34 protein-coding genes and 1 pseudogene (1 of these 35 only partly in view) are annotated in these 42,419 nt (G+C 72.6%); 24 read left to right on the top strand and 11 right to left on the bottom strand.

Annotation, left to right across the window (positions count from 1 at the left end; translation table 11 throughout):
* Positions 1-455: 455 nt before the first annotated feature.
* Positions 456-1,469 (bottom strand): hypothetical protein, encoded by a 1,014-nt coding sequence (locus tag AB0O01_RS23340; protein ID WP_365316113.1) that lies wholly within the window; start codon positions 1,467-1,469, stop codon positions 456-458.
* 207 nt (positions 1,470-1,676) lie between these two features.
* Between AB0O01_RS23340 and AB0O01_RS23335 the strand changes: the two genes are divergently transcribed.
* Both AB0O01_RS23335 and AB0O01_RS23330 read left to right on the top strand, forming a co-directional pair.
* Positions 1,677-3,935 carry a heavy metal translocating P-type ATPase gene (locus AB0O01_RS23335; RefSeq protein WP_365316111.1) on the top strand — a complete coding sequence of 753 codons (2,259 nt, stop codon included), beginning with the start codon at positions 1,677-1,679 and terminating at the stop codon, positions 3,933-3,935.
* Positions 3,936-4,062: 127 nt separating this feature from the next.
* Positions 4,063-4,596, top strand: a complete 534-nt coding sequence (locus AB0O01_RS23330) for a hypothetical protein (protein WP_365316109.1) — start codon at positions 4,063-4,065, stop codon at positions 4,594-4,596.
* Positions 4,597-4,634: 38 nt separating this feature from the next.
* Here AB0O01_RS23330 and AB0O01_RS23325 read toward each other — a convergent pair whose 3' ends face one another.
* The 3 genes from AB0O01_RS23325 to AB0O01_RS23315 form a co-directional block, all read right to left on the bottom strand.
* Entirely contained in the window at positions 4,635-5,804 is a 1,170-nt protein-coding gene (locus AB0O01_RS23325; protein WP_365316108.1) for a serine hydrolase domain-containing protein, read from the bottom strand.
* A gap of 137 nt (positions 5,805-5,941) precedes the next feature.
* Complete coding sequence (locus AB0O01_RS23320) at positions 5,942-6,634, bottom strand: glycerophosphodiester phosphodiesterase (RefSeq protein WP_365316107.1); 693 nt, start codon at positions 6,632-6,634, stop codon at positions 5,942-5,944.
* A 22-nt stretch (positions 6,635-6,656) separates the two neighbouring features.
* Entirely contained in the window at positions 6,657-7,703 is a 1,047-nt protein-coding gene (locus tag AB0O01_RS23315) for an adenosine deaminase (protein ID WP_365316105.1), read from the bottom strand.
* A 721-nt stretch (positions 7,704-8,424) separates the two neighbouring features.
* On the opposite strand from AB0O01_RS23315, the gene AB0O01_RS23310 reads away from it, so the two are divergent.
* Together AB0O01_RS23310 and AB0O01_RS23305 are read left to right on the top strand one after the other, a co-directional pair.
* The gene (locus tag AB0O01_RS23310; RefSeq protein WP_365316104.1) at positions 8,425-9,135 is read left to right on the top strand and encodes a DUF4190 domain-containing protein; all 711 of its coding nucleotides are present in this window, start codon (positions 8,425-8,427) and stop codon (positions 9,133-9,135) included.
* 101 nt (positions 9,136-9,236) lie between these two features.
* The gene (locus AB0O01_RS23305; protein WP_365316102.1) at positions 9,237-9,692 is read left to right on the top strand and encodes a DUF4190 domain-containing protein; all 456 of its coding nucleotides are present in this window, start codon (positions 9,237-9,239) and stop codon (positions 9,690-9,692) included.
* Positions 9,693-9,723: 31 nt separating this feature from the next.
* Here AB0O01_RS23305 and AB0O01_RS23300 read toward each other — a convergent pair whose 3' ends face one another.
* A complete protein-coding gene (locus AB0O01_RS23300; protein WP_365316100.1) occupies positions 9,724-10,332 on the bottom strand; it encodes an NADAR family protein in 609 nt (202 codons plus the stop codon).
* 211 nt (positions 10,333-10,543) lie between these two features.
* On the opposite strand from AB0O01_RS23300, the gene AB0O01_RS23295 reads away from it, so the two are divergent.
* The 10 genes and pseudogenes from AB0O01_RS23295 to AB0O01_RS23250 all read left to right on the top strand — a co-directional run bounded on the left by AB0O01_RS23295 (position 10,544) and on the right by AB0O01_RS23250 (position 21,403).
* Complete coding sequence (locus tag AB0O01_RS23295; protein WP_365316099.1) at positions 10,544-12,079, top strand: gamma-aminobutyraldehyde dehydrogenase; 1,536 nt, start codon at positions 10,544-10,546, stop codon at positions 12,077-12,079.
* Between the two features lie 52 nt (positions 12,080-12,131).
* The gene (locus AB0O01_RS23290) at positions 12,132-13,376 is read left to right on the top strand and encodes a spermidine/putrescine ABC transporter substrate-binding protein (protein ID WP_365316097.1); all 1,245 of its coding nucleotides are present in this window, start codon (positions 12,132-12,134) and stop codon (positions 13,374-13,376) included.
* Between the two features lie 7 nt (positions 13,377-13,383).
* A complete protein-coding gene (locus AB0O01_RS23285) occupies positions 13,384-14,535 on the top strand; it encodes an ABC transporter ATP-binding protein (protein ID WP_365316095.1) in 1,152 nt (383 codons plus the stop codon).
* Positions 14,535-15,467 carry an ABC transporter permease gene (locus tag AB0O01_RS23280; protein WP_365316093.1) on the top strand — a complete coding sequence of 311 codons (933 nt, stop codon included), beginning with the start codon at positions 14,535-14,537 and terminating at the stop codon, positions 15,465-15,467. The genes AB0O01_RS23285 and AB0O01_RS23280 overlap by 1 nt, the downstream gene beginning before the upstream one ends.
* The gene (locus tag AB0O01_RS23275; protein WP_365316091.1) at positions 15,468-16,268 is read left to right on the top strand and encodes an ABC transporter permease; all 801 of its coding nucleotides are present in this window, start codon (positions 15,468-15,470) and stop codon (positions 16,266-16,268) included.
* A gap of 92 nt (positions 16,269-16,360) precedes the next feature.
* Positions 16,361-17,791 carry an FAD-dependent oxidoreductase gene (locus tag AB0O01_RS23270; RefSeq protein WP_365316089.1) on the top strand — a complete coding sequence of 477 codons (1,431 nt, stop codon included), beginning with the start codon at positions 16,361-16,363 and terminating at the stop codon, positions 17,789-17,791.
* A 130-nt stretch (positions 17,792-17,921) separates the two neighbouring features.
* Positions 17,922-18,368, top strand: a pseudogene (locus tag AB0O01_RS23265) (hypothetical protein); the annotation flags it as partial.
* Positions 18,269-19,180: a DUF5753 domain-containing protein gene (locus AB0O01_RS23260; RefSeq protein WP_365316433.1), complete on the top strand. Its 912-nt coding sequence runs from the start codon at positions 18,269-18,271 to the stop codon at positions 19,178-19,180. The pseudogene AB0O01_RS23265 and the gene AB0O01_RS23260, both read left to right, overlap by 100 nt.
* Positions 19,181-19,186: 6 nt before the next feature.
* Positions 19,187-19,384 (top strand): DUF397 domain-containing protein, encoded by a 198-nt coding sequence (locus tag AB0O01_RS23255; protein ID WP_365316431.1) that lies wholly within the window; start codon positions 19,187-19,189, stop codon positions 19,382-19,384.
* Positions 19,385-19,600: 216 nt separating this feature from the next.
* Entirely contained in the window at positions 19,601-21,403 is a 1,803-nt protein-coding gene (locus AB0O01_RS23250; RefSeq protein WP_365316087.1) for a glycosyl hydrolase family 18 protein, read from the top strand.
* Here the strand turns inward: AB0O01_RS23250 and AB0O01_RS23245 are convergent.
* On the bottom strand, positions 21,342-21,992 hold the full coding sequence (locus tag AB0O01_RS23245) for a phosphatase PAP2 family protein (protein ID WP_365316430.1): 651 nt from the start codon (positions 21,990-21,992) through the stop codon (positions 21,342-21,344). The genes AB0O01_RS23250 and AB0O01_RS23245 overlap by 62 nt on opposite strands.
* Positions 21,993-22,298: 306 nt before the next feature.
* On the opposite strand from AB0O01_RS23245, the gene AB0O01_RS23240 reads away from it, so the two are divergent.
* A complete protein-coding gene (locus tag AB0O01_RS23240; RefSeq protein ID WP_365316085.1) occupies positions 22,299-22,508 on the top strand; it encodes a DUF2180 family protein in 210 nt (69 codons plus the stop codon).
* A 71-nt stretch (positions 22,509-22,579) separates the two neighbouring features.
* On the opposite strand, the gene AB0O01_RS23235 is transcribed toward AB0O01_RS23240, so the two are convergent.
* From AB0O01_RS23235 to gabT, 4 genes are all read right to left on the bottom strand, one after another.
* Positions 22,580-23,032: a transcriptional repressor gene (locus AB0O01_RS23235; protein WP_365316082.1), complete on the bottom strand. Its 453-nt coding sequence runs from the start codon at positions 23,030-23,032 to the stop codon at positions 22,580-22,582.
* An 82-nt stretch (positions 23,033-23,114) separates the two neighbouring features.
* Positions 23,115-23,978: an alpha/beta hydrolase gene (locus AB0O01_RS23230; protein ID WP_365316080.1), complete on the bottom strand. Its 864-nt coding sequence runs from the start codon at positions 23,976-23,978 to the stop codon at positions 23,115-23,117.
* 138 nt (positions 23,979-24,116) lie between these two features.
* The gene (locus tag AB0O01_RS23225; protein ID WP_365316079.1) at positions 24,117-24,995 is read right to left on the bottom strand and encodes a hypothetical protein; all 879 of its coding nucleotides are present in this window, start codon (positions 24,993-24,995) and stop codon (positions 24,117-24,119) included.
* A gap of 792 nt (positions 24,996-25,787) precedes the next feature.
* The gene (gabT, locus tag AB0O01_RS23220; protein WP_365316078.1) at positions 25,788-27,122 is read right to left on the bottom strand and encodes a 4-aminobutyrate--2-oxoglutarate transaminase; all 1,335 of its coding nucleotides are present in this window, start codon (positions 27,120-27,122) and stop codon (positions 25,788-25,790) included.
* Between the two features lie 552 nt (positions 27,123-27,674).
* Between gabT and AB0O01_RS23215 the strand changes: the two genes are divergently transcribed.
* The 4 genes from AB0O01_RS23215 to AB0O01_RS23200 all read left to right on the top strand — a co-directional run bounded on the left by AB0O01_RS23215 (position 27,675) and on the right by AB0O01_RS23200 (position 36,585).
* Complete coding sequence (locus tag AB0O01_RS23215) at positions 27,675-30,398, top strand: ATP/GTP-binding protein (RefSeq protein ID WP_365316076.1); 2,724 nt, start codon at positions 27,675-27,677, stop codon at positions 30,396-30,398.
* A 712-nt stretch (positions 30,399-31,110) separates the two neighbouring features.
* Positions 31,111-32,652 carry a PucR family transcriptional regulator ligand-binding domain-containing protein gene (locus AB0O01_RS23210; protein ID WP_365316074.1) on the top strand — a complete coding sequence of 514 codons (1,542 nt, stop codon included), beginning with the start codon at positions 31,111-31,113 and terminating at the stop codon, positions 32,650-32,652.
* A gap of 310 nt (positions 32,653-32,962) precedes the next feature.
* Positions 32,963-34,426, top strand: coding sequence for an aldehyde dehydrogenase family protein (locus tag AB0O01_RS23205; RefSeq protein WP_365316072.1), 1,464 nt, complete (start codon positions 32,963-32,965; stop codon positions 34,424-34,426).
* A gap of 227 nt (positions 34,427-34,653) precedes the next feature.
* A complete protein-coding gene (locus AB0O01_RS23200; protein ID WP_365316071.1) occupies positions 34,654-36,585 on the top strand; it encodes an acyl-CoA dehydrogenase family protein in 1,932 nt (643 codons plus the stop codon).
* 14 nt (positions 36,586-36,599) lie between these two features.
* Here AB0O01_RS23200 and AB0O01_RS23195 read toward each other — a convergent pair whose 3' ends face one another.
* Positions 36,600-37,061, bottom strand: a complete 462-nt coding sequence (locus AB0O01_RS23195; protein WP_365316070.1) for a lamin tail domain-containing protein — start codon at positions 37,059-37,061, stop codon at positions 36,600-36,602.
* A 196-nt stretch (positions 37,062-37,257) separates the two neighbouring features.
* On the opposite strand from AB0O01_RS23195, the gene dxr reads away from it, so the two are divergent.
* The 5 genes from dxr to AB0O01_RS23170 all read left to right on the top strand — a co-directional run.
* A complete protein-coding gene (gene dxr / locus AB0O01_RS23190; protein ID WP_365316068.1) occupies positions 37,258-38,532 on the top strand; it encodes a 1-deoxy-D-xylulose-5-phosphate reductoisomerase in 1,275 nt (424 codons plus the stop codon).
* 8 nt (positions 38,533-38,540) lie between these two features.
* Positions 38,541-39,833, top strand: a complete 1,293-nt coding sequence (locus AB0O01_RS23185) for a site-2 protease family protein (RefSeq protein ID WP_365316427.1) — start codon at positions 38,541-38,543, stop codon at positions 39,831-39,833.
* A gap of 171 nt (positions 39,834-40,004) precedes the next feature.
* Positions 40,005-41,162, top strand: a complete 1,158-nt coding sequence (ispG, locus tag AB0O01_RS23180) for a flavodoxin-dependent (E)-4-hydroxy-3-methylbut-2-enyl-diphosphate synthase (RefSeq protein WP_365316067.1) — start codon at positions 40,005-40,007, stop codon at positions 41,160-41,162.
* A 248-nt stretch (positions 41,163-41,410) separates the two neighbouring features.
* The gene (locus tag AB0O01_RS23175) at positions 41,411-42,259 is read left to right on the top strand and encodes a GNAT family N-acetyltransferase (RefSeq protein ID WP_365316065.1); all 849 of its coding nucleotides are present in this window, start codon (positions 41,411-41,413) and stop codon (positions 42,257-42,259) included.
* A gap of 110 nt (positions 42,260-42,369) precedes the next feature.
* Positions 42,370-42,419, top strand: the start of a protein-coding gene (locus tag AB0O01_RS23170) for a GNAT family N-acetyltransferase (protein ID WP_365316063.1). 478 nt of this gene lie beyond the right edge of the window; 50 of the gene's 528 nt are visible here — the first part of the coding sequence; it begins with the start codon at positions 42,370-42,372; the stop codon falls past the right edge of the window.

Raw genomic sequence — 42,419 nt, 5'->3', positions numbered from 1 at the left:
CTGTGCCGGTTTCCCGGTTCCGTGCCGGATTCCCGGGCCTGCCCCTGTTCCGGCTGCCTGGCCCCGTGCCGGTTCCCCGGCCCTGCGCCGGATTCCCGGCCCTGCGCCGGATTCCCGGCCCTGCGCCGGATTCCCGGCCCTGCGCCGGATCCCGGCCCCGCCCCTGCCCCGGCTGCCCCGCCCCGCGCCGACTTCCCGGGCCCCACCCCGGTTCCCCGACCCCGGTCGCGCCCCTGCCCCACGCCGACGGCCGACCGGCGGAGCGGATCCCCGCACCGCCCGTCCGGTGTCGCCGGGTTCTCGCCTCGTGCGCTCCCGCACCCGGACCGAACCGACCCGGCCCCCAAGGTGTCGACCGGCGCCGAACCGGCCCGGCCCCCCGAGGTGTCGACCGGCGCGCCGAAGGGCCCGGCCCCCGTCGATCCGGGAGCCGGGCCCATGTCACCCGGGGTCGTTCAGTGCCCGTGCGGTGCCTCCTCCGAGGCCGGGGTGCCGTCCGCCGCCGGGCTCGCGGGCCCGCTCCCCGCCGGGCTCGCGGGCGCGCTCGCCGTCCCGCCCGGTGCCGCCTCGTCCGCGCTCACCGTGAACGCCGCCGTCCGGACCTCGCCGTCGGCCTTGAAGTCGAGGAAGAGACGGTAGTCCCCGGTGCTCGGCACCTCCGCCGTGAACGCCACCTCCGGCGTGCCCGACGGGGTGTCGCCGCTCGCCTCGGCGTGCGGGTGGACGTGGAGGTAGGCCAGGTCGCCGGAGCGCAGAGCGACCAGGTGGCCGTAGGCGCCGAGGTAGGGCTCCAGATCGGTGACGGGCTCGCCGTCGCGGGTGACCGTGAAGGTCAGCTCGCTCTGCGCGCCCGCCTTCAGGGTGCCGTCCAGCGTCACCTCGTACCCGTCGACCGTCGCCGTGGCCTTCGCCGGGGGCAGGGCGGTCGGCTCGTAGGCGCCGGAGACGGCGAGGTCGGAGCCCAGGGTGAGGCCCTCCTCCTCGGCGGCCGGGCGGAAGTCGGCGAAGACGCGGTAGCCGCCGGGCTCGGGGAGCGTGGTCCGGGTGCTCCAGGTGCCGTCGGCCGCGCGGACCGGGTGGAGGTGGCGGAAGGTGGTCAGATCGCGCGAGGCGACGATCAGGTGCAGCTCCTTCTCGTGCTCCTTCGCGAAGCCGGTGACCGCCCGGCCGTCGCCGTCGCGGATGGTGAGCCGCAGATCGGCCGGTTCCCCGGCGGCGACCCGGGGGGTGGCCAGGTCGAGGGTGTAGCCGTCCTGGGAGATCTGGAGGCCGCCGGGGGTGGTGTCGGCGGCCGGGGCGGGCCCGCCGCTCTCCTCGGGCTCCGGGTCGGCGCCGTGGCCCGCGTCGGCGTGCGCGGCCGGCTCGGGATCGGCGTTGACCGGGGAGACCGCGGTGCCGACTCCGTAGGCGGCGGCGAAGCAGACGGCGAGGGCCGCGCCGAAGGTGCCGATCTTCTGGAGAGGACTCATCGTGGACTCCTGGGGTCGTAGCCTTGCCAAACCTTGCTTTTCATACCCACGGGGGGTATACATGGGAGCAGCTTATACCCCCCAGGGGTATAAAGTGAAGTAGCAGAGGAGCCGGCGGAGAAGCCGGCAGCGAAGCGCAAGGCCCAGCGGTCAGAGGACGCGGTAAGTGGAAGCCGTCCTGGAGGAGCGATGAGGAGTGAAGTCGCCGTGAGTACCAGCACAGCACCCGGTGCCACCGAGGTCGAACTCGCGATAGGCGGGATGACCTGCGCCTCCTGCGCGGCCCGAATCGAGAAGAAGCTCAACCGCATGGACGGCGTCACCGCGACGGTCAACTATGCCACCGAGAAGGCCAAGGTCAGCTACCCGGACGGGACGGACGTCTCCGACCTGATCGCGACCGTCGAGGCCACCGGCTACACCGCCCGCGAACCCGAGCCCCCGCGTCCGGCGGGCGGCCCGGACGGCGGCGGTACGGCACCCGAGGCGGACGAGCTCCAGCCGCTGCGCCAGCGGCTGATCACCGCCGTCGTCCTGTCCGTCCCGGTGATCGCCATGGCGATGGTCCCGGCGCTCCAGTTCGAGTACTGGCAGTGGCTGTCCCTCACCCTCGCCGCCCCGGTCGTCGTCTACGCGGCCTGGCCCTTCCACAAGGCCGCCTGGACCAACGCCCGGCACGGCGCGGCCACCATGGACACCCTGATCTCGGTCGGTACCTCGGCCGCGATGATCTGGTCCCTGTGGGCGCTGTTCTTCGGCACCGCGGGCACCCCCGGGATGACCCACCCCTTCGAGCTGACCATCGCCCGCAGCGACGGCGCCGGGAACATCTATCTGGAGGCGGCGGCCGGGGTCACCGCGTTCATCCTGGCCGGGCGCTACTTCGAGGCCCGCTCCAAGCGCAAGGCCGGAGCCGCCCTGCGCGCCCTGATGGAACTGGGCGCCAAGGACGTCACTGTGCTGCGCGATGGCCGCGAGATCCTCGTCCCGGTCTCCGAACTCGCCGTCGGCGACCGCTTCCTGGTCCGCCCCGGCGAGAAGATCGCCACCGACGGCACGGTCGTCGAGGGCACCTCCGCCGTCGACGCCTCCATGCTCACCGGCGAGTCCGTCCCGGTCGAGGTCGGCCCCGGCGACGGGGTGACCGGCGCGACCGTCAACGCGGGCGGCCGGCTGGTGGTCGAGGCCACCCGGGTCGGCGCCGACACCCAGCTCGCCCGGATGGCCAGGCTGGTGGAGGACGCGCAGAACGGCAAGGCCGCCGCCCAGCGCCTCGCCGACCGGATCTCGGCGGTGTTCGTGCCGATCGTGATCGCCCTGTCGCTGGCCACCCTCGGCTTCTGGATCGGCAACGGCGCCGGTGCCGCCGCCGCGTTCACCGCCTCCGTCGCCGTACTGATCATCGCCTGCCCCTGCGCGCTGGGCCTGGCCACCCCGACCGCGCTGATGGTCGGCACCGGCCGGGGCGCCCAGCTCGGCATCCTGATCAAGGGCCCGGAGGTGCTGGAGACCACCCGCAAGGTCGACACCGTCGTCCTGGACAAGACCGGCACCGTCACCACCGGCAAGATGACCCTGCTCGCCGTCCGTACCGCCGAGGGCACCGACGAGAAGGACGTCCTGCGGCTCGCGGGCGCCCTGGAGCACGCCTCCGAGCACCCCATCGCCCAGGCCATCGCGACCGGCGCCGCCGAGCGCACCGGCACCCTCCCGGTGCCGGAGGACTTCGCCAACGTCCCCGGACTCGGCGTCCAGGGCATCGTGGACGGCCACGCGGTCCTGGTCGGCCGGGAGAAGCTGCTCGCCGAGTGGGCGATGGAGCTGCCCGCCGAGCTGCGGCTCGCCAAGCAGCGGGCCGAGTCGGCCGGGCGCACCGCCGTCGCGGTCGCCTGGGACGGCGAGGCACGGGCGGTCCTGGAGGTCGCCGACGCGGTGAAGGACACCAGCGCCGAGGCCATCACCCGGCTCCGCGCGCTGGGCCTGCGCCCGGTGCTGCTGACCGGCGACAACAAGGCGGTCGCCGAGTCCGTCGCCGCCGAGGTCGGTATCGACGAGGTCATCGCCGAGGTGATGCCGGAGGACAAGGTCGACGTGGTCAAGCGGCTCCAGGCCGAGGGCCGTTCGGTCGCCATGGTGGGCGACGGGGTCAACGACGCCGCCGCGCTCGCCCAGGCCGACCTGGGCCTGGCGATGGGCACGGGCACGGACGCCGCCATCGAGGCCGGTGACCTGACCCTGGTCCGCGGTGATCTGCGGGCCGCCGCCGACGCCATCCGTCTGGCCCGCAAGACCCTGGGCACCATCCGGACGAACCTGTTCTGGGCCTTCGCCTACAACGTGGCGGCCCTGCCGCTCGCCGCGGCGGGCCTCCTCAACCCGATGATCGCGGGCGCCGCGATGGCGTTCTCCTCGGTCTTCGTGGTCGGCAACTCCCTCCGCCTGAGGGGCTTCCGGCCCACGAGCTGACCCCCGGCGGGCACCCGCCCGCACCTCACCCCGGCGCTCCGGACCCCCACGGGTCCGGAGCGCCGCCGCGTCCACCCCCCACGCCCCTCTTTTTGAACGCGTTCAATTCCAGGCGTACGCTGCCGCCATGAGCGACAGAGCCGCCCTGCTGAAGGGCATTCGCGCCTGGCTGATCCTCTTCGTCGTCTGCCTGGTCCTCAGCGGCGCCACGGCCTTCCCCCTCGTCCACGAACTCCGCTGGACCGAGTCCCTGCTGACCTCCCTGAACACCGGCGACCACCTCCCCGCCCTCATGGACTGGATCCAGCGCATCCGCCAGGGCCTGGACACCGCCGACGCCGAGTACCCCTTCCTCCTCTACGGCACCGACTGGCTCGCCTTCGCCCATCTCGTCATCGCCGTCGCCTTCTACGGCCCCTACCGCGACCCGGTCCGCAACATCTGGGTGATCGAGTTCGCGATGATCGCCTGCGTCGCCGTCGTCCCGCTCGCCCTGATCTGCGGCCCGATCCGGGGCATCCCGATCTGGTGGCAGCTCATCGACATCTCCTTCGGCGTGTTCGGGATCCTCCCGCTGTACGCCGTCCGCCGCCGGATCAAGCGCCTGGAGGCCCTGACCCCGTACGCGCCGCCCTCCGCCCCCGCCGCGCTCCCCGCCTGACCGCCCCTCAGGGCCCGCCCCCCTCAGGTCCCACCCCCTCAGGGCCGCAGCGCCGGAAGGCCGAACCGCTGGGGCACCGCCCCCGAATCGTCCTTCGCGTCGGTCGCGTTGACCGAGTACACGAACGTCCGGGACAGATCCCGGGTCGCGACGACGGCCGTCGCGTACCCGGGCCGGGACCCGGACTTCACCCAGTACTCCACCTTCCCGACCGGCAACCGCTCGAACGCCATCCCGTAGCGCGCCGTGCCCTGTTCGACCTCCGGCACGGTCAGCATCTGGTCGAGCAGCGGCTCCGGCAGCAGCCGCCCGCCGAACAGCCCCTCGATCAGCCGCTCCAGATCGGCGGCGGTCGAGATCAGATCACCGGCCGCCCACCGGTCCGCCATGTTCCACTCGGTGACATCGGTCAGCTTCCCGTCGATGACGTCGTAGCCCCGGTTGTGCGGCCCCGGCACCCGCGGATCGGTCCCGGCCGGGAACGAGCTGTGCCGCATCCCCAGCGGCCGGAACACCAGCCGCTCCGCCAGTCGCGCGTACGACTGCCCGGTCACCTCCTCCACGACCATCCCCAGCACGGTGTACGAGATGTTTCCGTACCGCTGCACCCACCCCGCCGGGGCCTCCGGGCCCGCCGCGACCGACGCGGCCACCACCTCCTCGGGGGTGACCGTCTCGAACCGGTGCGGATAGCTCTCGTCCACCGACCCGCCCGGCTGCGCCGCCCCCGCCCTCAGCCCACTGGTGTAGTTCAGCAACTGCCGTACGGTGATGGGCCCGAAATCCTCGGTGAGCAGCCCGGGAAGGTACTCCTGGACCGTGCCGTCCAGATCGATCCGGCCCTCGGCGACCAGCCGCAGCACCACCGCCGCCGTCACCACCTTGGTCACCGACCCGGCCCGGAACCGCCCGTTCTCCAGCGCCGGTGCCCCGGTCCGGACGTTCCGCAGCCCGTCCGCCTCGCTCCAGGCGCAGTCCCCGTCCAGCCGCAGGGTCGCGGCGGTCGCGACGGCGTCGGGCAGCGCGGCCAGCTCCCGGGTGAGCCCGGCGATGTCCGGCCCCCGGTCGGCGCTGGCGGCGCACTGCGGCACGGCGGGCCGGGCGGCGGCCGGTGTGGCTGTCGCCCCCGCGCCGAGGGTGAGGGCGAGCGCGGAGGCGGCGACGGCGACCACGGCCGAACGGCGGCGCGGGGCGGGGGACTTCGGCATGGGGCGGCTCCGGGGTGATCGCGAACGGGGAACGCGTCCCATCCTGCGGGCGCCCGCGGGCGCCAGGATCGTCACCGCGAAGGACCCCGGCCCCGATACCTCTCTGAGGGCCCTCCTTAGGGGTCCGAACCGCCTCTCTAGGGGTTCAGTGCCTGCCGCACCGCGTACAGCGCGTCCACCCGGTTGGTGGTGATGGAGTCCACGCCCATCCCGATCAGGCGGCGCATCGAGCGGCGGGTGTCCGGGGTCCAGGTGGACACGAGGAGGCCGGAGCGGTGGAGGTGGGTCACCAGATCGTGACTGAGCAGGGTGAAGCGGTAGTTGAGCCAGCGCGGCCGGATCGCCGCCAGCAGTCCCGCCCTCGGCGGGGCCAGGGTCGCCCGGGTCAGGGCGATCTCCGCCGCCGGGTCGGCCGCGCGGACCGCCAGCATCGCCTGGGCGTCCGCCGTGTAGTACACCCGGTCGGCCGCCCCGTGCGCGCGGACCACCTCGACGATCCGGTGCGCCGCCCGCTCGCCCGCCAGCCCGGGCAGGTCCAGCATCAGCCGGGCGTCCCCGGTCGCGGTGAGCGCCTCGGCGAGGGTGGGGACCCCGCCCGCCGTCAGCTCCCGCACCTCGGCGGCGGTCAGGGCGGACAGCGGGCGGTCGTGCTCCCAGAGCCGGTTCAGCGTCTCGTCGTGCAGCAGCACGGGCACGCCGTCCCGGGTCAGCCGGACATCGATCTCCACGGCGTCCGCGCCCCGCCGGAGCGCGGACCGTACGGAGTCGAGGGTGTTCTCGCGGAATCGGTAGGGGTCACCGCGATGGGCCACGGCGGTCACATTCTGCATGGCCCCATGGTGGCGCGGCGGGTCAGGCCCCGGCCACCCACCCCTCGGTGTACGCGTCGATCTCCGCCCCGATCCGGTCCTTGCCCGCCCGGTCCAGGAAGGACGCCTCGACCGCGTTCCTCGCCAGGCCGGCGATGCCCGGCGCGTCCAGGTCGAGCAGCCGGGCGGCGACCGCGTACTCGTGGTTGAGATCGGTCCCGAACATGGGCGGGTCGTCGGAGTTGACGGTGACCAGGACCCCGGCCCGGGTGAACTCCTTGATCGGGTGCTCGTCCAGGGTGGCGACCGCGCGGGTGGCGATGTTGGAGGTGGGGCACACCTCCAGGGCGATCCGGTGCTCGGCGAGATGCGCGAGCAGCTTCTCGTCCCGCGCGGCGCTCGTGCCGTGGCCGATGCGCTCCGCGCGCAGATGGGTCAGCGCGTCCCACACCGTCTCCGGCCCGGTCGTCTCGCCCGCGTGCGGCACCGACCGCAGCCCGGCCGCGATGGCCCGGTCGAAGTACGGCTTGAACTGCGGCCGGGGCACGCCGATCTCGGGGCCGCCGAGGCCGAAGGAGACCAGGCCCTCCGGGCGCAGCTTGTCATCGGTGGCGAGCCGGACGGTCTCCTCGGCGGCCTCCAGCCCTGCCTCGCCGGGAATGTCGAAGCACCAGCGCAGCACCGTCCCGAACTCCGCCTCCGCGGCCTTGCGGGCGTCCTCGATGGCGTCCATGAACGCCCGCTCGTCGATCCCGCGCCGGGTGGAGGAGAACGGGGTGACGGTCAGCTCCGCGTACCGCACCTGCTGGCGGGACAGCTCCCGGGCCACCTCGAAGGTCAGCAGCCGGACGTCCTCCGGGGTACGGATCAGGTCGACGACGGAGAGATAGACGTCGATGAAGTGGGCGAAGTCCGTGAAGGTGAAGTAGCGGGCGAGTTCCTCGACATCGGTGGGGACGGCGGAGTCGGGGTGCCGGGCGGCCAGTTCGGAGACGATCCGCGGGGAGGCGGAGCCCACGTGGTGGACATGGAGTTCGGCCTTGGGCAGTCCGGCGATGAAGGCGCGCGGGTCGAAGGTCTGCTGGGTCATCGGGGCCTCCCCGGGATGGGCGCCGGGCACCCTGGTGGGGTGCGGCGCGGGTGATCGGCTGATCATGCGGCACGGAACATCGTAGGTCCTGCCGTCCCGGCCGCTCCCGGGGTCGGTCCTCCGGCCCCGGGCCGGGAACCACGCGCCCGGCCCGACCGGCTGCCCGTTCCGGACAGGCCCGTGACGCCGGGCCGCCCCTTCCGGGCCGGATCCCGTGACGCTGGCCCGGGCTGCCCCTTCCGGGCCGGATCCCGTGACGCCGCTCCCGGCCGCCGCTCCCGGGCGGGAACCCCGACGCCGTCGGCGCCCTCCCGTCCGGGGGCGGGGGCCGCGCGACCGTCCTGGTTGTCCGTCCGGGGTGGGGAAGCGTGATGCCGGTTCGGATTGTCCCTTCCGGGGCGAGAACCCTTGCGCCGGTCAGGGCTGTCCCGTCCGGGGGTGGGGGCCGCGCGACCGGTCCCGGTTGTCCCTCCCGGGTCGGGAACCCTGACGCCGGTCCGGGCTGCCCCCTCCGGGTCGGGAACCCTGACGCCGGTCCGGGCTGCCCCTCCCGGGACGGGAACCCCTCACGCCCCCTCCGGGCGCTCCCCTCCGGGTCGGGAACCGTGACGCCCGTCCGGGCCGTCCCTCCCGGCAGGGGATCGCGCCAGGGGACCGGCCGAGGCGCCCCCGGGACCAGGCCGTAGCATGGCCGGGACGAACGACCCAGGGGGGCACGGACATGACGGACCCGACGACACCGGGCGGGGCGAACGGCAACGGCGGGTACGACCCCTGGGCGCCGCCCGAGCACCGGCAGCCCGCCGACCCGGCCGGCACGCCCGGTCCGCCGCCGCCCTCGGTGCACGACCAGCCCACCATGGCCGCGATGCCCTCGCCCGGCGGCTTCCCGCCCCCGGCCGCCCCGTCACCCTTCGACACCGGCGCCCCCTCCCCGTACGACACGGCGGCACGCTCCCCGTACGACACGGCAGGCCCCTCCCCGTACGACACCACCGGTGTCGGCGCGGTACCGGGCGCGCCCGGGGGCTATGGCTACCCCGGCTACCCGCAGAGCTACGGCAGCGGCTGGAGCGGCGCCCCGGTGGCCCCGCAGAACGGCATGGGCATAGCCGCCATGGTGCTCGGCATCCTGGCCTGCGCCCTGTTCTGTCTCTACGGCGTGGTCTCGGTGGTCCTCGGCATCCTCGCCATCGTCTTCGGCATCAAGGGCAAGAAGCGCGCCGAGGAGGGTCTCGCCAACAACCGCGGTCAGGCCCAGGCCGGACTGATCACCGGCATCATCGGCCTGATCGTGGGCGTCGCGGTGATCGTCCTCATGGTCATCGGCTTCACCGCCGCGTTCAACGAGATCGAAGAGGACCCGTACTACGACGACCCGTACTACGGCGCCCACAGCGCACCCCTGGACCCCTCGGTCCAGGCCCGCTGAACCGGGGGCTCCGGCCCCCACCGGCCGTCACCGCGTCCGTCCCCCGGGCACCCGGCGGGACCACTACGATGCCTTGTCGGTCAACGAGGGGAGTCACATCCATGTCCGGTGCCAATCCCGGTGAGTTCGGACCGCCGCCGCCGCCGCCTCCGCAGCAGCCGCCCGGCGGAACCGGGGGGTACGGCCAGCCGCCGTCCCCGCCGCCGGGCTACGGCTACCCGAGCGCCGCCTACCCGCCCGCCCCGCCCGTCGGCTACCCGCCCGCCCCGGCCGGCTATGTGATCGGGGTCCAGCCGAGCAACGGTCTCGGCACCACCGGTCTCGTGCTGGGCATCATCGGCGTGGTGTGCAGCCTGACGTTCTTCCTGTGGTTCTTCGGCGTCATCCTGGGCATCCTCGCGATCATCTTCGGCGCCATCGGGCGCGGCAAGGCGAACCGGGGCGAGGCCACCAACAAGGGCGCGGCGACCGCCGGACTGGTCTGCGGCATCGTCGCGACCGTGATCCTGCCGGTGCTGGGCTTCCTGGTCTTCGCCAGCTTCATGAGCGCGGTCTGACCCCGCACGCCCCCCCCGCCGCCCGGCGCGGTCATCCCACCGCGCCGGGTGCGGACCCCCCGGACCCCGCCGTCTCCGCCCGCAGCCGCTCCCGCGCCGCCATCAGCGCGAACCCCAGCAGGTTGAGCCCCCGCCAGTGCTCCGGCTCCTGCACCGCCGGGTCGCCCGCCGGGAGCCCGATGCCCCAGATCCGGTCCATCGGGCTGGCCTCCACCAGCACCCGGGACCCCGTCCCCACCAGGAACGCCCGCAGCGCCGGGTCCGAGGCGAACTTGTGGACATTGCCCTCGGTCACGATCCGCAGCCGCTCCCGCCGCCACACCGCCTCATCGAAGCCGCGCACCAGCGCCCCCGCCTTCTTCGCCTCGGCCGGATGCCGGGCCGTCAGCGCCTGCCGCTCCGCCTCCGGGTCCTCGAACAGCCGGTCCTTCCCGGCCATCATCCAGTGCTCGGCGGTCGCGTAACGCACCCCGTCCACCACGAACGGTGACGGCCGCCACTGGCTCAGACAGGCCGCGTCGAGCCGCCCGTCCGGCGGCGGATGGTGCTTCCAGAACGGTAGAAAGCGCGGCCTGGCGCCGTCGCGGATCGCGCTGACCAGCGCGTCCACCGAGTCGGGTACCCCCGTGATCCACGTCATGCATGCGAGTCTGGCACGCACCACGGACACTCCGTCCTGGCTTTTCCTGGTGGACTCGACACCTGGTCGACAGATTCCGTTGCGTAACCAAAAGGCAACAACGGAATCACTTGTTGGCCTCCCATCCCTCTGTCAGGATCGGCACTCAAATCGAGCTGGAGCTACGCCACCCACCCCGCAGCGAAGCGGGGCGAAGGCGGAGGAGAGCGACATGCACAACCCGGGCAAGACCCTCCCGGAACGGTTCCCCGCGCAGGAGCGCTTCGCGGACGGCGCGCAGTTCATCGCGGGCCGCCTCACGAAGGGCACCTCCGGCCGCACCTTCGCGGTCACGGACCCCGCCACCGGGGAGGAGGTGTACCGCTACGACCTGGCCGGACCCGACGACGTGGACGCCGCCGTCGCCGCGGCCACGGCCGCCTTCCCGGGCTGGTCCGGCGCCACCCCGGGGGAGCGCTCGGACGCGCTGCACCGCTTCGCCGCCGTCCTCGCCGAGCGCGCCGAGGACTTCGCCCGCGCGGAGTCGCTCCAGTGCGGCAAGCCGCTCAAGCTGACCCGTGAGTTCGACGTACCGGGCACCATCGACAACACGGCGTTCTTCGCCGGTGCCGCGCGGCATCTGGCGGGGCAGTCGGCCGGTGAGTACTCCGGCGACCACACCTCGTACGTGCGCCGCGAGGCGATCGGTGTCGTCGGGTCGATCGCGCCCTGGAACTACCCGCTTCAGATGGCCGCCTGGAAGATCCTCCCGGCCATCGCCGCGGGCAACACCATCGTGCTCAAGCCCGCCGAGCTGACCCCGCTGACCTCGCTGCTCTTCGCCCAGGCCGCCACCGACGCCGGGATCCCCGACGGTGTGATCAACATCGTCACCGGTACGGGGAAGGAGGCCGGGGAGCATCTCGTGGGCCACCCCGATGTGGCCATGACCTCCTTCACCGGTTCCACCGCCGTCGGCAAGCGGGTCGCCGAGGTCGCCACCGCCACCGTCAAGCGCCTCCACCTGGAGCTGGGCGGCAAGGCCCCCTTCGTGGTCTTCGACGACGCCGATCTGGAGGCCGCCGCCAACGGAGCCGTCGCCGGGGCCCTGATCAACACCGGCCAGGACTGCACCGCCGCCACCCGCGCCTATGTCCAGCGCCCGCTCTACGAGGCGTTCGTCGCCCGCACCGCCGAGCTGATGGCGTCGGTGCGGCTCGGCGACCCGTTCGCCGCCGGGACCGACCTCGGGCCGCTGATCTCGCACGTCCAGCGCGACCGGGTGGCCGGATTCGTCGACCGGGCCCGCGGCTACGCCCGGATCGTCACCGGCGGTGAAGCTCCCCTGGGCGATCTGGAGCGCGGCGCGTACTATCGGCCCACGCTCGTCGCCGACGCGGCCCAGGACAGCGAGATCGTCCAGTCCGAGATCTTCGGGCCCGTCCTCGTCGTGCTGCCCTTCGACACCGACGACGAGGGCCTCCGGCTCGCCAACGACACCCCGTACGGACTCGCCTCGTCCGCCTGGACCCGTGATGTGTTCCGCGCCAACCGGGCCACCCGTGAGATCAAGGCGGGCTGCGTCTGGATCAACGACCACATCCCGATCATCAGCGAGATGCCGCACGGCGGGTACAAGGCGTCCGGCTTCGGCAAGGACATGTCCGCGTACTCGTTCGAGGAGTACACCCAGATCAAGCACGTCATGTTCGACAACACCGCGGTGGCCCGGAAGGACTGGCACCGCACGATCTTCGGGGACCGATAGCGACTCCGGCCGCCGACCACGGCCGCCCACCTCCCGAAAGGGCAACACGCGCATGGAGCAGTACGAGCCCGACCGCCTGTCACCGGCCCGGGTGGCCGCCATGCGGCGCAGCCTCGGCCGCGGCCGGGCCTCCCTCAGCCGCCGTTCGCTGCTGCGCGCCTCCGCCGGGGGCGCGCTCGCGCTGGGCGGCGTCGGGGCGCTGAGCGCCTGCGGCATCCCCCCGGCGGCCAAGACCTCCGGGGTGTCGTCGGAGGACCACTCGGCCAAGGAGAAGACCGTCAACTTCTCCAACTGGACCGAGTACATGGACGTCGACGAGAGCGGCCAGGGGCGCCCCACCCTGGAGGCGTTCAGGAAGCGGACCGGGATCTCGGTCAAGTACACCGAGGACGTCAACGACAACGTCGAGTTCTTCGGCAAGATCAAGCCGCAGCTCGCGGCCGGGCAGGACACCGGGCGCGATCTGATCTGCGTCACCGACTGGCTGGCCGCCCGGCTGATCCGGTTCGGCTGGGTGCAGAAGCTCGACCCGGCGAACCTGCCTCACGCGTACACCAACCTCTCCGCCCAGTTCCGCAACCCCGACTGGGACCCGGGCCGCTCCTACTCCTACCCCTGGCAGGGCATCTCCACGGTCATCGCCTTCAACCGGAAGGCCCTCGACGGCGAGGAGGTCACCTCGCTGTCCGACCTGCTGGACAACCCCAAGCTCAAGGGCCGGGTGGGACTGCTCTCCGAGATGCGCGACACCATGGGCCTGGCCCTGCTCGACCTGGGCAAGGACCCCGGCCGGTTCAGCGACGACGACTTCGACGCCGCCATCGCCCGGCTCCAGAAGGCCGTGGACAGCGGCCAGGTCCGCCGCTTCACCGGCAACGACTACACCTCCGACCTCTCCAAGGGCGACTTCGCCGCCTGTGTCGCCTGGGCCGGGGACGTCGTCCAGCTCAAGGCCGACAACCCGGACGTGGACTTCGTCATCCCCGAGAGCGGCTACATGACGTCCTCGGACAACCTCCTGGTGCCCAACAAGGCCCGCCACAAGACCAACGCCGAGAAGCTCATCGACTACTACTACGAGCCCGGCCCCGCCGCCCAGCTCGCCGCGTACATCAACTTCGTGTGCCCGGTGGACGGCGTGAAGGCGGAACTCGCCAAGATCGACGAGGACGCGGCGAACAACCCGCTGATCATTCCCGACCAGGACATGGCCGCCAAGTCCCGGGCGTTCCGCTCACTGAGCGAGGACGAAGAGACGGCGTACGAAGAGAAGTTCGCGAAGCTCACAGGGGCGTGACGAGACGATGACGACGACAGACAGCAGCGGCGACGTCCGCCTCACCGGTATCAGCAAGACCTACGGCTCCTTCACCGCCGTGCACCCGCTCGACCTGACCGTCCCGCAGGGCTCGTTCTTCGCCCTGCTCGGCGCGTCCGGCTGCGGCAAGACCACCACCCTGCGCATGATCGCCGGACTGGAGGAGCCCAGCGGCGGCACGGTCCACCTCGGCGACCAGGACGTGACCCGGCTCCCGCCCTACAAGCGCCCGGTGAACACGGTCTTCCAGTCCTACGCCCTCTTCCCGCACCTCGACATCTTCGAGAACGTGGCCTTCGGGCTGCGCCGGCGCGGCATCAAGAGCGTGAAGAAGCAGGTCGGCGAGATGCTCGACCTGGTGCAGCTCGGCGAGCAGGCCCGCAAGAAGCCCCACCAGCTCTCCGGCGGCCAGCAGCAGCGCGTCGCGGTCGCCCGCGCGCTGATCAATCACCCCAAGGTGCTCCTCCTGGACGAGCCCCTCGGCGCCCTGGACCTCAAGCTGCGCCGCCAGATGCAGCTCGAACTGAAGCGCATCCAGACCGAGGTCGGCATCACCTTCGTCCATGTCACGCACGACCAGGAGGAGGCCATGACCATGGCCGACACGGTCGCCGTGATGAACGCGGGCCGCGTCGAGCAGCTCGGCGCCCCCGCCGACCTCTACGAGAACCCGCGCACCACCTTCGTCGCCAACTTCCTCGGCACCTCCAACCTCATCGAGGCCGAGGTCGACAGCCGCTCCGGCGACGACATCGTGCTCCGCGCGGGCGGCGGCAAGCTGGTCCTGCCCGGCGCCCGGTGTACGGCCCCCGCCGCGACCGGCGGCAAGGTGCTGCTCGGGGTGCGCCCGGAGAAGATCTCCCTCACCCACGCCGACGACGCCGGGGACATCCCGGCCGGCCGCAACCGCCTCACCGGCACCATCGCCGACGCCAGTTTCATCGGTGTCTCCACCCAGTACGTCGTCGACAGCCCCGCCTGCGCCGACCTGGCCGTCTATGTCCAGAACGTCGACCGGGACGCCCGGCTGGTGCCCGGTGCCGAGGTCGTCCTGCACTGGAGCCCCGCCCACACCTTCGGCCTGGACGCCGCTCAGGACATCGACGCCGGGGTGGAGAAGGTCGAGGAAGAGGTCTGATGGCGACGACCCTCGCCGAGGCGCCCGCACCCCCGGCGCCCGAGACGCCGGCGCCGAAGCCACCCCGCAAGCGGGGCCGCTGGACGCCGTACCTGCTGCTGCTGCCCGGACTGCTGTGGCTGGTCGTCTTCTTCGCGCTGCCGATGGTCTACCAGGCGTCGACCTCGGTGCAGACCGGCTCCCTGGAGGACGGCTACGAGGTCACCTGGCACTTCGCGACCTACTGGGACGCGGTCGCCGAGTACTGGCCGCAGTTCCTGCGCTCGGTGCTCTACGCCGGGTCCGCGACCGTGCTCTGTCTGCTGCTCGGCTATCCGCTGGCGTATCTGATCGCCTTCCGGGCGGGCCGCTGGCGGAATCTGATCATGATCCTGGTGATCGCGCCGTTCTTCACCAGCTTCCTGATCCGCACCCTGGCCTGGAAGACCATCCTGGCCGACTCCGGCCCCGTGGTCAGCGCGCTGAACTCACTCCACATCCTGGATGTCACGAGCTGGCTCGGCATGACCGCCGGGGACCGGGTGCTCGCCACCCCGCTCGCGGTGATCTGCGGTCTGACCTACAACTTCCTGCCGTTCATGATCCTCCCGCTCTACACCTCCCTGGAGCGCATCGACGGACGGCTGCACGAGGCCGCCGGGGACCTCTACGCCCGGCCCTTCACCACCTTCCGCAAGGTCACCTTCCCGCTCTCCATGCCCGGTGTGGTCTCCGGCACCCTGCTGACCTTCATCCCGGCCACCGGCGACTACGTCAACGCCGATCTGCTCGGCTCGACCGACACCCGCATGATCGGCAATGTCATCCAGACCCAGTTCCTGCGGATCCTGGATTATCCGACGGCCGCCGCGCTGTCGTTCGTCCTGATGTTCGCGATCCTCATGATGGTGACGCTGTACATCCGTAGGTCCGGCACGGAGGATCTGGTTTAAATGGCCTTCGTCAACTGGCTCAAGCGCCGTTTTGTCGTCATCGCCGGGCTCATCACCCTCGGCTATCTGCTCCTGCCGAATGTGATCGTCACGGTCTTCTCCTTCAACAAACCGAAGGGCCGCTTCAACTACGAGTGGCAGGAATTCTCGCTGGACGCCTGGAAGGACCCGTGCGGGGTCGCCGACATGTGCGGCTCGCTCTCGCTCAGCCTCCAGATCGCCCTGTGGGCCACCCTGGGCGCCACCGTGCTCGGCGCGATGATCGCCTTCGCCCTGGTCCGCTACCGGTTCCGGGCGCGCGGCGCGGTCAGCTCGCTGATCTTCCTGCCGATGGCGATGCCCGAGGTCGTGATGGCCGCCTCGCTGCTCACGCTCTTCCTCAACATGGGCATCCAGCTCGGCTTCTGGACCATCCTCATCGCCCACATCATGTTCTGCCTGAGCTTTGTGGTGACGGCGGTCAAGGCGCGGGTGATGTCGATGGACCCCCGGCTGGAGCAGGCCGCGCAGGACCTCTACGCCGGGCCCGTGCAGACCTTCCTGCGGGTCACCCTGCCGATCGCCGCCCCGGGTATCGCGGCGGGCGCGCTGCTGGCCTTCGCCCTCTCCTTCGACGATTTCATCATCACCAATTTCAACGCGGGCTCGACCGTCACCTTCCCCATGTTCGTCTGGGGTTCGGCGCAGCGCGGTACGCCCGTTCAGATCAATGTCATCGGTACGGCCATGTTCCTGATCGCCGTACTGTTGGTGGTGACCTCCATGGTCATCAGCAATCGCCGCAAAAAGCGCAAGGTCTAAGCGCAAGGTCTAAGCGCAAGATAGAAGCGCACAGTCCAAGCGCAAGAAATAAGGCAGAGAAAAGGCGCAAGCCTCCGTAGGGAGTTGAAATCATGGCCGGAAGCGCCATGAGCCGCGGTAACAGCGACTGGACGAAATCCCTCTCCGACGCCCAGCCGGTCCCGTACTGGCTGGACGACCCCGGCCGTCCCCGGCCGGAGGCCGCCCTCACCGGCGCCGAGACCTGCGATCTGCTGGTCGTCGGCGGCGGGTACAGCGGACTGTGGACCGCGCTGATCGCCAAGGAGCGCGAGCCGGAGCGGGATGTCGTCCTGGTCGAGGGGCGCGAGATCGGCTGGGCCGCCTCCGGCCGCAACGGCGGCTTCTGCGCCGCCTCCCTCACCCACGGTCTGTCCAACGGGCTCACCCGCTGGCCCGACGAGATCCACAAGCTGGAGCAACTGGGCGCCCGCAACCTCGACGAGATCGAGGCGGCGGTCGCCCGCTACTCCCTGGACTGCGAGTTCGAGCGCACCGGCGAGATCGATGTCGCCACCGAGACGTACCAGGCGTGGGAGCTGCGCGACTGGTACCAGGAGCTGGAGCGCGAGGGCCTCGCCGACGGCCTCGACCTGCTGGACGCGGACGAGATCCGGGCCCAGGTCGACTCCCCGACCTTCCAGGGCGGACTGTACGACCGGCGGGGCGTCGCCATGGTCCACCCGGCCAAGCTCGCCTGGGGCCTCAAGCGGGCCTGCGCCCAGCTCGGCGTCCGCGTCTACGAGCACACCCCCGCCCTGGACCTGAAGCCCTACGGCGCGGGCATGGCCGTCCGCACCCCGTACGGCTCGATCCGGGCCCGCAAGGTCGCCCTCGGGACGAACATCTTCCCGAACCTGGTCAAGCGGGTCCGTGCCTACACCGTCCCGGTCTACGACTACGCCCTGATGACCGAGCCGCTCACCGCCGAGCAGCTCGGCGCGATCGGCTGGAAGAACCGCCAGGGCCTCGGCGACTCCGCCAACCAGTTCCACTACTTCCGCCTCTCCGCCGACAACCGCATCCTCTGGGGCGGCTACGACGCCATCTACCCCTACGGCGGACAGGTGCGCGCCGAGTACGACGACCGGCCCGAGACCTACGCCAAGCTCGCCGGGCATTTCTTCACCTGCTTCCCCCAGTTGGAGGGGGTGCGGTTCAGCCATGCCTGGGGCGGCGCGATCGACACCTGCTCGCGCTTCTCCGCCTTCTTCGGCACCGCCCACCAGGGCCGGGTCTCCTACGCCGCCGGGTACACCGGGCTCGGGGTGGGCGCGACCCGGTTCGGCGCCGAGGTGATGCTGGATCTGCTGGCGGGGGAGCGGACCGAGCGGACCGAGCTGGAGATGGTCCGAAAGAAGCCGCTGCCGTTCCCGCCGGAGCCGTTCGCCTGGACCGGGATCGCCCTCACCAAGTGGTCGCTGGCCCGCGCCGACGAGCGGGGCGGGCGGCGCAATCTCTGGCTGCGGACCATGGACAAGCTGGGCCTCGGCTTCGACAGTTGATAGCGCCGCAGGTCAGGTGGTGTGAGCCGGTTCACTCGAAGGATTTGGCCCGACCGGCGTAATGCCGGGCCAGGACCTCTCTCTTAATGCCGACGCGAGCGCGTCGTACGACAAGAGGGAGGTCCTTCTCATGACAGGTGCCAAGACGGCGGTCGAGTGGCTGACATCCGTCGCACCGGATCCCGAGTCCTGCCGCTGGGAGTGGGAGCGCAACCCCCTGGGGGTCGCCCTGCTGCCGGCCGGCCGGGCCTGGGACGTACTGATCCTGCCGGGCGAGCTGGGCTATCCGACCCTGGATGTGCTCACCCGGATCCTGGCCCGGCCCGGTCCGGTCCTGGTCGACTTCTCCGACGCCCGGATGGGCTTCCTGGTGCCGCCCGGCACCGCCGCGCGCTGGGTCGGCACCGGGATCCGCACCGCGGGCACCGGGTCCTGGCTCGTCGTCCCGTACCCCGGCCGGGCCACCGGCGGGGTCCGCTGGCTGGTCACCCCGGACGGCTCCGGCACCCTCACCGACCCGGCACTGCTGGAACTGGCGATGCACGAGGCGGCGGCGGGCCTGAGGACCGACGGCGACCGGGATCGCGACCGCGACCGGGATCGCGACCGCGACCGGGACCGGGATCGCGACCGGGATCGGGACCGGGACGGCTGAGCGGGGGCCAGTCGAGCCGGCCCGCCGGGCCGTGTCCCTCCGGGGCGGACTCAACGGACCCCTCGGGTCCGCGGGGTCTGCCCCGGGGGCAGTTCGCTTCTCGTGCTCGTCGAGGAGGCAGCAGGGCCCTTCTCCAGCGACACCACCGGTCACCCCTCGCGACCGGTGAGGCCGCGAACGTCCGGCCGCGCTCCGGCAGCGGAGAGGCAGCGCGCGCAACGGCACGGCGGCCAACGGTCCACCACCGGCATCAGCGGACCCGGAACACCCGGGCGCTCTATCGGATGGGCCCCTCGCGTTTCTCCCCGGCCAAGATTGAGAAGCTGGTTTCGGAGCGAGTCGCGCGACGCGAGATCCTTGACCGTATCGACCCGCCCCCGCCCGTGCTCTGGGTGGTGCTGCACGAAGCCTGCCTGCGGGTTGAAGTAGGCGGGCCGCCTGTCATGGAACGGCAGTTGACACGCCTCCTTGAGGACGCTGAACGCCCGAACGTGACACTTCAGTTCATGCCGTACAAGGCCGTTCCGACCACCGACGCACCGTTTACGTTGCTGGGGTTCGCCAAGGCCCCTACCGTGCTGCATGCGGAGGGTCCGCACGGCGGTCGACCTCAGGAATCACCCAAGATCACTGCTGTCGCGACAGAGACCTACGATCGGTTGAGAGTCGAAGCCCTGGGCCGCGCCGAGTCCCTGACCCGCATCCGAGAACTGCTTGAGGAGTACCGACAATGAGCCTTCCTGCCCCCCGTGCTGTGGAGTGGGTCGAGTTACAGCGGCCCCAATGGCGGTGAGTGTGTCGAGTGGGCCCCCGGGTGTGTCCCCTCCGGCGCCGTCCCGGTCCGGGACAGCAAGTTCGTTGACGGCCCGGTCCTCATACTCTCCCTCGAAGCATTCGCCGGACTGGTGACGTTCGCGCGCCATGCTGACCTCACCTGAGTCCGCCCCTTCCCGTAGAACCCCGGGCGGGGTTCTGGCGTTCCGGCATCCAGCGCGGCCCCTGCGCCGCAGGGGGTCTTGACAACGCAATTGGTCTGGACCAAATTATGGGCGCTCCCTCGTGTCGCGCCCCGCTCCACCCGCCCCCTCCCCCCCCGTACGGAGGCAACCGTGGAACGCCCCCGCTCCAGACCGCGTCTGAGCCGCCTGAGTCACTTGGTCCCCCCGCCCCGCCTGCCACTGCGCCGCGCCCTGCTCGCCGTGCTCACCACCGCCGCCCTCGCCGTGTCCGGCCTCACCTCGGTCGCCACCGCGGTGGATGTGGAGGTCATCCGCAACGGTGGCTTCGAGTCCGGCCTCGCCAACTGGTCCTGCCCCGCCACCGCCACCGCCGTCACCACCCCCGTCCGCACCGGCACCTCGGCCCTGCGCGGCACCCCCGCGGGCAGCGACAACGCCCGCTGCTCCCAGACCGTCCGGGTGCAGCCCAACTCCCAGTACACCCTGACCGGCCAGGTCCAGGGCTCGTACGTCTATCTGGGCGCCTCCGGCACCGGCACCACCGATGTCTACACCTGGACCCAGAACGCGCCGAGCTGGCAGCGGCTCAGCACCACCTTCCGCACCGGCGCGACGACCACCAGCGTCACCGTCTACACCCATGGCTGGTACGGCACTCCCGCCTACTACGCCGATGACATCTCCCTGGTCGGACCGGGTGTGGACCCCGGCCTGCCGCCCTCCGTGCCGACCGGGCTCAGGGCCGGCACGATCACCTCGACCAGCGTCGCCCTGTCCTGGACCGCGGTGACCGGCGCGACCAGTTACGCGATCTACCGCGACGGCACCCGGGTGCAGACCGCCACCGGCACCTCGGCGACCGTCGGCGGCCTGACCCCGACCACGGCCTATTCCTTCCAGGTCACCGCGCTCAACGACGCGGGGGAGTCACCCCGCTCGACGGCCGTCAGCGCCACCACCACCGCCGGTGGCGGCAACCCGGGCCTGCCCCCGCACGCCCTCGTCGGCTACCTCCACGCCAGTTTCGCCAACGGCTCCGGCTACACCCGGCTCGCCGACGTCCCCGACAGTTGGGACGTCATCGACCTGGCCTTCGGTGAGCCCACCTCGGTCACCTCCGGCGACATCCGCTTCGAGCGCTGCCCGGTCACCGCGTGCCCGAACGTGGAGAGCGACGCCGAGTTCAAGGCGGCCATCCAGGCCAAGCAGGCGGCCGGGAAGAAGGTGCTCATCTCCATCGGCGGCCAGAACGGCCAGGTCCAGCTCACCACCACCGCCGCCCGGGACATGTTCGTCACGTCCGTCTCCCGGATCATCGACGAGTACGGGCTCGACGGCCTCGACATCGACTTCGAGGGCCACTCCCTGTCCCTGAACGCCAACGACACCGACTTCAAGAACCCCACCACCCCGGTCGTCGTCAACCTCATCGCCGCGGTCAAGACCCTCAAGGCCAAGTACGGCGCCGACTTCGTGCTGACCATGGCCCCCGAGACGTTCTTCGTCCAGCTCGGCTACCAGTACTACGGCACCGGCCCCTGGGGCGGCCAGGACCCGCGCGCCGGGGCCTACCTCCCGGTCATCCACGCCCTGCGCGACGACCTCACCCTGCTGCACGTCCAGGACTACAACTCCGGCCCGATCATGGGCCTGGACAACCAGTACCACTCCATGGGCGGCGCCGACTTCCACATCGCCATGACCGACATGCTGCTCACCGGCTTCCCGGTGGCCGGCAACCAGAACAACGTCTTCCCGCCGCTCCGCCCCGACCAGATCGCCATCGGCATGCCCGCCTCGGTCAACGCCGGGAACGGCTATGTGGCCCCCGGCGAGGTCACCAAGGCACTGGACTGCCTGACCAAGAAGACCAACTGCGGCTCGTACACCACCCATGGCACCTGGCCCGATCTGCGCGGCCTGATGACCTGGTCGATCAACTGGGACCGCTTCGCGAACTGGGAGTTCCAGCGGACATTCGACAGCTACTTCCCGTGACCGGAGCGGAAGCCGGATCCGGGGCAGAAGCCGGGGCTGTGGGCGGGCCGCCGGTCCAGGCCCTGAGCGCCCGCGCATAGCCCAGCAGCAGTGCCGCGCCGAGGCACCAACTGGCCACCACGTCCAGCGGCCAGTGATACCCCCGGCGCACCAGCCCGTAGGACACCCCGAGGACCGCCGCCGCGCACAGCAGGACCAGTGCGCGGCGCGCGGCCGTCCGGCGCAGCCAGGGCAGCAGGAGCAGGGCGGCGGCACCGTAGGCGATCAGCGCGGTGGCCGTGTGGCCGGACGGGAAGTAGCCGGTCGCGGGCGGTACGGCCGGGGTGCCCGGCCGGTCGGTGAGCACCTTGACCGGGACGACCAGCAGCGGCACCAGCGCCATCAGGACCCCGGCGCCCACCGCCGGGAACCACCAGCGGGCCCGCCCCGCCGCCCGCGCCCGCCGGGCCGCCCAGCCCGCCGCGAGCACCAGCACCGGGACCGCGACCTGGACATTGCCGAGGTCGGAGAGCAGCTCGGAGAACCGGTCGGGCCGGATCAGCGCCCGGCTCAGCCCCTCGTCCGGCCCCAGGAGCGGGCCGTCGGCCATCACCTGCCAGGTGAGCAGCAGGAAGACGGCGACCGGGGCGAGGAGCAGGACGAGGAACGGCACCCGCCCAGCTTCGCAGCCGCACCCGCCACCCCGGAAACCGCCGCTCACCCGACAGCTACAGTTGACTGTGTCCAATCTGGTCGTTAGCTTGGATGTCGGGCCGAGGTGGGCCCGGCAGCGGCCGTCTCTTGCCGCCGCCCCCGCCCCCTCACCCGAGGCCCTCCCCGCCGCGCTCACCGTCGAGCGGCGCCGCTTCCTTCCCCGTGTCCGGTCACGCGCCGTCCCTCACCCCGGAGTTCCCCCATGACCTGCTACGACTGCACCCTTCAGGACCGAACCGACACCGCCGCCATCGGCGTCTGCGCCCGCTGCGGCCTCGCCGCCTGCCGGGACCACGCCCGGGTGCTGGTCGCCCAGGTGTCCCAGGGCAACGGCATGGGCCCGTCCACCGGCCCGGTCGCCGCCCGCCGCTTCGTCTGCACCGCCTGCCACACGGCCGAGCGCGCGTACTGAGCGTGGGTGTTGGGCGTGCGTATGGGGCGTGCGTATGGGGCGGGGCCCTGCCCTCAGGGCCCTCAGAGCCCTCAGGGGGTGCGCGCGGTGGCGCCGAAGCGGCGGCAGTCGCCGCACACGCCCCACCAGGTGATCTCGGCCTCGTCCACGGTGAAGCCCTTGTCCTCGGCGAGATCCAGACAGGGCGCCCGGCCGACCGTGCAGTCCACGTCCTCGATCCGGCCGCAGCTCCGGCACACCAGATGATGGTGGTTGTCGCCGACGCGCAGCTCATAGCGGGCCGGTGAACCGGCCGGCTCGATACAGCGGATCAGCTCCGCCCGGGTGAGGTCCTCCAGCACGTTGTAGAGGCCCTGCCGGGACAGCCCGCCCGGGGCCGCCCGGCCCACCCCGATCCGCCCCTCGATCTCCGAGGCGGTGGAGTGCGGATTGCCCAGCAGCGCGGTCAGCACGGCGCGGCGCTGGGAGGTGCTGCGCAGGCCCTTCCTCCTCAGCAGATCACCGGCCAGCTCTTCCGTGTCCATCCTGTGCCCCACTTCGCCGCGGCCCTTTTGTCCTCAAGGATGCCCGCAAAATTGATTGTGTCAAATGTGAGGGCGTCCCAGGTCACACCGGACGCAGCAGGGCGGTGAGGATCTCCCGGGCATGGGTCCACGGCAGCGCCGTCCCCGCGTCCGCCAGGACCTCGCGCCGCGCCCCGGGGATCCGCGCGGCGAGACCGGCCCCGAGATCCGGCGAGTGGAAGGGGTTGCGGTCGCCCGCGCTGTACCAGAGCCGTACCGGGACCCGCAGCGCCGCCGGGTCGAACGGCCAGCGCCGCGCCGCCAGCACCGTCTCCCGCGCGTACCCCCGCGACCCCTGGAGGAACCCCTCCGCCAGCGCCTCCCGGTACGCCCGCCGGAACCCGGGGTCGCCGAAGACCCGCCGGTCGTGCTCCCCGGGCGCCCCGGTCACCACCTCGTACAGCGCCTCCGCGTCCGCCGCCCCGGCGAGCACCCGCTCCGCCCCGTCCGGATCACCGGCGGCCCGCCGGACCAGGAACTCGGCCTCCGGTTCGCGGGCACCGTCGAAGGCGGGGTGGGCGATCTCGTCCGTGCCCGACACCACCGCCACCCGGTCCACCAGCCCGGCGGCGGCGCAGGCCAGCGCGAAGGGGGCGCCGACCGAGTAGCCGACGGCGGCCGGGAAGCGGCGCAGTCCGCGCAGTTGGGCGAACGCGGCGAGGTCCGTCGCCCAGTCCGTCAGGGTCCACCCCGCCACCGCCTCCGACACCCCGAGCCCCGGCCGGTCCACGGTCACCAGCCGGACGCCGAGCGCGGTCACCGCGTCCGTGTCCAGGCCCAGCCGACGGCTCGTCGCCGACCCGGCGCACAGCAGCACCGGCGGCCCCGACTCCGGCCCCCACTCGGCCCAGCCGAGCCCCCGCCCGTCACCGAGCCGGACCCGCCCCAGCCGCTCGGGCGCCCGCACCGCCACCGCCCTGCCCGCCGGGGAGTAAGGGGAGGATGGGGAGGATGGGGAGGAGGGGGATCGGTCGGCCACGGCTCCTCCACGCCCTCGACGGTCCAAGATCCGCCCACCCTACCCTCGGGAGCGCGCAGACTGGACTCACTCCAATCTGATCTCGGGTCCGGGCAGCACCACCGCCCCCCGCTCCCGCCGCCGCTCCGGGATCTCGTACGGCGACTCCCAGTACGAGTGGGTGACCGCCGCCCACCAGATCTCGAAGTCGCCCGCCAGCTCACCCACCGTGCACTCCCGGGCCACCCGCATCGTCGCCCGCTCGTCCCACCGGCAGCTCAGCCGCCCCGGCCGGGCCTCCCGGGCCAGCGCCTTCAACCGCCGCTCCAGGCCCATCGCCGTCAGCGGTTCCGGCGAGCCGCCCACCGGGGCGCCCGGCCGGGCCGCGGGCTGGATGTCGTACCGGAACACCCAGACCTCGCGGGAGCCGCCGTACTCGGTCAGGGTCCAGCCCCACACCAACTGCGCGGCCACCGCCAGATGGCGCCGGGACTGCTCCCGGCGCCGCTCCCGGTCCCGTTCGGCCCGCTCCCGCCAGCGCCGGTTCAGCTCCTGCTGCCTGCGCCGCCGCTCGGTCTGCTCGGCGGTCCGGCGCCGCTCGATCTCCGCGATCACCGGCCGGTACGCCCGGACCGCGCCGCCCAGCACCGCGCGGCAGTGCGCCGCGGCCAGCGTCCGGCGCCGGGTGCCGCCGGGCAGGAAGCGGTTGCGCAGGCTGTACTGCGCGGCGGCCCGGCGGCGCTCCGCGGCCACCACCGTCTCCTGGAAGCGCCGGGTGGCCGCCCGCCACGCCGCGTGCTCGTCCGGTGTCGCCGCGACCGAGTCCGCCGGACCCCAGTCGATCGCGCCCGGGGGTCCGTCGGTGAGGCGGGCGTACATCGCGTCGGCGGCCTCCCCGAAGCTGCCGCCGACCTGGTGCGCCAGTTCCCGCAGGACAACGCGGCCACTCGCAGACGTCCCGGACATCGCTGGGTCTCCCTCCCGACAAGGTCACCGCCCGACAGACTCACGACCTCACAGGATCGAGCGCCCGGTACCCGCCGGGGAAGGGGCGGACGGGCGGCGCACAGGGGGTGGGGGCCGGGGCATGGCGGGGGAGCAGGCGGGTGACGAGGTCCGGGCGCCAGAGGTCTGGACCCCGGTCCCGCGGCGGTCCGGACATGCCGGAAGGGCCGACGCAAAGGGGGGTATGCGTCGGCCCTTCCAGGGCGTGCCGTCCGGGGGCGACCTCCGCGCGCCGCTCACGCGGGCGGCGGTGGTGGTTCCGCGTCGGCCGTCCGGAACCGGATCGTCGCACGCCCCGGGGGGTGTGGGGCGGGCGACCGTCCGATCCTGAGGAGAATCCGGAGCCGGAGGGCCCCGGGTGTGTGCGCGAGGCACGACCAGGTCGAAGCGGGGGAGGCCCCGGCCTGATACCGCCCACAGTGCCCTGTGGCCGGGTGTATCTCTCATCCGCGATGAACCTACGGCAGCGGGTCCGGCGAGGACACCCCGATCCGCCTCCCGCCATCCACCCCGCACACTCTCTTCACACGCTCTGCCGCAGGCCGCAGGCCGCAGGCGGCAGGTCGCTGACCGTGCCGGACGCGCCCGGGACCCACCCCGGACGCGCCTCGAACGCTTCAGACGGCTCAGACGCCCCGAACGCCCCGAACGCCTGGGACAGCTCAGATACCCCGGACGCCCCGGACGGGCTCAGATGCCCCGGATACCCCCGACGACTCAGACGCCCCGGACGGCCCATCCATCCCCGATGGCTCAGATCCGGGCGAACGCCTGCTCGATGATGTCCAGGCCCTCGGTGAGCAGGTCGTCGCCGATGACCAGCGGCGGCAGGAAGCGCAGCACATTGCCGTAGGTGCCACAGGTCAGGACCAGCAGCCCCTCGGCGTGGCACGCCTTGGCCAGCGCGGCGGTCGCCTCCGGGTTCGGCTCCTTGGTCGCCCGGTCCTTGACCAGCTCGATCGCGATCATCGCGCCCCGGCCCCGGACATCGCCGATGATGTCGAACTTCTCGGCCATGGCGGTGAGCCGCCCCTTCATGACCTCCTCGATGTGCCGGGCGGCGGCGTTGAGGTCCAGCTCCTTCATGGTCTCGATGGACCCGAGCGCGCCCGCGCAGGCCACCGGGTTGCCGCCGTAGGTGCCGCCGAGGCCGCCCGCGTGGGCCGCGTCCATGATCTCGGCGCGCCCGGTGACCGCCGCCAGCGGCAGCCCGCCCGCGATGCCCTTGGCAGTGGTGATCAGGTCCGGGACGATCCCCTCGTCCTCGCACGCGAACCACTGGCCGGTCCGGCAGAACCCGGACTGGATCTCGTCGGCGACGAAGACGATCCCGTTGTCGTTGGCGTACTGCACGATCGCCGGGAGGAAGCCCTTGGCGGGCTCGATGAAGCCGCCCTCGCCGAGCACCGGCTCGATGATGATCGCCGCGATGTTGTCCGCGCCGACCTGCTTGGACATCTCGTCGATGGCCTGCGCGGCGGCCTCGGCGCCGGCGTTCTCGGCACCGGTCGGCCAGCGGTAGCCGTAGGCCACCGGCACCCGGTAGACCTCGGGCGCGAACGGCCCGAAGCCGTGCTTGTAGGGCATGTTCTTGGCGGTCAGCGCCATGGTGAGGTTGGTCCGGCCGTGGTAGCCGTGGTCGAAGACCACGACCGCCTGCCGCTTGGTGTACGCGCGGGCGATCTTCACCGCGTTCTCCACGGCCTCGGCGCCCGAGTTGAACAGCGCGGTCTTCTTGGCGTGGTCGCCCGGCGTCAGCTCGGCGAGCGCCTCGGCGACCTCGACGTACCCCTCGTAGGGGGTGACCATGAAACAGGTGTGGGTGAAGTCGGCGAGCTGGGCGGAGGCCCGGCGGACGACGGCCTCGGCGGAGGCGCCGACCGAGGTCACCGCGATCCCGGAGCCGAAGTCGATCAGCCGGTTGCCGTCGACGTCCTCGATGATCCCGCCGCCCGCGCGCGCGGTGAACACCGGCAGCACGGAGCCGACGCCCTGCGCCACCGCCGCGGTACGGCGGGCCTGAAGCTCCTGCGACTTCGGGCCGGGAATGGCGGTGACGACGCGGCGCTCCTGCGGGACTGCGGTCATGGGGGCTCCCTGTGATCGTGCGGTGGCCTGCGGCCGTGCGGTGGCCTGCGGTCTTGCGGGCGGTGTGGTGGGTCGTGCCGCGGTGGTCCCGCGGCGCTGCGGGCCGACGGCGCCGGTGTGCGGCTCGGACGCCCGGGTGCTGTTTCTCGCAGGCTAGGTGGGGGAGCGGGGGGTGGGCATGCTCCATGTGGGCGTTTTCGGCGAGCCGCGTTGTCCGCCGTGGACATACCCGGGACCGGGACCCGTCCGGGACGCGTGGCCGGACCCGGCCGTGTATGCGGTGAACTCCCCTTGCGGGCGCGTTAGATTGACTCGCCGACGGTGCACGCAACCGCTGGGAACGGCTGGTCAGGGGGCAGAACGATGGACAGCGACGGGACGCAGGACACCCGGGGCACGCACGCCGACCCCGTACCCCGCCCGGCGACACCGGGGGATGCGTACGGGTCGCCGGGTCCCGGGGGGGCCCGGGGTGCGTACGGGTCGCCGGGTCCTGGGGTGTCCCCGGACGCGCACGTGCCGCCGGGTCCTGGGGCTGCTCCGGACGCGCACGTGCCGCCGCCCGGCCCCGGGGTCCCCCCGGACGCGTACGGGGTCCCGGGTCCCGGGGTTGCCCCGGACCCCTACGGGCCGCCTGGCCCCGGGGTTCCCCCGGACGCGTACGGGCCGCCCGGCCCCGAGGATCTCCCGGACGCGTACGGGCCGGGTCCCGAGGTTCCCCCGAGCAGCCACGGTCCCGGCCCCGGATTCCCCTCGGGCACTCATGGCGGTCCCGGCCCTGGCGGTCCCGGCTCCGCAAGTTCCCCGGACGCCCCCCACCCCGGCCCCGGAATCCCACCGGTCGCCCACAGGCCCGCCCCCGGCCCCGGAATCCCCCCCGACCCCTACGGGTCACCGGTCCCCGGCATCCCCCCGACCCCCCCTCACCCCATCCCCCAGATCCCGCCCCGGCCGCAGGCCGCCCCCCACGGCACCCCGCCCCACCCCGGTACCCCGCCGGGGCGCACCCCCGTCGCCGAGTGGCTGGACACCCCCCGGCCCGCCGTCCGCCCCGGCGTCTGGCGGTTCGGGTACCGGCCGCCCCAGGAGGACGCGGGCACCGAGCGGCTCGCGCCGATCACCGTCGTCGGGCTGCTGATCCCGTTCGTCGTCGGGCTGCTCCTCTGGTCGCTGTGGCGGCAGGGCGGCATCCCCTATCAGTTCGCCCCGCTGCGCCTGGTCACCCCGGACGACTGGTGGTGGGGCGGCACCCTCGCCTCCCCGCAGGGCATGGAGGGCGCCGAGGCCCGCGTGGTCTACGACGGCGTCTTCTTCGCCGCCCTCGTCGTCGCCATGGGCCGCCTCGGGAGCTGGTCCGAGGTCGTCCGGTACTCCCTCGGGCGCCGCCCGCAGCCCGCCCGCGCGCTGCTCGCCCTCCTGGCCGCCCTGATCGCGCTGAGCCTCGTCTTCCCGGACGCCTTCCCCGGCGTCGGCTGGAACCCGCTGCCCGTGGTCGCCCCCCTGTTCTCCCTGACCGTGCTGATCTCCGGCGGCTACGACCTCTTCACCTCCCAGCTCTTCGTCGACTCCGTCTACGGCCTGATCACCCTGCTGGTCGTCCTCCCCTTCGCCCGCGTCGGCGGCTGGCTGCCCTACGCCCGCGCCCTGCTCGACGCCCGCCGCGCCGGGCGGACCCGCCCCGCCGCCGGACCCGCCGAGCCGCCCCGCTCGCAGTGGCCCGCGCTGCGCGAGGCCGGCCGGCACCAGGCCGCCGATCTGCTCACCGCCGAGGTCCTCACCGGCCGGATGAACGACGTCGACTGCGCCCGCGTCGACCGCGCCTGGCGCGACGCCCGGCACGACGGCGCCCGCCTCGCCGCGTTCACCGACACCGTGCTGCGCCAGGGCGCCGCCGCCTGGGTCCACCCCTCCGGTGCCCGCGACCTGCCCACCCGTACCGCCGTCCACGACCCCCTCGCCGGGCAGGTCCGCATCGGCCGCTGGACCACCGGTGACCGGGTCCCGGCCGCCCACCGGGGCGCGGGCGCCGCCCTCGGCCCGGCGGTGCTGGCGACGTCCCTGCTGGCCATCGGCCCGTCCGGCGCGGGCAAGACCCGCCGGCTGATCGCACCGGTCGTCGAGTCCCTCGCCCTCACCGCGCTCACCGGCGGCGCCTCGGTCGTCGCCGTCACCGCCACCGGCACCCCCCTCGGCCCGGACAGCGCGTACGACGTCGTCGTCCGGCTCGGCGACCCCGCCTCCGTGCACGACCTCGACCCCTACGCCGAGGCCGACGACCCCGACGAGGCCGCCGCGATCCTCGCCGAGGCGCTGATCGGGGACGTCGAGCAGGTCGGCCACCAGAGCGCCCACACCGCCCTCGCCCAGCTCCTCGGCCCCTACCGCGCGGTGCACGGCCGTTTCCCGCCGCTGCCGGTGCTGCGCGCGCTGCTGGAGGGCGACCCGGGCGCCCTGACCGCGCTGCGGGACGCCCTCACCGGCGAGCGGCACACCGTGATGCGCCGCGAACTGGAGGCCCGGCTGCGCCAGCACGGCACCGCCGCCGACACCGGCCCCGCCCTCGCCGACCGGCTCGCCCTCCTCGACCGCCCCGCCTTCGCGGACTTCTTCACCGGCTCGGCCGCCCCCTCCGCCCCCCGCCCGTTCTCGCTGCGGGCCGTCGCCCACCACCCCCTCCGGGTCCGGATCGACCTCCCCGCGCACGGCCACGAGGAGGCGTCCCGGCTGCTCACCCGGCTGATCCTGGCCCAGTTCACGGCCGTCGTACGGGACGCGGGGCGCCGCCCGCACTTCGCCGCGCTGGTCCTGGACGACGCCACCGGCACGATCACCGCCGAGTCGCTGCGCCGCGTGCAGCGGCTGCGGTCGCAGAACGCCGGGGCCGTCCTGGCGCTGCGCACGGTGGGCGACGTACCGGAGGCGCTGCACGGCCCGCTGTTCGCGGCCGTCGGCTGCCGGATGGCGTTCTCCGGGGTGACCACCTGGGACGGCGGCCGGTTCGCGCAGGCGTGGGGCACCGAGTGGGTGGAGACCCGCGAGGTCGCCCAGCACACCGTCTTCGCCGACCAGCCCATGACCCGCGCGATCCACGCCCTGCGCAAACTGGTCACCGGCAAGGCCGTCACCACCGACGCGGTCACCGTCCGCCAGGTCGAGCGCGAACGCTGGTCCGCCTCCCAGCTCGCCCACGACCTGCCCCCCGGCCACGCGGTCCTCTCCCTCACCGACACCCACGGCGACCACACCCCCCCGACCCTCCTGGAACTGAGCTCGTAGCCCCCACCGGACCGGCCGATACGCCCCCCACTCGACCGGGCGATGCACCCGCGCCCTTGACCGGCCGATGCATCCGCGCCCCCGGCGGGCCCGTGCACCGGCCCGCCGGACCGGCCGATGCGCCCGCCCGCCGGACCGGCCCGTGCGCCCGCGCTCCCGACGGGCCGATGCATCCGCGCCCCCGACGGGCCTGTGCGTCCGCCCGCCGGGCCAGCCGATGTGCCCCCCCACCCGACCGGCCCGTGCGCCCGCGCCCCTGACCGGCCGATGCATCCGTACCCCCGACCGGCCCACGCGCCCGCCTGCCGGACCGGGCGATGCGCCCGCGCCCCTGACCGGCGATGCGTCCGAGCCCTCGACGGGCCGGTGCGTCCGCCCGCCAGACCGGCCGATGCGCCCTCACCCGACCGGCCCATGCCCCCGCGCCCCGACCGACCGATGCACCCGCCCCCCGACCGGCCAACGCGCGCCCGCCCACCCGGCCAGCCCATGCGCCTCCCACCCGGCCAGCCCATGCGCCCCCCACCCCACCCCCCAAGCACCCCCCACCCGACCGGCCAATGCGGCAGAATCGAAGAAGACCGTTCATACAAGACGGCCAATCGACCCGCAGACGGCCGCCGCCGCCGACCGAACCGCGCCCCGCGCCCCCGCCCCGCGCCCCCGCCCCGCACCCCGGCGGTGGCCGACCGACCCGAAGGCCCAGCCCCCTATGCCGCCCACGCTCGCCTCACTCGCCCACCACTCCGCGCTCCGGCTGACCGTGCGGGCGGGGCAGGACAAGCTGGACGTCCCCGTGCGCTGGGCCCATGTCAGCGAGCTGACCGACCCCGTGCCGTACATGGAGGGCGGTGAGCTGCTGCTCACCACCGCGCTCACCCTGGACGCCGAGAACCCGCAGGCCATGACCCGCTATGTCCGGCGCCTGGTGGACGCGGGCGTGGTCGGCCTCGGCTTCGCGGTCGGCGTCAACTACGACGACCTCCCCGCCGCCCTCCTCGACGCCGCCGAGAGCGAGGGCCTCCCCCTCCTGGAGGTGCCCCGCCGCACCCCCTTCCTGGCGATCACCAAGGCCGTCTCCGCCGCCATCGCCGCCGACCAGTACCGCGCGGTCACCGCGGGCTTCGCCGCCCAGCGCGAACTGACCCGGCAGGCCCTGTCCGACGGCCCGGAGGGGCTGCTCACCGCGCTCGCCGCCCAGCTCGACGGCTGGGCCGCGCTCTACGACGCCTCGGGCGCCGTCGTCGCCGCGGCCCCGGAGTGGGCGGCCCGCCGGGCGGCCCGGCTGACGGCCGACGTCGAGAAGCTGCGCGACCGCCCGCCCCCCGCCAGCGTCGTCGTCGGCGGCCCCGACCACGACGACCGCGTCGAACTCCACTCCCTCGGCACCGGCCGCCGCCCCCGCTCCGCCCTCGCCGTCGGCACCGCGGGCGCCCTCGGCACCGCCGAGCGCTACGCCCTGCACTCCGCCGTCGCCCTCCTCACCCTCACCACCGAGCGCTCCCGCTCCCTGCACGCGGCGGAGCAGCGCATCGGCACGGCGGTCCTGCGCATGCTCCTCGCCGGGGAACCCGAGCACGCCCGCACCGTCGCCGGCGACCTCTACGGCTCCCTCCTCGACGCCCCCTTCCGCCTCCTCCTCGCCGAGGGCCCGGCAACCAACGACACCCTCCCCGAACTCCTGGAGTCGGCCGCCGCCCGCGCCGGGGAGTCGATCCTCGTGGTCCCCGACGGCGACCGCCTGGTCGTCCTGGCGGCGGACGGGGGAGCGGCGACGGCCGCGTGCGCGGACCGCGAACCGGGCCCCGACGACGACCCCCTCACCGCGATCGGCGTCTCCGCCCCCGCAGGCCCGATCACCGTCCCCACCGCCTACAAGCAGGCCGAACAGGCCCTCTCCGTCGCCCGCCGCCGGGGCCGCCCCCTGGTCGAGCACGACCAACTGGCCGCGGGCTCGGTCCTCCCCCTCCTCGCCGACGACGCCGTCCGCGCCTTCGCCGACGGTCTGCTGCGCCCCCTCCACGACCACGACGCCACCGGCCGCGGCGACCTGGTCGCCTCTCTGCGCGCCTGGCTCTCCCACCACGGCCAGTGGGACGCCGCAGCCGCGGACCTCGGCGTCCACCGCCACACCCTCCGCTACCGAATGCGCCGAGTGGAAGAGATCCTCACCCGCTCCCTGGACGACCCGGACGTCCGCATGGAGCTATGGCTGGCCCTCAAGGCAACCCCACCCGACGATCACCCTCGGTGACGGACGACCAACCCCGGTGACTCTCCGAGAATCGCCAAGGGCCAAGGCTTTCAGGGGCGCGGGGAACTGCGCGCCCAGCCCCCACGCACCCGCACCCACCCCCTCACCCCAACTCACCCCCTCACCCCAACCCCTCCCCCCAACCGACTCCACCCCTCACCTCTCACCCCACCCCAAACCCTCCCCCCACTAATACGACAATCAGGCAAACCCCCACCCCCCACCACTACACAACGTCCACCCACCCCCCACCCCACCCCACCCCTACCGTGGAACCCCACCGCACACCCACGGAGAGGCCAGCCCACCCATGACCCCCGACCCCACCCCCACCCCCGTCACCCCCTTCTGGCTGGCCGGCCGCAAGGCCACCGGCGACGCCACCTTCCCCGTCACCTCCCCGTGGGACAACCGCACCGTCGGCACCGTCAGCGTCCCCACCGACGCCCAGACCGAAGAGGCCGTAGCCGCCGCCCACGCCGTCCGCGAGGACTTCGCCGCGACCCCGGCCCACCTCCGCGCCGCCGCCCTGGACCACGTCAGCCGCGGCCTCGCCGCCCGCGCCGAGGAGATCGCCGAACTGATCTCCGCCGAGAACGGCAAGCCCATCAAGTGGGCCCGCGGAGAGGTCGGCCGCGCGGTCTCGGTCTTCCGGTTCGCCGCCGAGGAGGCCCGCCGCTTCAACGGCGGAGACGCCCAGCGCCTGGACACCGACGCCGGAGGCGCCGGCCGCCTCGCCCTCACCCGCCGCTTCCCCAAGGGCGTCGTCCTCGGTATCGCGCCCTTCAACTTCCCGCTCAACCTCTGCGCCCACAAGATCGCCCCCGCCATCGCCGCGGGCGTCCCGATCATCCTCAAGCCCGCCCCGGCCACCCCCCTCTCGGGCCTGATCCTGGGCGAACTCCTCGCCGAGACCGACCTCCCGGCCGGCTCCTGGAGCATCCTCCCGGTCCCGAACGACCGGATGCCCGCCCTCGTCCAGGACGAGCGCCTCCCCGTGATCTCCTTCACCGGCTCCGAGAAGGTCGGTTACGCGATCATGGACTCGGTGCCCCGCAAGCACTGCACCCTGGAACTGGGCGGCAACGGCGCCGCCGTGGTCCTCGCCGACTACGCCTCCGACGCCGACCTCGACTGGGCCGCGACCCGCATCGCGACCTTCTCCAACTACCAGGGCGGCCAGTCCTGCATCTCCGTGCAGCGCGTGATCGCCGACGCCGCCGTCTACGACCGGCTGCTCCCGAGGATCGTCGCCGCCGTCGAGGCCCAGGTCACCGGCGACCCCGCCGACGCCACCACCGATGTCGGCCCGCTGGTCAGCGAGGACGCCGCCCGGCGCGTCGAATCCTGGGTCGACGAGGCCGTGCAGAAGGGCGCCCGCCTCCTCACCGGCGGCGCGCGCGACGGCGCCTCCTACGCCCCGACCGTCCTCACCGACGTCCCCGCCGACGCCACCCTCGCCTGCGAGGAGATCTTCGGCCCGGTCCTCACGGTCCAGAAGGTCGACGGCGAGGCGGCGGCGTTCGCGGCCGTCAACTCCTCCAAGTACGGCCTCCAGGCGGGCGTCTTCACCCATGACGTCCAGACCGCGTTCCGCGCCCACCGCGCCCTGGAAGTGGGCGGCGTGATCATCGGCGACGTCCCGTCCTACCGCGCCGACCAGATGCCGTACGGCGGTGCCAAGCTCTCCGGCGTCGGCCGCGAGGGCGTGCGCTACGCGATGGACGACTACACCTACGAGCGCGTCCTCGTCCTCACCGGCCTGGCCCTCTGAGCCCAGGACCGCCCCACGGCCGGAGCCCACTGTGCGGGGGCTCCGGCCGTACCCACACCCGCACACCCCCCACGCCCCCGTGCGCACCCCCGATGCGCACCCCCCGGACGGCCGAACGGCCGCGCGTGGTGTGGTCGCCGCCCCCTGGATTCCGGTACATACGAACGGGTAACACCCGTCGGTAACCGCAGGGCCCTCAGATCCCGATCCGCGGCGAGGTGAGCGTCATGACCGCACCCCCCACCCAGCCCAGCGTCTCCGAGCGCGAGGCCCGCCGAGTGGCGGAGGCCGCCCGGGAACGGGACTGGCACCGGCCCAGCTTCGCCAGGGAACTCTTCCTCGGCCGCTTCCGCCTCGACCTGATCCACCCCCACCCCCTCCCCACCCCGGAGGACACCACCCGCGGCGAGACCTTCCTCACCGCCCTCCGCGACTTCTGCGAGCACCGCGTCGACCCGGCGCGCATCGAGCGCGACGCCCGCATCCCCGACGAGGTCGTCACCGGCCTCAAGGAACTCGGCGCGCTCGGCATGAAGATCGACCCCGAGTACGGCGGCCTCGGCCTCACGCAGGTCCACTACAACAAGGCCCTCGCCCTGGTCGGCTCCACCAGCCCGGCCCTGGGCGCGCTGCTCTCCGCCCACCAGTCGATCGGCGTACCGCAGCCGCTGAAGCTCTTCGGCACGCAGGAGCAGAAGGACACCTTCCTGCCCCGCTGCGCCCGCAGCGCGATCTCGGCGTTCCTGCTCACCGAGCCCGACGTGGGCTCCGACCCCGCCCGGCTGGCCACCACCGCCGTCCCGGACGGCGACGACTATCTCCTGGACGGCGTGAAGCTCTGGACCACCAACGGGGTGATCGCCGACCTCCTGGTCGTCATGGCCCGGGTGCCGAAGTCGGAGGGACACAAGGGCGGGATCACCGCGTTCGTCGTGGAGGCCGACTCGCCCGGCATCACCGTGGAGCACCGCAACGCCTTCATGGGCCTGCGCGGCATCGAGAACGGCGTCACCCGCTTCCACCGGGTCAGGGTCCCGGCGGCGCACCGCATCGGCCCGGAGGGCGCGGGCCTCAAGATCGCCCTCACCACCCTCAACACCGGCCGGCTCTCGCTGCCCGCGATGTGTGTCGGCGCGGGCAAATGGTGTCTGAAAATCGCCCGTGAATGGTCGGCGGCCCGGGAGCAGTGGGGCAAGCCGGTCGCCCTCCACGAGGCCGTCGGCGCCAAGATCAGCTTTATCGCGGCCACCACCTTCGCCCTGGAGGCGGTCCTCGACCTGTCCTCCCAGCTCGCCGACGAGGACCGCAACGACATCCGCATCGAAGCCGCCCTCGCCAAGCTCTACGGCTCCGAGATGGCCTGCCGGATCGCCGACGAACTGGTCCAGATCCGCGGCGGCCGGGGCTTCGAGACCGCCGAGTCCCTCAAGGCCCGCGGCGAACGGGCGGTCCCCGCCGAGCAGATCCTGCGCGACCTGCGCATCAACCGCATCTTCGAGGGCTCCACGGAGATCATGCACCTCCTCATCGCCCGCGAGGCGGTGGACGCCCACCTCTCCGTGGCCGGCGATCTGATCGACCCCGACACATCCCTCCAGGACAAGGCGAGGGCAGGCGCGCACGCGGGCGCCTTCTACGCCAGATGGCTCCCGAAACTGATCACCGGACCCGGCCAACTCCCCACCTCATACGGCGAGTTCAAGCACACCACCGACCTCTCCGGCCATCTCCGCTTCGTCGAACGCGCCTCCCGCAGACTGGCCCGCTCCACCTTCTACGCCATGTCCCGCTGGCAGGGCCGACTGGAGACCAAGCAGGGCTTCCTGGGCCGGATCGTGGACATCGGCGCCGAACTCTTCGCGATGAGCGCGGCCTGCGTCCGCGCCGAACTCCTGCGCCGCCAGGGCGACCACGGCCCCGAGTCCTACCAACTGGCCGACACCTTCTGCCGCCAGTCCCGCATCCGCGTGGAGGAACTCTTCACCCGCCTGTGGACCAACACGGACGACCAGGACCGCACGATGGTGAAGGCGGTCCTGGCCGGTAGGCACGAGTGGCTGGAGCAGGGAATCACAGACCCCTCAGGAGACGGCCCGTGGATCGCGGACGCAACCCCGGGCCCGTCAACGAAAGAGAACGTTCACCGAAAAATCAGGTGAGCGCCGACATCCTCCTAGCACTTCTTGTCACTGGCATCCCGAGTGGTCCAGGAACAAGAATCCACCTTGGACCCGTTCGCCTTCGTCAGCGTCGCCGTGTCACTGGTGTTGTTCCAGACGTACGCCCGCCGGTCCTGGTACTTGTTCGCCGACGTGTCGTCCCCCGACCCCGTCCGGATCTTCATCGTCTTCCCCGCACCGATCTTGATGTTGGCGAAGACGTACTTGTGGTTGGACTTGTCCTTCAGCACCCACCCCTTCAGCGAGATCGCCGAGCGGCTGGTGTTCTTGATCTCGGCCCACTCCCCGTTGAGGCTGGAGTTGGAGCCGGTGTCCGAACCGGGGCTGTCGAACCAGACCCGGTTCAGCACCACACCTCCGGCCGCCTGCGCCGGGCTGGTCAGCAGGGTGCCGGTGAGGACGGCCGCGCCCGTGAGGGCGAGGGCGGGCATGGTCAGAGCGGCGCGTATGCGCATGGAGAGATCCCCCCAAGGATGTCGTCCAGGAAAACGCGGAGCCGGACATCGGTCCACCGGCCCGCGGGACAGAAGTCGTATCACACGATCTTCACCCCTACTTCACAATGCGTGATTTCCGGGCAGGTACCGCAGCACACCGCCTCCCGGGGGACGCACTGTCCGGGCGGGCCGCCGATGCGGCAAGAATGGGGGGATGAGCGACAGTCCAGCCCGCCCCCTCGCCGACCCGCACCTCGTCTACGACCCCGTCGCGGGAACCGGCCCCAAGGACGTGGCGATCCTCGGCTCCACCGGCTCGATCGGCACCCAGGCCATCGACCTCGTACTGCGCAACCCCGACCGCTTCCAGGTCACCGCGCTCTCCGCGAACGGCACCCGCGCCGAGCTGCTCGCCGAGCAGGCCCACCGCACCGGCGCCCGGACCGTCGCGGTCGCCCTCCCGGACGCCGTACCGGACCTGAGGGCCGCCCTGAGCGCCCGCTACGGGCCCGGCCAGCCGCAGCCCGAGATCCTCGCCGGACCGGACGCGGCCACCCAGCTCGCCGCCTCCGACTGCCACACCGTGCTCAACGGCATCACCGGCTCCATCGGACTCGCGCCGACCCTCGCCGCCCTGGAGGCGGGCCGCACCCTCGCGCTCGCCAACAAGGAGTCGCTCATCGTCGGCGGCCCGCTGGTCAAGGCGCTGGCCCGGCCCGGCCAGATCATCCCGGTGGACTCCGAGCACGCGGCCCTCTTCCAGGCCCTCGCCGCCGGTACCCGCGCCGATGTCCGCAAGCTGGTCGTCACCGCCTCCGGCGGCCCCTTCCGCGGCCGGACCCGGGCCGAGCTGGCCCATGTCACCGTCGCCGACGCCCTCGCCCACCCCACCTGGGCCATGGGACCGGTGATCACCATCAACTCCGCGACCCTGGTCAACAAGGGCCTGGAGGTCATCGAGGCGCACCTCCTCTACGACATCCCCTTCGACCGCATCGAGGTGGTCGTGCATCCGCAGTCGTACGTCCACTCCATGGTCGAGTTCACCGACGGCTCCACCCTCGCCCAGGCGACGCCCCCCGATATGCGCGGCCCGATCGCCATCGGGCTGGGCTGGCCCGAACGGGTGCCGGACGCGGCCCCCGCCTTCGACTGGACCAAGGCGTCCACCTGGGAGTTCTTCCCCCTGGACACCGAGGCGTTCCCCTCGGTGGGCCTCGCCCGGCACGTCGGTACGCTCGCGGGCACCGCCCCGGCGGTGTTCAATGCCGCCAACGAGGAGTGCGTCGAGGCGTTCCGCCGGGGCGCGCTGCCCTTCAACGGCATCATGGACACCGTCACCCGGGTGGTCGAGGAACACGGCACCCCGGTGCCGGGAACTTCGCTGACCGTGTCGGACGTCCTCGAAGCGGAGAGCTGGGCACGCGCCCGTTCCCGGGAACTGACGGCACAGACGGCACAGAAAGCCACCGCGGAGGCCCGTGCATGACGACCCTGATGATGATCCTCGGCATAGTCGTGTTCGCGGTCGGCCTGCTGATCTCGATCGCCTGGCACGAGCTGGGGCATCTCTCCACCGCCAAGCTCTTCGGCATCCGGGTGCCGCAGTACATGGTCGGCTTCGGCCCGACCCTCTGGTCCCGCCGCCGCGGTGAGACCGAGTACGGCATCAAGGCCATCCCCCTCGGCGGCTACATCCGCATGATCGGCATGTTCCCGCCCGGCCCGGACGGCAGGATCGAGGCCCGCTCCACCTCCCCGTGGCGCGGCATGATCGAGGACGCCCGCTCGGCCGCCTTCGAGGAGCTGAAGCCGGGCGACGAGACCCGCCTCTTCTACACGCGCAAGCCGTGGAAGCGGGTCATCGTGATGTTCGCGGGCCCCTTCATGAACCTGATCCTGGCGGTGGCGCTCTTCCTCACCGTCCTGATGGGCTTCGGCATCTCCCAGCAGACCACCACCGTCTCCTCGGTCTCCGAGTGCGTCATCGCGCAGAGCGAGAACCGCGACACCTGCCGTGACTCCGACGCCCCGGCCCCGGCCGCCGCCGCCGGACTCAAGGCCGGCGACAAGATCGTCTCCTTCGACGGCGTCCGCACCGACGACTGGAACGAACTGTCGGACCTGATCCGCGCCAACCCCGGCAAGGAGGTCCCGATCGTCGTCGACCGCGACGGCCAGGACGTCACCCTCCACGCCACCATCGCCACCAACCAGGTCGCCCGGAAGGACTCCAGCGGCCAGATCGTCCAGGGCGAGTACGTCAGCGCGGGCTTCCTCGGCTTCAGCGCCGCCACCGGCATCGTCCGCCAGGACTTCGGCGACTCGGTGGTCTGGATGGGCGAGCGCGTCGGGGACGCCGTGGACTCCCTCGCCGCCCTCCCGTCCAAGATCCCGGCCCTGTGGGACGCCGCCTTCGGCGACGGCGAGCGCGAGGCGGACTCCCCGATGGGCGTGGTCGGCGCGGCCCGCGTCGGCGGCGAGATCTTCACCCTGGACATCCCGCCCACCCAGCAGCTCGCCATGGCCCTGATGCTGGTCGCGGGCTTCAACCTCTCCCTCTTCCTCTTCAATATGCTCCCGCTGCTCCCGCTCGACGGCGGGCACATCGCGGGCGCCCTGTGGGAGTCGCTGCGCCGCCATCTGGCCCGGCTGCTGCGCCGCCCGGACCCCGGTCCGTTCGATGTGGCCAAGCTGATGCCGGTGGCCTATGTGGTGGCCGGGATCTTCATCTGCTTCACGGTCCTGGTGCTGATCGCGGACGTCGTCAACCCGGTCAGAATCTCCTAGCCACCCCTCCTTCACGGCGGCCGGTGCCCGAACGGGTGTCCGGCCGCCCGCCATGGGCGGGGTTTACCCGATGAATGTGCCCGGCGTGCGGCCCGTACCGTAATCTCGAAGGCCGGAGCCCACCGCTTCTCGGGGCCGGACCTTGATCCACGACTTGGGGTTGCACAGCAGATGACTGCGATTTCTCTCGGCATGCCGACCGTCCCGCTCAAGATCGCCGAGCGCCGCAGGAGCCGGCAGATCCAGGTCGGTACCGTCGCCGTCGGCGGCGACGCCCCCGTCTCCGTGCAGTCCATGACCACGACCCGTACGTCGGACATCGGCGCCACCCTCCAGCAGATCGCCGAGCTGACCGCCTCCGGCTGCCAGATCGTCCGGGTCGCCTGCCCCACCCAGGACGACGCCGACGCGCTCGCCACGATCGCCCGCAAGTCGCAGATCCCGGTCATCGCGGACATCCACTTCCAGCCCAAGTACGTCTTCGCCGCCATCGAGGCGGGCTGCGCGGCCGTCCGGGTCAACCCGGGCAACATCAAGCAGTTCGACGACAAGGTGCGCGAGATCGCCGGCGCCGCCAAGGACCACGGCACGCCCATCCGCATCGGCGTGAACGCGGGCTCCCTGGACCGCCGCCTCCTCCAGAAGTACGGCAGGGCCACCCCCGAGGCCCTGGTCGAGTCGGCCCTCTGGGAGGCGTCCCTCTTCGAGGAGCACGGCTTCCGGGACATCAAGATCTCCGTCAAGCACAACGACCCGGTCGTCATGGTCGAGGCGTACAAGCAGCTCGCCGCCCAGTGCGACTACCCCCTCCACCTCGGTGTCACCGAGGCCGGCCCCGCCTTCCAGGGCACCATCAAGTCCGCCGTCGCCTTCGGCGCCCTGCTCTCCCAGGGCATCGGCGACACCATCCGGGTCTCCCTCTCCGCCCCGCCGGTCGAGGAGGTCAAGGTCGGCAACCAGATCCTGGAGTCCCTGAACCTCCGGCAGCGCGGCCTGGAGATCGTCTCCTGCCCCTCCTGCGGCCGGGCCCAGGTCGATGTCTACAAGCTGGCCGAGGAAGTCACCGCGGGCCTGACCGGCATGGAGGTCCCGCTCCGCGTCGCCGTCATGGGCTGTGTCGTCAACGGCCCCGGCGAGGCCCGCGAGGCCGACCTCGGCGTCGCCTCCGGCAACGGCAAGGGCCAGATCTTCGTCAAGGGCGAGGTCATCAAGACCGTCCCCGAGTCCAAGATCGTGGAAACCCTGATCGAAGAGGCCATGAAACTCGCCGAACAGATGGAAGCCGAAGGCACAGAATCCGGCGAACCCACCATCTCAGTAGCAGGCTGACCCCCTGCTTTTCAGGGGCGCGGGGAACCGCGCACCCAACCCCCACCCACCCGCACTCCTCAACTCACCCCCACCCCCACCCACCTCAGGGGCGCGGGGAACTGCGCGCCCAACCCCCACCCACCCGCACCCGCCCGCCGACAGCCCCCACCCCCCCACTAGGCGCCCGCCCCCACAGAGACGCCACCCCACAGCAACCCCAGGTACAGTGCGGAGATCAGCAAACCCCACCCCGTGAGGCCCCGCCCGTGCTGACCCAGACCACCTCCCGGGTCCTCGAACCGAGCGACCTGGACGCCGCGCTCGCCGTCCTGCACCGCGAGCCGGTGGCGAACGCCTTCGTCACCTCCCGCGTCCAGATCGCCGGCCTCGACCCCTGGCGCCTGGGCGGCGAGATGTGGGGCTGGTACGAGGACGGCATGCTGACCTCCCTCTGCTACGCGGGCGCCAACCTCGTCCCCATCTGCGCCACCCCCCGCGCCGTCCGCGCCTTCGCCGACCGCGCCCGCCGGGCGGGCCGCCGCTGCTCCTCGATCGTCGGCCCCGCCGAACCCACCACCGCCCTGTGGCGGCTCCTCGAACCCCACTGGGGCCCGCCCCGCGAGGTCCGCGCCCACCAGCCCCTCATGGTCACCGACCGCATGCCCGCCGACATCGCCCCGGACCCCTACGTCCGCCGCGTCCGCAAGGACGAGATGGAGACGATCATGCCGGCCTGCGTGGCGATGTTCACCGAGGAGGTCGGGGTCTCCCCGATGGCCGGTGACGGCGGGCTGCTCTACCAGGCCAGGGTCGCCGAACTGGTCGGCTCCGGCCGCTCCTTCGCCCGGATCGACGAGACCGGCAGGGTCGTCTTCAAGGCGGAGATCGGCGCCGCCACCGACCGCGCCTGCCAGATCCAGGGCGTCTGGGTGGCCCCCGAGTACCGGGGCCGGGGCCTGGCCGCCCCCGGCATGGCCGCGGTCCTCAAGTACGCCCTCGCCGATGTCGCCCCCGTGGTCAGCCTCTACGTCAACGACTACAACACCGCCGCCCGCCGCACCTACACCCGCGTCGGCTTCCGCGAGACCGGCGCGTTCATGAGCGTCCTCTTCTGACCACCCCGCCCCACCCGACCCCCGCCCCACCCGGCGCCCACTCCCACCCGGCTCGCACCCCACCCCCACCGCGCGCCCCCGCCCCCCACACCCCCCTGTACGCTCCCGCCATGGACCCCGTCATCGGCCCCTTGGACATGTCAGCCCACGTGGACGAGGC

The organism is Streptomyces sp. NPDC093252 (genome assembly GCF_040683675.1).
In the GTDB taxonomy this organism is placed as follows: Bacteria; Actinomycetota; Actinomycetes; order Streptomycetales; family Streptomycetaceae; genus Streptomyces.
This window is presented reverse-complemented; position numbering and strand designations above follow the sequence as displayed.

Bases quoted from the DNA above. Each gene is read 5' to 3' on its own strand.
- AB0O01_RS23340 (WP_365316113.1), bottom strand. From the start codon at position 1,469: ATGAGTCCTCTCCAGAAGATCGGCACCTTCGGCGCGGCCCTCGCCGTC.
- AB0O01_RS23330 (WP_365316109.1), top strand. From the start codon at position 4,063: ATGAGCGACAGAGCCGCCCTGCTGAAGGGCATTCGCGCCTGGCTGATC.
- AB0O01_RS23325 (WP_365316108.1), bottom strand. From the start codon at position 5,804: ATGCCGAAGTCCCCCGCCCCGCGCCGCCGTTCGGCCGTGGTCGCCGTC.
- AB0O01_RS23320 (WP_365316107.1), bottom strand. From the start codon at position 6,634: ATGCAGAATGTGACCGCCGTGGCCCATCGCGGTGACCCCTACCGATTC.
- AB0O01_RS23315 (WP_365316105.1), bottom strand. From the start codon at position 7,703: ATGACCCAGCAGACCTTCGACCCGCGCGCCTTCATCGCCGGACTGCCC.
- AB0O01_RS23310 (WP_365316104.1), top strand. From the start codon at position 8,425: ATGACGGACCCGACGACACCGGGCGGGGCGAACGGCAACGGCGGGTAC.
- AB0O01_RS23305 (WP_365316102.1), top strand. From the start codon at position 9,237: ATGTCCGGTGCCAATCCCGGTGAGTTCGGACCGCCGCCGCCGCCGCCT.
- AB0O01_RS23300 (WP_365316100.1), bottom strand. From the start codon at position 10,332: ATGACGTGGATCACGGGGGTACCCGACTCGGTGGACGCGCTGGTCAGC.
- AB0O01_RS23295 (WP_365316099.1), top strand. From the start codon at position 10,544: ATGCACAACCCGGGCAAGACCCTCCCGGAACGGTTCCCCGCGCAGGAG.
- AB0O01_RS23290 (WP_365316097.1), top strand. From the start codon at position 12,132: ATGGAGCAGTACGAGCCCGACCGCCTGTCACCGGCCCGGGTGGCCGCC.
- AB0O01_RS23285 (WP_365316095.1), top strand. From the start codon at position 13,384: ATGACGACGACAGACAGCAGCGGCGACGTCCGCCTCACCGGTATCAGC.
- AB0O01_RS23280 (WP_365316093.1), top strand. From the start codon at position 14,535: ATGGCGACGACCCTCGCCGAGGCGCCCGCACCCCCGGCGCCCGAGACG.
- AB0O01_RS23275 (WP_365316091.1), top strand. From the start codon at position 15,468: ATGGCCTTCGTCAACTGGCTCAAGCGCCGTTTTGTCGTCATCGCCGGG.
- AB0O01_RS23270 (WP_365316089.1), top strand. From the start codon at position 16,361: ATGGCCGGAAGCGCCATGAGCCGCGGTAACAGCGACTGGACGAAATCC.
- AB0O01_RS23245 (WP_365316430.1), bottom strand. From the start codon at position 21,992: ATGGCCGACGGCCCGCTCCTGGGGCCGGACGAGGGGCTGAGCCGGGCG.
- AB0O01_RS23240 (WP_365316085.1), top strand. From the start codon at position 22,299: ATGACCTGCTACGACTGCACCCTTCAGGACCGAACCGACACCGCCGCC.
- AB0O01_RS23235 (WP_365316082.1), bottom strand. From the start codon at position 23,032: ATGGACACGGAAGAGCTGGCCGGTGATCTGCTGAGGAGGAAGGGCCTG.
- AB0O01_RS23225 (WP_365316079.1), bottom strand. From the start codon at position 24,995: ATGTCCGGGACGTCTGCGAGTGGCCGCGTTGTCCTGCGGGAACTGGCG.
- gabT (WP_365316078.1), bottom strand. From the start codon at position 27,122: ATGACCGCAGTCCCGCAGGAGCGCCGCGTCGTCACCGCCATTCCCGGC.
- AB0O01_RS23210 (WP_365316074.1), top strand. From the start codon at position 31,111: ATGCCGCCCACGCTCGCCTCACTCGCCCACCACTCCGCGCTCCGGCTG.
- AB0O01_RS23205 (WP_365316072.1), top strand. From the start codon at position 32,963: ATGACCCCCGACCCCACCCCCACCCCCGTCACCCCCTTCTGGCTGGCC.
- AB0O01_RS23200 (WP_365316071.1), top strand. From the start codon at position 34,654: ATGACCGCACCCCCCACCCAGCCCAGCGTCTCCGAGCGCGAGGCCCGC.
- AB0O01_RS23195 (WP_365316070.1), bottom strand. From the start codon at position 37,061: ATGCGCATACGCGCCGCTCTGACCATGCCCGCCCTCGCCCTCACGGGC.
- dxr (WP_365316068.1), top strand. From the start codon at position 37,258: ATGAGCGACAGTCCAGCCCGCCCCCTCGCCGACCCGCACCTCGTCTAC.
- AB0O01_RS23185 (WP_365316427.1), top strand. From the start codon at position 38,541: ATGATGATCCTCGGCATAGTCGTGTTCGCGGTCGGCCTGCTGATCTCG.
- ispG (WP_365316067.1), top strand. From the start codon at position 40,005: ATGACTGCGATTTCTCTCGGCATGCCGACCGTCCCGCTCAAGATCGCC.